This is a genomic window from Vibrio sp. VB16 (assembly GCF_015594925.2).
GTDB lineage: Bacteria > Pseudomonadota > Gammaproteobacteria > Enterobacterales > Vibrionaceae > Vibrio.
Genome location: NZ_CP087590.1, coordinates 861,179 through 918,849, shown reverse-complemented (window position 1 = coordinate 918,849; position 57,671 = coordinate 861,179). Strand labels below are relative to the sequence as shown.

At 41.7% G+C, this 57,671-nt stretch carries 54 protein-coding genes and 1 tRNA gene (1 of these 55 cut by a window edge); 20 read left to right on the top strand and 35 right to left on the bottom strand.

The genetic code is table 11. The annotated features are described in order from the left end of the window. Window positions 1-200: 200 nt before the first annotated feature. Window positions 201-800 carry a sugar O-acetyltransferase gene (locus tag IUZ65_RS04465; RefSeq protein WP_195702597.1) on the top strand — a complete coding sequence of 200 codons (600 nt, stop codon included), beginning with the start codon at window positions 201-203 and terminating at the stop codon, window positions 798-800. Between the two features lie 18 nt (window positions 801-818). Here IUZ65_RS04465 and IUZ65_RS04460 read toward each other — a convergent pair whose 3' ends face one another. Beyond that, a complete protein-coding gene (locus tag IUZ65_RS04460) occupies window positions 819-2,048 on the bottom strand; it encodes a sensor domain-containing diguanylate cyclase (protein WP_195702596.1) in 1,230 nt (409 codons plus the stop codon). Window positions 2,049-2,269: 221 nt separating this feature from the next. Then, window positions 2,270-2,346: transfer RNA gene (locus IUZ65_RS04455), tRNA-Arg, on the bottom strand. A gap of 187 nt (window positions 2,347-2,533) precedes the next feature. Between IUZ65_RS04455 and folD the strand changes: the two genes are divergently transcribed. Continuing rightward, window positions 2,534-3,391, top strand: coding sequence for a bifunctional methylenetetrahydrofolate dehydrogenase/methenyltetrahydrofolate cyclohydrolase FolD (folD, locus tag IUZ65_RS04450; protein WP_195702595.1), 858 nt, complete (start codon window positions 2,534-2,536; stop codon window positions 3,389-3,391). Window positions 3,392-3,483: 92 nt separating this feature from the next. On the opposite strand, the gene IUZ65_RS04445 is transcribed toward folD, so the two are convergent. From IUZ65_RS04445 to IUZ65_RS04400, 10 genes are all read right to left on the bottom strand, one after another. Next, complete coding sequence (locus tag IUZ65_RS04445) at window positions 3,484-4,455, bottom strand: lytic murein transglycosylase (protein ID WP_195702594.1); 972 nt, start codon at window positions 4,453-4,455, stop codon at window positions 3,484-3,486. Between the two features lie 45 nt (window positions 4,456-4,500). Then, window positions 4,501-4,776 (bottom strand): YcgL domain-containing protein, encoded by a 276-nt coding sequence (locus tag IUZ65_RS04440; RefSeq protein WP_195702593.1) that lies wholly within the window; start codon window positions 4,774-4,776, stop codon window positions 4,501-4,503. Window positions 4,777-4,784: 8 nt separating this feature from the next. Continuing rightward, window positions 4,785-5,906 (bottom strand): ribonuclease D, encoded by a 1,122-nt coding sequence (gene rnd / locus IUZ65_RS04435; RefSeq protein WP_195702592.1) that lies wholly within the window; start codon window positions 5,904-5,906, stop codon window positions 4,785-4,787. A 123-nt stretch (window positions 5,907-6,029) separates the two neighbouring features. Then, complete coding sequence (gene fadD, locus IUZ65_RS04430) at window positions 6,030-7,745, bottom strand: long-chain-fatty-acid--CoA ligase FadD (RefSeq protein ID WP_195702591.1); 1,716 nt, start codon at window positions 7,743-7,745, stop codon at window positions 6,030-6,032. A 176-nt stretch (window positions 7,746-7,921) separates the two neighbouring features. Then, on the bottom strand, window positions 7,922-8,800 hold the full coding sequence (locus tag IUZ65_RS04425; protein WP_195702590.1) for an alpha/beta fold hydrolase: 879 nt from the start codon (window positions 8,798-8,800) through the stop codon (window positions 7,922-7,924). After that, a complete protein-coding gene (locus IUZ65_RS04420) occupies window positions 8,801-9,349 on the bottom strand; it encodes a Slp family lipoprotein (RefSeq protein ID WP_195702589.1) in 549 nt (182 codons plus the stop codon). 33 nt (window positions 9,350-9,382) lie between these two features. After that, a complete protein-coding gene (locus IUZ65_RS04415) occupies window positions 9,383-9,679 on the bottom strand; it encodes a chromosome partitioning protein ParA (protein ID WP_195702588.1) in 297 nt (98 codons plus the stop codon). Window positions 9,680-9,704: 25 nt separating this feature from the next. Beyond that, window positions 9,705-10,406 (bottom strand): tRNA (adenosine(37)-N6)-threonylcarbamoyltransferase complex dimerization subunit type 1 TsaB, encoded by a 702-nt coding sequence (tsaB, locus tag IUZ65_RS04410; protein ID WP_195702587.1) that lies wholly within the window; start codon window positions 10,404-10,406, stop codon window positions 9,705-9,707. Between the two features lie 15 nt (window positions 10,407-10,421). Continuing rightward, window positions 10,422-12,347 (bottom strand): ATP-dependent DNA helicase, encoded by a 1,926-nt coding sequence (locus IUZ65_RS04405; protein WP_195702586.1) that lies wholly within the window; start codon window positions 12,345-12,347, stop codon window positions 10,422-10,424. Between the two features lie 108 nt (window positions 12,348-12,455). Further along, a complete protein-coding gene (locus IUZ65_RS04400; RefSeq protein ID WP_195702585.1) occupies window positions 12,456-12,656 on the bottom strand; it encodes a hypothetical protein in 201 nt (66 codons plus the stop codon). A 219-nt stretch (window positions 12,657-12,875) separates the two neighbouring features. On the opposite strand from IUZ65_RS04400, the gene purU reads away from it, so the two are divergent. Then, window positions 12,876-13,709, top strand: coding sequence for a formyltetrahydrofolate deformylase (gene purU, locus IUZ65_RS04395; protein ID WP_195702584.1), 834 nt, complete (start codon window positions 12,876-12,878; stop codon window positions 13,707-13,709). Window positions 13,710-13,768: 59 nt separating this feature from the next. Here purU and motY read toward each other — a convergent pair whose 3' ends face one another. Continuing rightward, entirely contained in the window at window positions 13,769-14,650 is an 882-nt protein-coding gene (motY, locus tag IUZ65_RS04390; protein WP_195702583.1) for a flagellar protein MotY, read from the bottom strand. A 219-nt stretch (window positions 14,651-14,869) separates the two neighbouring features. On the opposite strand from motY, the gene rnt reads away from it, so the two are divergent. Both rnt and IUZ65_RS04380 read left to right on the top strand, forming a co-directional pair. Next, a complete protein-coding gene (rnt, locus tag IUZ65_RS04385; protein WP_195702582.1) occupies window positions 14,870-15,526 on the top strand; it encodes a ribonuclease T in 657 nt (218 codons plus the stop codon). A gap of 27 nt (window positions 15,527-15,553) precedes the next feature. Continuing rightward, window positions 15,554-16,876 carry a Na+/H+ antiporter family protein gene (locus IUZ65_RS04380; RefSeq protein ID WP_195702581.1) on the top strand — a complete coding sequence of 441 codons (1,323 nt, stop codon included), beginning with the start codon at window positions 15,554-15,556 and terminating at the stop codon, window positions 16,874-16,876. A gap of 105 nt (window positions 16,877-16,981) precedes the next feature. On the opposite strand, the gene grxD is transcribed toward IUZ65_RS04380, so the two are convergent. Then, a complete protein-coding gene (gene grxD, locus IUZ65_RS04375; protein WP_195702580.1) occupies window positions 16,982-17,305 on the bottom strand; it encodes a Grx4 family monothiol glutaredoxin in 324 nt (107 codons plus the stop codon). A 278-nt stretch (window positions 17,306-17,583) separates the two neighbouring features. Here grxD and sodB point away from each other — a divergent pair, with 278 nt between their 5' ends. Both sodB and IUZ65_RS04365 read left to right on the top strand, forming a co-directional pair. Further along, window positions 17,584-18,168 carry a superoxide dismutase [Fe] gene (gene sodB / locus IUZ65_RS04370; RefSeq protein WP_195702579.1) on the top strand — a complete coding sequence of 195 codons (585 nt, stop codon included), beginning with the start codon at window positions 17,584-17,586 and terminating at the stop codon, window positions 18,166-18,168. A gap of 280 nt (window positions 18,169-18,448) precedes the next feature. Next, window positions 18,449-19,624 carry a multidrug effflux MFS transporter gene (locus IUZ65_RS04365; RefSeq protein WP_195702578.1) on the top strand — a complete coding sequence of 392 codons (1,176 nt, stop codon included), beginning with the start codon at window positions 18,449-18,451 and terminating at the stop codon, window positions 19,622-19,624. Between the two features lie 167 nt (window positions 19,625-19,791). Here IUZ65_RS04365 and IUZ65_RS04360 read toward each other — a convergent pair whose 3' ends face one another. The 10 genes from IUZ65_RS04360 to sdhC all read right to left on the bottom strand — a co-directional run bounded on the left by IUZ65_RS04360 (window position 19,792) and on the right by sdhC (window position 31,460). Continuing rightward, entirely contained in the window at window positions 19,792-20,877 is a 1,086-nt protein-coding gene (locus IUZ65_RS04360) for a TRAP transporter substrate-binding protein (protein ID WP_195702577.1), read from the bottom strand. A 142-nt stretch (window positions 20,878-21,019) separates the two neighbouring features. After that, window positions 21,020-21,586: an NnrU family protein gene (locus IUZ65_RS04355; protein ID WP_195702576.1), complete on the bottom strand. Its 567-nt coding sequence runs from the start codon at window positions 21,584-21,586 to the stop codon at window positions 21,020-21,022. A gap of 182 nt (window positions 21,587-21,768) precedes the next feature. Continuing rightward, window positions 21,769-22,641 (bottom strand): succinate--CoA ligase subunit alpha, encoded by an 873-nt coding sequence (sucD, locus tag IUZ65_RS04350; RefSeq protein ID WP_195702575.1) that lies wholly within the window; start codon window positions 22,639-22,641, stop codon window positions 21,769-21,771. Then, the gene (gene sucC / locus IUZ65_RS04345; protein ID WP_195702574.1) at window positions 22,641-23,807 is read right to left on the bottom strand and encodes an ADP-forming succinate--CoA ligase subunit beta; all 1,167 of its coding nucleotides are present in this window, start codon (window positions 23,805-23,807) and stop codon (window positions 22,641-22,643) included. Before sucC ends, sucD begins: the two co-directional genes overlap by 1 nt. Before the next feature lie 248 nt (window positions 23,808-24,055). Then, entirely contained in the window at window positions 24,056-25,264 is a 1,209-nt protein-coding gene (gene odhB, locus IUZ65_RS04340) for a 2-oxoglutarate dehydrogenase complex dihydrolipoyllysine-residue succinyltransferase (protein WP_195702573.1), read from the bottom strand. A 28-nt stretch (window positions 25,265-25,292) separates the two neighbouring features. Next, window positions 25,293-28,112 carry a 2-oxoglutarate dehydrogenase E1 component gene (sucA, locus tag IUZ65_RS04335; RefSeq protein ID WP_195702572.1) on the bottom strand — a complete coding sequence of 940 codons (2,820 nt, stop codon included), beginning with the start codon at window positions 28,110-28,112 and terminating at the stop codon, window positions 25,293-25,295. A gap of 118 nt (window positions 28,113-28,230) precedes the next feature. Continuing rightward, entirely contained in the window at window positions 28,231-28,944 is a 714-nt protein-coding gene (locus IUZ65_RS04330) for a succinate dehydrogenase iron-sulfur subunit (protein ID WP_195702571.1), read from the bottom strand. Window positions 28,945-28,959: 15 nt separating this feature from the next. Then, the gene (gene sdhA, locus IUZ65_RS04325; protein WP_195702570.1) at window positions 28,960-30,726 is read right to left on the bottom strand and encodes a succinate dehydrogenase flavoprotein subunit; all 1,767 of its coding nucleotides are present in this window, start codon (window positions 30,724-30,726) and stop codon (window positions 28,960-28,962) included. Continuing rightward, complete coding sequence (gene sdhD, locus IUZ65_RS04320) at window positions 30,727-31,074, bottom strand: succinate dehydrogenase, hydrophobic membrane anchor protein (RefSeq protein ID WP_195702569.1); 348 nt, start codon at window positions 31,072-31,074, stop codon at window positions 30,727-30,729. Then, the gene (gene sdhC / locus IUZ65_RS04315; RefSeq protein ID WP_195702568.1) at window positions 31,068-31,460 is read right to left on the bottom strand and encodes a succinate dehydrogenase cytochrome b556 subunit; all 393 of its coding nucleotides are present in this window, start codon (window positions 31,458-31,460) and stop codon (window positions 31,068-31,070) included. The genes sdhD and sdhC overlap by 7 nt, the downstream gene beginning before the upstream one ends. A 411-nt stretch (window positions 31,461-31,871) precedes the next feature. Here sdhC and IUZ65_RS04310 point away from each other — a divergent pair, with 411 nt between their 5' ends. Then, the gene (locus IUZ65_RS04310; RefSeq protein WP_195702567.1) at window positions 31,872-33,161 is read left to right on the top strand and encodes a citrate synthase; all 1,290 of its coding nucleotides are present in this window, start codon (window positions 31,872-31,874) and stop codon (window positions 33,159-33,161) included. 152 nt (window positions 33,162-33,313) lie between these two features. On the opposite strand, the gene IUZ65_RS04305 is transcribed toward IUZ65_RS04310, so the two are convergent. Next, entirely contained in the window at window positions 33,314-34,069 is a 756-nt protein-coding gene (locus IUZ65_RS04305; protein ID WP_195702566.1) for a Nif3-like dinuclear metal center hexameric protein, read from the bottom strand. Window positions 34,070-34,129: 60 nt separating this feature from the next. Between IUZ65_RS04305 and IUZ65_RS04300 the strand changes: the two genes are divergently transcribed. Further along, a complete protein-coding gene (locus IUZ65_RS04300; RefSeq protein ID WP_195702565.1) occupies window positions 34,130-34,888 on the top strand; it encodes a DUF1853 family protein in 759 nt (252 codons plus the stop codon). A gap of 217 nt (window positions 34,889-35,105) precedes the next feature. Here IUZ65_RS04300 and pgm read toward each other — a convergent pair whose 3' ends face one another. Together pgm and seqA are read right to left on the bottom strand one after the other, a co-directional pair. Next, window positions 35,106-36,746: a phosphoglucomutase (alpha-D-glucose-1,6-bisphosphate-dependent) gene (pgm, locus tag IUZ65_RS04295; protein WP_195702564.1), complete on the bottom strand. Its 1,641-nt coding sequence runs from the start codon at window positions 36,744-36,746 to the stop codon at window positions 35,106-35,108. Between the two features lie 117 nt (window positions 36,747-36,863). Beyond that, complete coding sequence (seqA, locus tag IUZ65_RS04290; protein WP_195702563.1) at window positions 36,864-37,442, bottom strand: replication initiation negative regulator SeqA; 579 nt, start codon at window positions 37,440-37,442, stop codon at window positions 36,864-36,866. Between the two features lie 164 nt (window positions 37,443-37,606). On the opposite strand from seqA, the gene IUZ65_RS04285 reads away from it, so the two are divergent. The 3 genes from IUZ65_RS04285 to fldA all read left to right on the top strand — a co-directional run bounded on the left by IUZ65_RS04285 (window position 37,607) and on the right by fldA (window position 39,298). After that, the gene (locus IUZ65_RS04285) at window positions 37,607-38,371 is read left to right on the top strand and encodes an alpha/beta fold hydrolase (RefSeq protein ID WP_195702562.1); all 765 of its coding nucleotides are present in this window, start codon (window positions 37,607-37,609) and stop codon (window positions 38,369-38,371) included. A gap of 89 nt (window positions 38,372-38,460) precedes the next feature. Then, complete coding sequence (locus tag IUZ65_RS04280) at window positions 38,461-38,682, top strand: DUF2788 domain-containing protein (RefSeq protein WP_195702561.1); 222 nt, start codon at window positions 38,461-38,463, stop codon at window positions 38,680-38,682. Between the two features lie 88 nt (window positions 38,683-38,770). Continuing rightward, window positions 38,771-39,298: a flavodoxin FldA gene (fldA, locus tag IUZ65_RS04275; RefSeq protein WP_195702560.1), complete on the top strand. Its 528-nt coding sequence runs from the start codon at window positions 38,771-38,773 to the stop codon at window positions 39,296-39,298. Between the two features lie 183 nt (window positions 39,299-39,481). On the opposite strand, the gene IUZ65_RS04270 is transcribed toward fldA, so the two are convergent. Next, a complete protein-coding gene (locus tag IUZ65_RS04270) occupies window positions 39,482-39,979 on the bottom strand; it encodes a DUF4442 domain-containing protein (RefSeq protein ID WP_195702559.1) in 498 nt (165 codons plus the stop codon). A 178-nt stretch (window positions 39,980-40,157) separates the two neighbouring features. On the opposite strand from IUZ65_RS04270, the gene fcrX reads away from it, so the two are divergent. After that, a complete protein-coding gene (gene fcrX / locus IUZ65_RS04265) occupies window positions 40,158-40,607 on the top strand; it encodes a ferric iron uptake transcriptional regulator FcrX (RefSeq protein ID WP_195702558.1) in 450 nt (149 codons plus the stop codon). 110 nt (window positions 40,608-40,717) lie between these two features. Here fcrX and glnS read toward each other — a convergent pair whose 3' ends face one another. Next, window positions 40,718-42,385 (bottom strand): glutamine--tRNA ligase, encoded by a 1,668-nt coding sequence (glnS, locus tag IUZ65_RS04260; protein WP_195702557.1) that lies wholly within the window; start codon window positions 42,383-42,385, stop codon window positions 40,718-40,720. Between the two features lie 164 nt (window positions 42,386-42,549). Next, complete coding sequence (gene nagE / locus IUZ65_RS04255) at window positions 42,550-44,025, bottom strand: N-acetylglucosamine-specific PTS transporter subunit IIBC (RefSeq protein ID WP_195702556.1); 1,476 nt, start codon at window positions 44,023-44,025, stop codon at window positions 42,550-42,552. 252 nt (window positions 44,026-44,277) lie between these two features. Here nagE and nagB point away from each other — a divergent pair, with 252 nt between their 5' ends. From nagB to asnB, 5 genes are all read left to right on the top strand, one after another. Further along, on the top strand, window positions 44,278-45,081 hold the full coding sequence (gene nagB, locus IUZ65_RS04250; RefSeq protein WP_195702555.1) for a glucosamine-6-phosphate deaminase: 804 nt from the start codon (window positions 44,278-44,280) through the stop codon (window positions 45,079-45,081). 13 nt (window positions 45,082-45,094) lie between these two features. Continuing rightward, entirely contained in the window at window positions 45,095-46,231 is a 1,137-nt protein-coding gene (gene nagA, locus IUZ65_RS04245; protein ID WP_195702554.1) for an N-acetylglucosamine-6-phosphate deacetylase, read from the top strand. A 3-nt stretch (window positions 46,232-46,234) separates the two neighbouring features. After that, the gene (gene nagC, locus IUZ65_RS04240) at window positions 46,235-47,449 is read left to right on the top strand and encodes a DNA-binding transcriptional regulator NagC (protein ID WP_195702553.1); all 1,215 of its coding nucleotides are present in this window, start codon (window positions 46,235-46,237) and stop codon (window positions 47,447-47,449) included. Between the two features lie 94 nt (window positions 47,450-47,543). Then, window positions 47,544-49,124 (top strand): cation:proton antiporter family protein, encoded by a 1,581-nt coding sequence (locus IUZ65_RS04235; RefSeq protein ID WP_195702552.1) that lies wholly within the window; start codon window positions 47,544-47,546, stop codon window positions 49,122-49,124. 254 nt (window positions 49,125-49,378) lie between these two features. Further along, window positions 49,379-51,043: an asparagine synthase B gene (gene asnB, locus IUZ65_RS04230; protein ID WP_195702551.1), complete on the top strand. Its 1,665-nt coding sequence runs from the start codon at window positions 49,379-49,381 to the stop codon at window positions 51,041-51,043. Window positions 51,044-51,174: 131 nt separating this feature from the next. Here asnB and rfaH read toward each other — a convergent pair whose 3' ends face one another. The 4 genes from rfaH to htpG all read right to left on the bottom strand — a co-directional run bounded on the left by rfaH (window position 51,175) and on the right by htpG (window position 55,712). Continuing rightward, window positions 51,175-51,672, bottom strand: a complete 498-nt coding sequence (rfaH, locus tag IUZ65_RS04225; RefSeq protein ID WP_195702550.1) for a transcription/translation regulatory transformer protein RfaH — start codon at window positions 51,670-51,672, stop codon at window positions 51,175-51,177. 142 nt (window positions 51,673-51,814) lie between these two features. Further along, window positions 51,815-52,780 carry a ferrochelatase gene (gene hemH / locus IUZ65_RS04220; protein ID WP_195702549.1) on the bottom strand — a complete coding sequence of 322 codons (966 nt, stop codon included), beginning with the start codon at window positions 52,778-52,780 and terminating at the stop codon, window positions 51,815-51,817. A gap of 208 nt (window positions 52,781-52,988) precedes the next feature. Further along, window positions 52,989-53,633 carry an adenylate kinase gene (gene adk / locus IUZ65_RS04215; protein ID WP_195702548.1) on the bottom strand — a complete coding sequence of 215 codons (645 nt, stop codon included), beginning with the start codon at window positions 53,631-53,633 and terminating at the stop codon, window positions 52,989-52,991. A gap of 174 nt (window positions 53,634-53,807) precedes the next feature. Next, a complete protein-coding gene (htpG, locus tag IUZ65_RS04210) occupies window positions 53,808-55,712 on the bottom strand; it encodes a molecular chaperone HtpG (RefSeq protein ID WP_195702547.1) in 1,905 nt (634 codons plus the stop codon). 292 nt (window positions 55,713-56,004) lie between these two features. Here htpG and IUZ65_RS04205 point away from each other — a divergent pair, with 292 nt between their 5' ends. Together IUZ65_RS04205 and IUZ65_RS04200 are read left to right on the top strand one after the other, a co-directional pair. Further along, window positions 56,005-56,862 (top strand): winged helix-turn-helix domain-containing protein, encoded by an 858-nt coding sequence (locus tag IUZ65_RS04205; protein ID WP_195702546.1) that lies wholly within the window; start codon window positions 56,005-56,007, stop codon window positions 56,860-56,862. Window positions 56,863-56,871: 9 nt separating this feature from the next. Next, window positions 56,872-57,399, top strand: coding sequence for a regulatory protein ToxS (locus IUZ65_RS04200; protein WP_195702545.1), 528 nt, complete (start codon window positions 56,872-56,874; stop codon window positions 57,397-57,399). Window positions 57,400-57,483: 84 nt separating this feature from the next. On the opposite strand, the gene yfcE is transcribed toward IUZ65_RS04200, so the two are convergent. Further along, window positions 57,484-57,671: the 3' portion of a phosphodiesterase gene (yfcE, locus tag IUZ65_RS04195; protein ID WP_195702544.1), read on the bottom strand. The gene runs 358 nt beyond the window's last position; only the last 188 of its 546 coding nucleotides appear in the window; its start codon lies off the right edge, out of view — the gene reads right to left on this strand; it ends in the stop codon at window positions 57,484-57,486.

Sequence of the window (57,671 nt, the reverse complement as noted above, 5' to 3'; positions counted from 1 at the left end):
TGAAAACCGTAATAGTTTAGGGATGTTTGTCATCATTAATAGCAGGTGCATAACCGTCCTTGCTTAGTGGCCAGAATAGCCCGTCGACAAAAAAGGGGACGTAGGTCTACGCTTGATGAAATACCGTTTAGTTTTAGAGAGGAATTCGTTAATAATATTGGTATCGACCGCATTGAAGATAATTAACTCAAAGGCAGATGATGGACATTAAAGACAAAATGCACGCCCAAACCGTCTATTTCTTCGAAGATTCAATATTGCAAGAGCAGACAAAATGCTTAGAAACTTTGTATGACTTCAATCATACCCGTCCATCCGAATCAGATAAACGGCAAGCGTTACTTTTTGAACTCTTTGCTGAGGTTGGGGACAACTGTTATATAGAACCACCTCTTCGCGCAAATTGGGCCAAGCATACTCATCTAGGTAACCATGTTTATGCCAATTTCAACCTCACCTTGGTGGATGATACCCATATATATATTGGCGATTATGTAATGATCGCTCCTAACGTGACGTTATCAACCGCGGGTCATCCGATTGAACCGGAAATGAGGAAAAAAGTAGCGCAGTTTAATATACCCATCCACATAGAGGAGAACGTATGGATTGGTGCAAATTCAGTTGTACTTCCGGGGGTAACGATAGGTAAAAATAGTGTTATTGGTGCGGGTAGCATTGTAACAAAAGACATTCCAGCTAATGTAGTTGCAGTGGGAAATCCATGCAAAGTAATGCGTGAAATATCGGAAAGAGACAAAGAGTTTTATTACAAAAAAATGCGATTCGATAACCTGTAGTCAAAAATAGTCCCGAGATTAAGAGACCCGATTTTTACCTGATTGTTTAGAAATATACATTCTTTCATCGGCGATACGAATAAGGTCTTTTGGCATAGTGTTAGAAAAATCATCGGTAAAGCTAACACCGATGCTGAGTGTGTTTTTTATGTCACCATACTGGCTGTTGAGTATCGAGCTTTCACACGATGAACGTATTTTTTCAGCGAGCTCATAGCTAGTTTCCTGCGATGATTCAGCTAAAAATATAATAAACTCTTCTCCTCCCCATCGTCCTACAACACCGTCATCGCCTACCTGTTTTTTTATAATAGAGGACAGATGTCTAAGCACAGAATCACCAACTTCGTGCCCATAACTGTCGTTAACATTCTTAAAATTATCAATGTCAAAAAGGATGCAGCCCATCGACTTTACATCAAGACAATGTTCCTTAATCCATTTATATAGCGCATCACGATTGAGTAAATCAGTAAGAGAATCATGATCGGCGCGATAAGCCAGTTCCTGTTGGGCGACAACCTTGTCGGTCACATCAACCGCGACAACTTCAAGGGCTGGCTCTCCTTCCCAGTTAATCGCGTGATCATAAATATTGAAGAATCGCTTTGTTCCATCTAAACGAATGTTTTCAATAATGTGGCTTTCCCCTACAGCTTCACCACGCAATACCTTCTCACACCGATCCAATGCGCCTGCATGATGTATTTTTGGTATCACATCAAGAACGCTGCCATTTTCCAAAAAGTCATCTTTCGAATCCACACCCATCAAATCAGCCCATGCTTGATTTATAAGCAAGGGTTTAAAGAAACGGTGAATCACAACACCTTGAACGGAGTTTTTGATTAGGCTTTCATATTTCGGCCTATTAATAAGTTGATGAGGGCTGACTTTCGATGAAATGTCGAATAATAATATTTCTAGCGCCGATTTTTTATTCCACGTTGTTTTTTGCATAAGTGAAAAAACAGCAATCGTTTTACCAAATCTATTGGCAGTAAAAAAAATCTCCCCATTAGGATCCATCGAATCTGAGGCAAATGAAGCCGACATGCTTTTTGACAGCACTTTTTGATGAAAATCATGAGAAATCAAATGTAGAGGGGTTGATATGAAACTTTTTAGATCAACCAGCGAGGTAAAACCGAACAATGACGCAAATGCTTCGTCAACATGAACAATTTTATTCTGCAAAACAATAGCAGAGCCAAAGGTTAAACCATGACTGATATCAGGAACATCCATAAAATAAGTACTTTATCTGATTTATTCATCTCACATACGTGAAACATGCACCTCATTAAACCACTAGGAACTTATCGTTTCTAGCCATTTATTATTCACATTTGCCTTCAGTCACATTATTATTCCAAAAATTCCAATAATACCGCACATAATCTGCTTATCTTATTACTAGAAACAAAAAGCCCTTATTACTCAATGAGCAATAAGGGCTTTTTTATATTTGGTACTCCGTGCAGGATTTGAACCTGCGACCACCCGCTTAGAAGGCGGGTGCTCTATCCAGCTGAGCTAACGGAGCGTTGAGGCTGTGAATTATACGAAAGAACTTGCTCAGGTCAATGCCTTTCTCCAACAATATGTTTTAAGTGACCAAAAAAGAGTCAGAACAATGAAATAACGTAATAGCAAACGTTTGCTCAATAGACCTCGATGGAAATTTTTGCGACAATGCGCACGCTATATTATTAATCAGATCAAGGGACCATATGACCGCTCAAAATATCGATGGAAAGTTAATTTCTCAAACCGTTCGCTCAGAAGTCGCAGCTCGAGTTAAAGCTCGTACTGAAATTGGACTACGTGCTCCAGGTTTAGCAGTGGTTCTAGTAGGTGAAGATCCTGCTTCTCAAATTTACGTTGGAAGTAAGCGTAAGGCTTGTGATGAGGTTGGTTTTGTCTCTAAGTCGTTCGACTTACCGGCGACAGCAAAAGAGCAAGAGTTGTTAGATCTAATTGAACAACTCAATAATGATGATGAAATAGATGGCATATTAGTTCAATTACCTCTTCCTGCTGGTATCGACACGACGAAAATCCTTGAACAAATTCTTCCTGAAAAAGATGTGGATGGCTTTCACCCATATAACGTTGGCCGATTAGCACAACGTATTCCTAAGCTTCGTTCTTGTACGCCAAAAGGTATCATTACTCTTTTGGAACGCTACAACATCGAATTACGCGGCAAGCACGCTGTAGTTGTTGGGGCTTCTAATATTGTTGGTCGTCCTATGACCTTAGAACTGTTACTCGCAGGATGCACAACGACTACCTGCCATCGATTTACTAAGGATTTAGAATCCTATGTGCGCCAAGCCGATATTATTGTTGTCGCGGTAGGCAAGCCCAGTTTTATTCCAGGTGATTGGATTAAAGAAGGTTCTATCGTTGTCGATGTAGGTATCAATCGATTAGCGAATGGTAAGTTAGCTGGCGATGTGGAATATGATGCGGCTAAGAAGCGTGCTAGCTTCATTACCCCCGTACCGGGTGGTGTAGGGCCAATGACTGTTGCAAGCCTAATTGAAAATACAATGATAGCCTGTGAGCAATATAAAAAGAGCTAGGCTAACGAATTTCTGATTTGAGGACCCATCTAATCGAAACAGAAACCTCTATCGTGTAATCCCCACTTGTGTGGGGTTACACGATGACTGATTTACCTAATTTGATCGGCTAAGTGACTTACGGCCAAACCAAAGTAATAAGATCGATTCCATTTCATCAATACTTGGTAATTCTCGTATATCAGATACGCCCGACCACCTTCATCATCTGGCATGATCAACCATGCATCAATATCTTCACTGGTTTTTGGTAACATCGAACCGTTGCGTTTTCGAACACCAAGATCATTCCAACTCTGTAACGTTTTCGCTTTCTCTTTTTGACGACCCTCTAATTGAGAAGGCAGATCTTTGGGCACGGTAACCTGTCGTCCCCAAGTATAGGTGTCATTCCATCCGTGACTTTTCAGATAATTTGCAGCCGATGCAAAAACATCCGCCTTAGTATTCCAAATATCTATTTTTCCATCACCATTGCCATCGACAGCATAATGAACAAATGAACTCGGCATAAACTGACTTTGCCCCATTGCACCAGCCCAAGAACCTTTCATCTTATCAATAGAAATGTGCTTTTCTTCTAGGATAGTTAACGCCGCCATCATCTCTTTCTTGAAAAAGGCTTCACGTCGACCATCGTAAGCTAGTGTCGCGAGAGCATCGATTACATTATATCCGCCTGTTAACTTACCAAAATTGCTCTCTACCCCCCAAAGCGCTACGATAAAGCGTGGTTGCACACCATATTCTTTGCCAATTCGAGATAGATCCGCATAGTGTTTTTTATACAAAGACTTGGCCTGTTTGATTTTCCATTCTGGCACCGCTCTTGGGATATATTCATCTAAAGTGAGTTTTTTCTCTGGTTGGTTTTTGTCTGCCTTTATTGCTCTGGGTTTATAGTCGACATTGGCAAATGCGCTTTCCAGTGTTTGTTCTGAAATACCCAGCGCTCGGGCTTCCTGTTTTAGTTCCTTAATGTACTCACTGAACTCGATTTTATCTTCAGCAAATACGCCGAATGTTAGGCCTGCGCCTAACACTAACGTGACGAGTATTTTCAAATCTAACTATCTCCTATAGCAAGCTGACTTTTTGCATAATAGAGCTTATTTTTGTTTTAATTTTTGCTCTTTATATTGCTCCAACAAATTTACTTGTGGTGGGGGAAGCTGAAGAAAGAAACCATCTTCTCGTATTGATTCCACCACTTTATTGACATCTACTTGAGCCAATTTACGCCGCTCTAATTTAATTACCATCACAAAGTGTGGCACACCAAACATTTCCATCAACTCTTTTGGTACTTGCGAGAAGTCATCCTTCTTTGCGATGTATAGATAGGCACCCTCTTTCTTCTTACTTTTGTATATTGAACACAACATAACCATCATTAACCCTTTAATAAACTATACAACTTTTCACCTAAAAGTGTCTTTCTCCATCCCGTCATTAAATCGGGTAGATATTCAGGGTCCTGTTGAGCGTTCCAAGACCAGCTAATCAGTTGATTAAGCTGTTTTTTCGAAGCAAGAAATTCGCTGGCTAAACCAGACGAAAGAGAAACCTGTTTAACCTCATCTTTAATCGTTTTAAAGATCTGTTTATAGCCGGGTTTGTCCATTAAGCGCTCAATTTTTGCTGGCCATTCATCTTCGTTTATCATCTCAGCCTGCTTTACAATCGTTATCACCTTTTCACCGTGACGACGAATCTCTCTCTGATCAAACCCTTCTTCGTCCATCCTTTTGAAGGACGTGATTCCAAATCGAGCGACTGCCCAAAGATCTTGTTCTTTAAATACAAAGTTAAGGGCTATATCTCTTGTTATTGCTTCTTTTAATCGCCAAGTTGCGAGAGGCTTAAGAATAGCCAACTGTTTAGGGGTCAATTGCCATGAACCTTTAATGTCTTTAAACACTTGCTCAGGGTCTGACTCACTGCTCCTTTTTTCAATAAGAAGTTCGGATTCTTGAAGCGCCGCTTCTCGCCAACCCGCTTGATCCACTTTTTGATACAGTAATTCAAATAACGGCATTAAATAATAGACATCTGCGGCAGCATATTCTAACTGTCTTAGACTCAATGGACGAGCAAGCCAATCGGTTCGAGATTCACTTTTATCCAGTTCAACCTCTAGATATTCATTCACCAGTGTCGAGAACCCAGTGGATAGTCCATGGCCTAAAAACGCCGCCATTATCTGAGTATCTAACATGGGGAATGGTGTACAGCCAAAACTCTGTTTAAATACCTCAAGATCTTCACCACATGCATGAAGTACTTTTAGGACGGAGCCATCCTTTAAAAGCTTTTTAAATGAAGACATATCATCAATGCAAGAAGGATCAATAAGTGAAAGGTTTTCACCATCATAAAGCTGAATTAGACCAAGCTGTGGGAAATAGGTTCTAGTACGTACAAACTCAGTATCCAACATAACGCAATCCACTTGACTGGCTAAGGTACACACCTCTTCAAGTGCTGGAGTAGTATCAATTATTTTGTAATTCACAAAAAAGTCTCTATTAAAAATGCCGACTGTTATAGTCGGCATAGTAACATTGGATGGTATCCAAGTAACCTCAAAATAAGGTGGTAACCATAAGGATACTGTTTCCGTTAGGTATTCAACACGCTACGCAACAGCATCATCGGTATTAAGCGCTTCTGCTGCTTTACGTTTTGCTATATCAGCGTCGCGTAATTCACGGCGTAATATCTTACCTACTGCGGTTTTTGGTAACTCATCTCTAAATTCAATGATTTTCGGTACTTTGTAGCCTGTTAGGTATTTGCGGCAGTGTTCAATGATTTCGGGCACCGTGACACTAGGGTCACGCTTCACGACAAATATCTTAACAATTTCACCCGTGACATCATGGGGTTCACCAATTGCAGCAACCTCCAAGACTTTACCGTGCAATGCCACCACGTCTTCAATTTCATTTGGATAAACATTAAAACCGGAAACCAAAATCATATCTTTCTTACGATCGACAATCGTGATGTAGCCTCTTTCATCAATTTTCACGATATCACCAGTAGACAGCCAACCATCTTCATCAATAGTGCTACGTGTGGCTTCTGCTCGTTGCCAATACCCTTGCATAACTTGCGGGCCTTTGACCTGCAACTCACCAATTTGATCCATCGGTAGTGGTTTACTCTCATCATCAACGATTCGAACGTCTGTTGAACATACTGGCATACCTATTGACCCATTATATTCAGAGAGATTATATGGGTTAACAGAAACCAACGGAGAGCATTCCGTTAATCCATAACCTTCCGCAAGCGCGACACCGGTTACCCTTTGCCATTTATCTGCTACCGCTCTTTGCACCGCCATACCACCGCCAATGGTCAATTTCAGATTACTAAAATTGAGCTCGTGGAAATCTTCATTATTAACAAGCGCATTAAACAGGGTGTTCACACCCGTTAAGGTGGTAAATTTGGTGTTTTGCAGTTCTTTAATGAAGCCCGGTATATCTCTCGGGTTTGTAATAAGTAGATTTTTTCCACCGAACTCAATAAATAACAGACAGTTCACTGTTAATGCAAAGACGTGGTATAGAGGAAGAGCAGTAACCACTGTCTCTCTACCATCTTTAAGGACCGCACCATACACACCCTTTGATTGCATAACATTAGCGACCATATTACGGTGTGTTAGAATTGCCCCTTTAGCGACGCCCGTAGTACCACCGGTATACTGCAAGAATGCAATATCTTCACCTGACATAAACGGCTTAACGTATTGCAAGCGACGCCCTTTATACAACGCTTTTCTAAATGAAATTGCTCCAGGAAGATGGTATTTAGGCACCATGCCTTTCACATACTTCACCACAAAATCAACGATGGTTCCTTTTGCTCTTGGTAACATTTGACCAAGGCTAGTAAGTACCACATTTTTAATCTGCGTATTATCAACTATCTGCTCAAGCGTATTGGCAAAATTAGAGACAATAACAATCGTTGTTGCCCCTGAGTCATTCAACTGGTGCTCAAGCTCACGCGGTGTGTATAGCGGGTTAACGTTAACGGCAATTAGCCCCGCTCTTAAAATACCAAATAGAGCAACTGGGTATTGCAATAAATTGGGCATCATTATCGCTACGCGTTCACCTTTACTTAACTTAAGGTCATTTTGTAGATAAGCAGCAAAGGCACGACTTCGCTCCTCTAGCTTTCGATAGGTCATGATCGACCCCATGTTTTCGAAAGCTGGTTGATCGGCGTAATTGCGTACCGCATTTTCGAACATCTCGATCAATGACGGATATTCATCTGGGTTTATCTCTTTAGGTACGTCAATTGGGTAATGTGAAAGCCAAGGTTTCTCCACGATTACACTCCTCGTTATTGGCAAATTTTCATCTGGCGAATGGCAACTTTAAGAATACTTAATCACTGCAGCTATAAATATTACGATTAGTATTAGTGCACTCTTTATTCATTCTATTAACATTTCCATTACAACACAGCTTTGCATGCATGGACACAAAACTATCAAACACTTGTTTAAATTTTGTTAACTAAACCAAAAATTAGCTCTGAAGTTAACTGAGTCTGTTGAATATGGCAGTGGTGACCACCGGGAATATATTCAACACTAAACTGCTCATTTTGTGCGGCCAATGGATGTTCAAATTCTAGCTTCGCTTGTGATAATAGATAATCAAATCCAGACTGCCCAAGTATGACTAAATGCGGGCACCGGACTTCTTTCATTATGGCTTCTGCATTTTTACGTGACATCCGAATAAGAGAATCCGCGTTTAGTTTTGCGTCATGCCGCCATTTCCATACTTGACCATCAAAAACAGAGCCTCGCTTGACAATGGGCATCACTTCAAGTCTTCTTAGATGATTTACTTTGGCACGAATATCAACCATCTCATCAATACTAAAAAAATACCGTTCTCGCTTTTCTCTTATCTGTTGTCGGCTCAATACCCCTTCACGCAATCTTTTTACGGTATTATTGGGTGATTCAGCCAAGGGACCAAAGCCCTCAATTTGAACCAACCCTGCCACATTTTCAGAAAACGCGGCACTATAACAAGTTGCAAGGAATGCACCAAGTGAATGTCCCACTAACAACAGTTTTTTCGGCGATAATGCCGTCAAAAATTGATGAATATCATCTATATAGTCGTGAAAAAGATAATAATTATCATCGCTGCGGTGGGCAGACAACCCATGTCCTGGGAGATCAACGGCAACAAGGTGTACGTCAGGCATCAATTGGTGGCATTCTTTCATTAGCTTGATAAAGCTTCCTGAGTTATCAAGCCAACCATGGATAAAAACGATCGTCAGTTCGGCCGTTTCAGGATCACCGAGTTCCATTGTCGCAAGTTCATTGTGTACTAGTTTGAATTTATTTTCGGTAAACATTTATTTGACTTCCTGTATGACCTTCCCCTTACTAGGTAGACCTCTAGACCCACGGCAATAGAGCCCATAACAAGGTGAAAAATGACTTTCTATGTCATTCACAATAACCGTCTCTTCTATACGCCATAGGTGAAAGCCTTTGATATTCATTACTTTAAATGTCATATCGAAATCATCTACTTTGCCTTGTTCCTCTCCGTCGCTCACACCTAACAACGTGACAAGGCGACCTTTTGCAAACGACATGGATTCTAAATAGCCATTGTAGTAACCAACATAACGACCCGTTGGTTCAGAATGTAAGCTGGGTTTGCCAACGCTGTTAATCGGCATATTGACAACCTCAATTCGAGTCTGGTTTTCTAGGTTAGTCACATTCGCAATAATACCACCAAGCCGGACTTCATTTTCTTGGTCTACCGGGGCATCTACCCACTGTTGATAATCGGTTAATACATTCTCGTTTGTCGTTGATAACGAATCAGGCAGCGATGAGCAAGCCGATATTAAAGCCGAACAGATGAGTATGCTTATCGTTCTAAACATCATCTCTAACTCCTTTATAGACAAAAAGGAACAACGCTAAATATAGATATCGACTCCGATTAATCTAGCAAGTTCCTCTTTCTTAGAGCGATTAAAAATATCCATATACTCTTCCATCGCTTTACGGGATTGCCCTTCAGGAAGATCATATTGAACCTGAACTCTTTCAAGCTCAGATTCACTTAACTGTCTTATGGACTGGGATACGGCAGCAGCAACTTTGGTTGTTTGCACAACACCGTCACTCGCTTGCTCTTTCTTCAAAGCGCCTTTCTTAGCCGCTTTTTGATTTCTATTAATTACCGTTGGTGTTAAGCCATTAATTGTCACCATCTAAAGACCTTTATACATTCTACCGTTACTCTCTACCTGGGAGCTTTTTCCACGCAACTTTGTCACGAAGGTAAACTGGGCTCGCTTCCTCGGCGTTTGTAGTATTGCCTTTTTCGAGTTCAAATTGGGCCAAAAATGCAATATCTACTGCTTCAGGATAGAGAACCTCACTTTGATCCCCAATTAATTCTAGCGCAATAAGCTCTTGTTGATACGCCGTCCATCCAGTTCCGGCCAATGACCAAACCAAATCATCAGCCTTCACATCTTTAATTAGGTTTTCTGGTGATATTACACACTCTTGATCAACGTTTAACCATTCGCCATTTTCTTGGCGGCAGAAACGTCCCCAATAGACTTCACTCATGCGCGCATCTATAGCGCAGGCCGCGTATTCCGTTCCGTTTACCCTATATGTTGCCTGTGCCATTGCCGCTAGGGTAGACACACCAATCATTGGCAAATTAGCACCAAACGCGAGTCCTTGTGCAATACCAATGCCTATTCTGACACCCGTAAAGCTACCAGGACCTCGTCCATAAGCTAACGCATCAACGTCGTGCAAACGGATGCCTGCTTCGTTAAGTACCTCATCAATCATAGGTAATATTTTAGTCGTGTGCCCTCGCGGGGACACTTCACTACGGAAATAAGTTTGCCCATCCACAACCAATGCTACTGAACAGTTTTCGGTGGATGTATCTAAGGCAAGAATTTTTGCGCTCATTTACGCCTCAAGTTTTTAATTGTCTGATAGAGATAGTTGTTCAAGAAAAGTGGTCACCTGTTTTAAATCTCTTGTTCTAGGAAACGGCGGTAGACTTTGTAAAAAAACGCCACCGTAATCTCGAGTGACTAAGCGATTATCACAGATAATCAATACACCTTTATCTTTTCTATCTCGGATTAATCGTCCGACCCCTTGCTTTAACGTGATCACCGCATCTGGTAGCTGAACTTGCGAAAAAGGTTCTCCTCCGCTTAATTTACAGTCTTCGATACGTGCTTTTAACAGCGGATCATCCGGGGCAGTAAATGGTAATTTGTCGATAATAACACAGCTTAACGTATCGCCTCTAACATCTATCCCTTCCCAAAATGCGCCAGTGGCAACCAACAATGCATTACCCAACTGCATAAATTCGGCGAGAAGCTTCTGCTTGCTGGTTTCGCCCTGCATCAATACAGGAATATTTAACTGTGTTCTAAACCCTTCAGTGAGTTCTTTCATCATGCTATGCGACGTACACAGAAAGAAACAGCGACCGTTATTTTTCTCTATAACTGGCGCTAACATCTCAACCAACTTATGAGATAAACCGGGGCTGTTTGGTTCTGGAAGATATCTTGGCACACAGAGCTTAGCCTGAGTTTGGTAATCAAAAGGGCTAGGTAGAGAAAACTGCTCTGTCGGCTGTAATCCTAGGCGATGGGTAAAGTGACTAAAGTCATCCGATACCGCTAACGTGGCAGAAGTAAAGATCCAACTCCCCTCTTTCAACTCTACCTGCTCTCTAAATTTCTCAGCAACGGAAAGTGGGGTTATATGCAAAGTAAAATGACGCGGTGACAAGTCATACCAATAAGAGTATCCAGTAATAGATACATCGCATACTCTGTTTAACCTTGCCTTTATTGCATTCGCTCGTTCAAATGCAGTATCTAATAATTGACTGCGACCAAGCGCCAATTTCAACACGTCTATCGCCAGATCTAACCCATCGATAAGTCTATTGAGTTCTCTCGCGATAGGTTCCGATTTCAATGCTTCTCGCCAGTTACCTCTAAAACCTGTATCGCCCAAAGCAATGCGCATGTCCATGGCTGATTGACTCAACCTTACCGACACTTTTTGTAACTGCCTCATGTCGCGCGCTTCGGTTCGATACCCAATTTCAATATCTTTAGAAAGCTCTTGTATTTGTCTACTCGATATTGACTGCCCGAAGTACTGGCTGGCGATATCTGGTAACTGGTGGGCTTCATCAAATATGAAAACATCAGCATCTGGGATTAACTCACCAAAACCGGTCTCCTTGATGGCTAAATCGGCCAAAAAAAGATGATGATTGACAACGATCACGTCAGAATCCATAGCTCGTTTTCTCGCCTTTAGAACAAAGCAATCTTGAAAACTAGGGCATTCCTTACCTAAGCAATTGTCATTGCTCGATGTAATGGTTGGAATTACAGGGCTATCCTCTGCTATCTCTTCACATTCACCTAAGTCTCCACTTTTAGTTGCAGAAGACCAACTGCGTACTTTTACAAGCTGCGTCAACAAGGTGGGATCCGCTTCGTTAGTATGGCTCTCAAGTACCTGGCGGCTAAGTCGATCTAAACACAGATAATTTGAGCGCCCTTTTAGCAACGCCACTTGACCATAATAACCAAGTGCGTCAACCATCAATGGCAGATCACGATGAAATAGCTGCTCTTGAAGGTTTTTGGACCCAGTACTAATGACAACTTTTTTACCGCTGAGCAGCGCTGGCACTAAATAAGCAAATGTTTTGCCTGTTCCTGTACCGGCTTCAACCACAAGTTGAGACTTGTTTTTTATTGCTTGATCAACAGCCTCAGCCATATCTAACTGGGCTTTTCGAGCAGAAAAACCAGGTATAGCTTTGCCAAGCGCGCCATCAGCGGAAAACGTTTTGCGTATCATTTCATTACAAAGGAAGAGAAACTATAAGAAGATTATGTCAGGTTTGAAGAGTTGGTGCGAATAGAGAATCTATCCACACCAAGAAACTGAATTGAGTAAAAAGGAGATTTATTTACGATGTAGGAATCTGGACAACCAAGCCGGGCCTTCAAACTCATCATGTTCAGACATGATGTTTCTCGCCGCCTCAGCGGGTGTTGTTCTGCTTTCCCAAAGCTCTGACATAGTTTCTTCATCAATTTCTTGAGAGCCAACCATGCTATTAATTCTTTTTCCATAGAGTTTACGAGCAAGTAGTTCTTTATCCATTACATAGTACCTCATAATAAATTGGGTCAAACAACGCTTAAAAAACTAACCAATAAGATGCATACTGCGTTAAATACTATTTTTATTTAGTTGAAACAATAACAAGAATAGATTAACTATAGAGTTATTATTGTGGCACCAGTCACTATTTATAAAAGCCATGAGCTTTTAAAACTATTTTTATATTTTACATAAATTGTACTTTCGGAAGTAAAAAGAATGGAAAAGAAGACCTTACTAACCCATTGCAGCGACGCACCGGGTTTGATAGCAAAAATCACCAACATCTGTTACAAGCACCAGCTAAACATTATCCATAATAATGAATATGTCGATAATGCCAGTGGTCATTTTTTTATGCGTACCGAACTTGAAGGCCACTTTAACGATGTGACTTTCCTTGCGGATCTTGATCAAGCCCTTCCTGAAGGTACAAAACGCAAATTAATGAGCTCAACGAGAAAGAAAGTCGTTATTCTGGTCACAAAAGAATCCCACTGTTTGGGTGATATTCTTATGAAATCATATGATGGAAGCTTAGGTGTTGATATTGCTGCGGTTGTCGGTAACTATGACTCGCTGCAAGGTCTAACTGAAAAATTCGATATTCCCTATCATCATGTTTCACATGTGGACTTAACCCGTGAAGAACATGAAGCGAAAATGCTTAATGTTATCGATAGCTATCAAGCGGACTATTTAGTCCTAGCCAAATACATGCGTGTACTTACACCAAGTTTTGTCGAAAACTATCACCACAAAATCATTAATATTCATCATAGCTTTCTGCCAGCATTCATTGGTGCGAAGCCTTATCAACAAGCCTATGATCGTGGTGTAAAAATCATTGGTGCGACCGCACACTTTGTCACCAATGACTTAGATGAAGGTCCTATCATCAAACAAGACGTTATACCCGTCGACCATAATTTTAGTGCTAACGATATGGCACAGGCTGGACGAGACGTTGAAAAAAGTGTTTTAAGCAAAGCATTAACAAAAGTCGTTAACGACCATGTTTTTGTCTATGGGAATAAAACCGTTATTTTATAATGACAGCACAGAATAAAAAAGGCAGCCTCGAGGCTGCCTTTTTTATCGCTTTCAAATCACTAAACCTGACTTCTACCCAGAGAAATAACGACTCGCCTGTTCTGATCTTTACCTATTGGCGACGCGTTATCAGCAATTGGTCTGCGTTCACCATAACCTTGAATCTGAATCCGTTTATCTTTCATTCCTATTGACTTAAAATAATCTTTAAGCACCACCGCTCGTCTTTCAGAGAGTGATTGGTTTACATCTTTTTCACCACTAGAATCGGTATAAGCCGAGACCAAGACAAGGTCAATATCCTGATTGTACCTGACGTATTCTGCTATCTGAAATAGCCGTTTTTGAGACGCCTTATTCAACTGATCGCTGTTTCTATCGTAATGCAAAATGGTAAACGAAATATCTTCAAAACTGTACGGCAATAACTGACTCAAACAAAAAGTGAAAGCGTCATATTTTTGTCTAAAAGTAACGGCAGACAGCGAAACCTCAACCCTTTGGTTTCGACTCAGCCAATCTGCATAACTAAAAGTGGGATACCGACCTTTTTCTAACTCCGATAATATTCCCCACGCGGCTTGTCCACCCACATAGCCATCAAATTGTTTGAAGAATTTCATGGTATTCATTCTGTCGGCACTCTCACCTGGTCGCCAGGCAGGAGGTAATGAAACTAAACTGACACTGCGAGTTTCTCCCATTGGACGACGCATTTTTAGTTCAAAGTCGAGATTGATTTTTTTACTGGCACGTGACGAGAATTCCGCCTGACCGTAATGAGGGATGGGGTGTACCAGACGGCACTCTAAAGGGCTATTCGCTACCATTTCCCATTTTGATTGCTCTGGCGATGCCGCATAGCGGACAGCCGTTGCCTCTGAGATTGGAGATATCAGAGCAGAGGTAACAAAGGCACATAACGCAATCCGTTTTTTCATAACCATTAAAACTCTTTATTCAGAAACGGCAAGTTGCTGCCGTTTTACTAGGAAAACCAGTCCATTTATTTGCTAACTTCTTCTATATTGTAATCTCTATTGCAAAAACTTAGCCAAGTTATAGAAAGAGAATTGATTTTAGCCATTTTGCTTACGCTTAGAATCTGTAATAATGCTTTCCCTATCGCACTTATCTGTTTATCAATATAAAAAGTACCCATGACTGTAGAAAATGAAGAGTTCACCCTTAAAAAACGCTTTCGCGGCTATTTTCCAGTCGTTATTGATGTAGAGACTGCTGGTTTTAATGCAAGAACCGATGCACTTCTGGAGATCTGCGCAATAACGTTAAGAATGGACGAAAATGGAGACCTTCATCCTGCTTCAACGATTCATTTTCATGTCGAACCTTTTGAAGGGGCGAATATTGAGAAAGAAGCATTAGATTTTAACGGTATTCGCGACCCATTCAGTCCACTGCGTGGCGCGGTACCTGAGTCTGAAGCGTTGAAAGAGATATACAAGTTAATCAGAAAAGAACAAAAACAAGCCGATTGCAGCCGTGCAATCATGGTCGCTCACAATGCGACGTTTGATCATAGTTTTGTCATGCAAGCTAGCGAACGCGGTAAGTTAAAAAGAGTCCCATTTCACCCCTTTGCTACTTTTGACACGGCAGCATTAAGTGGATTAGCTTACGGCCAAACCGTTTTGGCCAAAGCTTGCAAGACCGCAGGGATGGAATTTGATAGTAAAGAAGCCCACTCAGCCCTATACGACACAGAACGAACAGCTGAGTTATTTTGCAGAATCGTCAATAAGTGGAAAGCCTTAGGAGGCTGGCCCCTTGCCCACGACGAGACTGAACAACAATAATACAAACACAATTCAAACGAGAATAATATGAATCCTGTAGTTATTTCAGTATGTATCATGCTGTTGCTAGCACTAATGAGAGTTAACGTCGTCGTTGCTCTTACCTTTAGTGCTATCGTTGGAGGCCTTGTTTCCGGCATGAGCTTGAACGATGCTGTCACCGCCTTTGAAAGTGGTCTAGGTGGCGGTGCAACCATTGCCTTGAGTTATGCCATGTTAGGAACCTTCGCGGTTGCTATTTCAAAGTCTGGCTTAACCGATTTATTGGCACAAAGCGTGATTAAGCGAATTCACGGTAAAGAAAATGGGGCTGCAACTACTGGGCTTAAATACGCCGTTATCTGCGCGTTAATTCTTGTGACTATGTCTTCACAAAACGTTATCCCTGTCCATATCGCCTTTATTCCAATTTTGATTCCACCACTTTTGGGCGTATTTGCAAAACTTAAGCTTGATCGCCGTCTCATTGCCTGTGTGCTCACTTTTGGCCTTGTAACCCCATATATGGTATTGCCAATCGGGTTTGGTGGTATTTTCTTAAACAATATTCTCCTTAAGAGTTTACGTGACAACGGGTTACCCGATGTAGTCGCGAGCCAAGTACCTACGGCAATGATGCTACCTGGTTTAGGTATGATTTTTGGTCTGCTTGTCGCTATCTTTGTTACCTACCGCAAACCTCGTGAATACAACGAAACTGAGCTCACTACAGTTCATAATGATGTTCAGATAGATAAAAAGAATATCGCTATCGCGGCCTTGGCTATTATCGCAGCACTTGGAGCACAACTCTCCACTGGTTCAATGATTATTGGTGGTTTAGCCGGCTTCATGGTATTTACTTTCGGTGGGGTTATTGCTTGGAAAGAGACGCACGATGTGTTTACACGTGGCGTCCATATGATGGCGATGATTGGTTTTATTATGATTGCGGCTGCGGGTTTCGCCGCGGTGATGAAACAGAGTGGAGGAGTCGAAACATTAGTTGAGTCTCTTTCGACAAGTATTGGTGACAATAAGGCGTTAGCTGCACTACTTATGCTTATTGTTGGCTTATTGGTTACAATGGGTATCGGGTCTTCTTTTTCTACTATCCCGATCATTGCCACCATTTATGTACCGCTTGCGATTGCGTTTGGCTTTTCACCTATGGCGACCATTGCTCTTGTGGGTACAGCCGCAGCACTAGGTGACGCAGGTTCACCGGCTTCTGACTCGACCCTTGGTCCAACATCAGGCCTAAATGCCGACGGACAACATGAACACGTGTGGGAAACCGTTGTACCAACCTTTGTTCACTATAATATTCCATTGATTATATTTGGTTGGGTTGCGGCCATGGTACTTTAGCCGACGCTTCAAGTTTCAATACGAAAACAACCTCAAAAAAAACCAGTCATTGTAAAATGACTGGTTTTTTTCATTGATGCTAAATTCACAGTAAAGAGAAAACGCTTATTCCGCTTTTTCAACCGCTTCTTTAATAAGAGGTTGAAGCTCTCCTTTTTGGAACATCTCTAAAATAATATCGCAACCACCGATAAGTTCACCGCCAATCCACAATTGTGGGAAAGTAGGCCATTGCGCATAAACAGGTAATTCTGCGCGGATATCAGGGTTTTGTAGTATATCTACATAAGCAAACTGCTCACCACACGCCATTAGCGCCTGTGAGGCTTGAGATGAAAAACCACAACTAGGTAGTTTAGGTGAACCTTTCATATAAAGTAGAATCGAATTCTCTTCGAGCTGCTGTTTAATTTTATCGATAGTTTCCATTGTCTTCTCACCGTACGTTTTAAGGCTTAACATTATTGATACATTCTACTTGTTTGCACAAGAATAAAAAGCACAATATAAATAGGGTTTTTGAGCTATGCTTACTTTTTAGAATCTAGTTTTATAAGTGACATTTTTGAGTTTTTTTTGTTAATAAGCTTTTAATAAAGTAAAAACTTGATAAACTAGTTAGCGAGTCAGTCATTTTGACGAAATAAAAATAATTATTGGAAGCAATCGAAAGAATTTGTTCTTTCAAATCAATGGAGAATCCGGCAATGGCTTTTGAATTACCAGCACTTCCTTTTGCAAAAGATGCATTAGAACCACACATCTCTGCAGAAACATTAGATTTCCACCACGGCAAGCATCACAACACTTATGTTGTTAAGCTTAATGGCCTAATCCCTGGTACTGAATTTGAAAACAAAACATTAGAAGAGATCATCAAGACTTCTTCTGCTGGTATTTTTAACAATGCCGCTCAAATTTGGAACCACACGTTCTATTGGCATTGCCTAGCACCTAACGCTGGTGGCGAACCAACTGGCGCTGTAGCGGATGCTATAACAGCATCATTTGGCTCATTTGAAGCATTCAAAGCAAAGTTCACTGATTCTGCAATCAACAACTTTGGTTCTTCTTGGACTTGGCTTGTTAAAAAAGCTGACGGTTCTCTAGATATTGTAAATACTTCTAATGCTGCGACACCACTTACAGATGAAAGCCTAACGCCTCTACTGACTGTAGATTTATGGGAACACGCTTACTACATCGATTACCGTAACGTGCGTCCAGACTACATGAATGGTTTCTGGTCTCTCGTTAACTGGGCATTCGTAGCGGAAAACCTAGCTAAGTAATTTGGCGTCTATTAAGTAAAAAAGCTGGCCTATGCCGGCTTTTTTTCGTTTTAAACAAACCAAAAATGAAAAATAAGATTACCTCTTTGAGGTAATTAAAATATCCATCGACAACGTTTGATTCTCAGACAATAATTACGCCAACAAGATACATCAAAAATCTAGATTATCTCTATTACACAAACCTCTATTTGATGGCGTTACCCCCTCTTTCGTCGCCATAACTTATGTCTACTCGCCTAGGTCACAATCAACATTGTGATAGTTATTGGACACATTAATGCCTACTTCTTTTCTATGGAAACCGGTCTTACTTGCCAGTTTGATCGTTAGTATTGGCCAATTTAGTATGGGATTAGTCTTCCCATCCTTACCTTGGATAGCCCAAGATTTTGCTATTTCGTCCGACGAGGCTCAGCTACTAATTTCTGTGTATTTACTTGGATTTGGTCCTTCACAACTAATCTATGGGCCAATATCCGATGCATTAGGACGAAAACCCATACTTATTGCAGGGCTAACTTTAGCTCTCATAGGCTTGTCACTCACCGTGACAGCCAGTCACTCTTTTAACATGTTAGTTATTGGTCGATTTATACAAGGACTAGGTGCAGGATGTTGCGCTGTATTAGCCAGAGCATCACTACGGGACTCTTACGATGGTTCCAACTTACCTAGAGCATTGTCATGGGTGACTATCGTTGCATCATTCACACCGATTATAGCGCCAGTACTCGGTGGTTTTATCAATCACAGTTTTGGTTGGTTAGCGGTATTTATCGCCCTTCTTTCTTATATCGCGATCGTGCTGCTATTATTGATTTTTCTATTCTCCGAAACCTTACCTAAGAAAAAACCGTTGCCAAATGTTCGGGCTATGTTGAGTACCTACAAAAGCCTCATTAAGTCGCGTTATTTCTGTAGCTTTGCGAGTATTGGTTGGTTCAACTTTAGCCTGATTGTTGTTTCTATCTCGGTGATGCCTTTTATCATGCAGATACAGATTGGCATGACATCGGATCAATATGCATTGTGGGCGTTAATTCCAGCATGTGGGCTCTTAGTTGGAGGGACAATATGTAATCGAATCCGTCCGATTATTGGTACAAAGAAAATGCTCTTCTGCGTACCAGTTATTCATCTAAGCGCTGGGCTATGGTTGATATGCGCTCCCTTGACACCTATGGCAATGATGTTTGGTCAGTTTCTTCTTACTCTAGGGAATGGTATTGCCTTTCCTTGTGCTCAAACACAGCTACTTGTCCCATACAAAGAAAAGGCGGGGTCAGTTGCCGCTCTTTCAGGCGCGGGTCAGATGACATTCTCAGCGCTATTTAGTATGTTTCTGATGAGCCTTGGTATTCAAGAGGCCTGGCATTTGGGGTTGGTTATCGGTTTTCTGGCGTCACTTAGTGCTGTCAGCATGTGGTTTGGTTTCAAATCTCAACCAGTGTAATCACATGGCTAGGGTTTGTTGAACTCTCGTGGTTTCCTAATAAAGCCTTAAATGTGTCATGCCCATTCCGCTAAATAGTTGGCCAGACGAAATATGAGCGATGGATAAAACATAAAAAAGCTCGGTAAACACCGAGCTTTCTGCACTACTTATTTCTGGCCATACCACTATTTAATCGCGCTGCTATCCAAATACGCTTTAGTAGAGATATCCGTCCATGCACGAACTCTTTTCAAATAACTCGCTTGTGAGTCGATGATTTTTTTCGCCAATGGGTCCTTAGCGGCAAACTCTTCGAGAAGGGTATCTTTTTCTTTACGCATTCTTTCGAGGACCGCTGGTGGGAAATCGCGTACTTTAATATCCGGATTATCAATCAACATTTTTTCCCAGCTCGTAGCATTCGCATCTATTGCTTGGGTGTACATGTCAAAAGCCGCAACGCGGAACGACGTCTCAAGAATGATCTGCAGATCCTTCGGCAATTTATCCCACGATTTCTTATTGACCAAAAACTGAGTCTCAGAGCCTGGCTCATGCCACGCCGTATAATAATAAGGTGCGATATTTTGGAAACCCATTCTTAGATCAAATGCCGGACCTACCCACTCGAGAGCATCGATAGTGCCGCGCTCTAGTGAGGTGTAGAGCTCACCCGGTGCAATATTCGTTGGCTTAGCACCGACACGCGCAAAGACCTCACCAGCGAACCCTGGAATACGCATCTTCAAGCCTTGTAGATCGTCGATAGAGTTGATCTCTTTTTTAAACCACCCACCCATTTGAATATCTGAGTTACCACCAGGAAAAGAAAGCAAGTTATGAGGGGCATACACTTCTTGCATTAGCTCTATACCGCCGCCATGGTAGAACCAAGCGTATTGTTCTGTGGTCATCATGCCAAACGGCATTGATGAGAAATAAAGTGTGTTAGGCACTTTACCTTTCCAATAATAAGAGCTCGAATGGCCCAGATCATATTGACCTGATTTCACCATATCAAACACACCGAGAGGTGCTTTATGCTTATTTGCTGAATCTATTCGAATTTGAAGACGGCCATTTGACATTTCGTTGGCTAGCTTTGCCATGTTTTTACTGGCATCGCCTAAAATAGGTGTATTAGGGCCCCACGTTTCGGCAAGCTTTAGTCGATACACTTTTTCTGCTGCCTGAGCCGAAAGTGAAAAAACGGCTATCGCTGTAACCGCGGCTGTTTTTAATAACAACTTAATTTTGTTTTGGGATTCCATCCGTTCCTCTATATTTTTTGTCCTTAATATGTATAGATAAATTTACGGTATCCACTACCAAGGTCAAGTAATATTTACGCAATGAATAAAAAAAACGATGCTTTCACATCGTTTTTTCGATCTAACCCCTAAAATAGGCAGTTTACATTAACGGCATACCGATCAATTTACCATGTAAGAACATGATAAATGCACCGGATAACACAACACCAAGAACGACAGCAATGATGTCATTCAGACCTGATGGTTTCAGTCCTGGAAGTGCGCGTTGTTCACGTTTCTTCATTGATATTCGATCTAACACCGCCCATGCTAAGAAAGCACCGAATAAAATGACATCGGCTAGCATGCCATTAACCATTAAGTGGCTTAATGCCCAGAGTTTTACCGCAAGCAACTGTGGGTGTTTAGTCACCTGTTTTATCTTACCGGGAAAATAAGGGGCCACAAAGAGGATCATGGCTGCCAGCATTAACAGGTAAGTCACATGACGGAACCAAAAAGGCGTTGTATAGAGAAGTACAGGTTCCATTCTTAGCGCATTGTAACCAACCGCAATGAAGTATATTCCTGCAATTGAGGCTAAAGAGTAAATCGCTTTCCAACCCAATTCACTTTTCTCCACCATTTTTTCTCTAACCGATGGAAAAAAGATAGACGCACAATGCATCCCTAAAAATAGAAATAGTCCTAACAGTAAACTAAACATGACAATGCTTCCTTGTGATGAGCAAAAAATCTTCACTACGGTGGTGAGATTTCCGTTATTTTTCAATGACCAATATACAGTCTAATGACATGAAAATGGCATTATTTATACTAATTCCAAAACAAAAAAAAAGCCCGAACAATCGTTCAAGCTTCTTATCATTTATGAAAAGTAGGTAAAGATTACCAACCAGTCACTTCGCGAAGAGCGGTTCCGATATCAGCCAAACTTTTCACCGTTTTAACTCCAGCTAACTCTAGTGCAGCAAATTTGTCTTCCGCTGTGCCCATACCACCAGAAATTATCGCACCAGCATGACCCATGCGCTTACCTGGAGGCGCGGTAACACCTGCAATATAAGAGACGACTGGTTTAGTCACGTTCTCTTTAATATATGCTGCTGCTTCTTCTTCTGCTGTACCACCGATCTCGCCGATCATTACGATAGCTTCCGTTTCCGGATCTTCTTGGAACAGCTTAAGAATATCGATAAAGTTTGAGCCTGGGATAGGGTCTCCGCCAATACCAACACATGTTGATTGACCGAAACCTTCATCCGTCGTCTGCTTAACCGCTTCATATGTCAGTGTCCCTGAACGAGACACGATACCCACTTTACCTTTCTTGTGGATATGGCCTGGCATGATACCGATCTTACACTCATCTGGAGTAATAACGCCCGGACAGTTAGGACCAATCATTCGTACACCAGATTCATCTAAACGTACTTTAACGTCTAAAAGATCAAGCGTTGGGATACCCTCTGTAATCGTTACGATTAGCTTAATTCCAGCATCGATAGCTTCAAGAATGGCATCTTTACAAAAAGGAGCAGGTACATAGATAACCGACGCAGTCGCGCCTGTTTTTTCAACTGCATCACGCACTGTATTGAATACCGGAAGGCCCAAATGGATTTGGCCTCCTTTACCTGGAGAAACACCACCAACCATTTGTGTGCCGTAATCGATCGCTTGCTCTGAATGAAAAGTACCTTGCCCACCAGTAAAACCTTGGCAGATAACCTTCGTGTTTTTATCAATTAATATAGACATTATTTGCCCTCCGCTGCTGCAACTACTTTTTCCGCTGCTTCTTTTAGCGAGTTCGCGGCAATGATGTTTAATCCACTTTCAGCCAGTTTCTTCGAGCCTAGTGGAGCGTTATTACCTTCAAGTCGAACAACAACAGGAACCTTCACACCGACTTCTTCCACTGCGCCGATAATACCATCTGCGATTAAATCACAGCGTACAATCCCACCGAAGATATTAACGAGTACGGCTTTGACGTTATCGTCAGACAAGATAATCTTAAATGCTTCTGTAACACGCTCTTTCGTTGCGCCACCACCAACATCCAAGAAGTTAGCAGGTTGGCCACCGTGAAGGTTCACGATATCCATTGTACCCATTGCTAAGCCAGCGCCGTTAACCATGCAACCAATGCTGCCATCGAGTGCAACGTAGTTAAGTTCCCACTGTGCAGCATGGGCTTCACGCACATCCTCTTGAGATGGGTCGTGCATTTCTCGTAGCTTAGGCTGACGATACATTGCATTTGAATCGATGTTGATTTTGCCATCTAAGCAAAGAAGGTTACCGTCGCCAGTAATTACCAACGGATTTATTTCTAGAAGCGCAAGATCGTACTGAGCAAACATATTTCCGAGACCCATAAAGATCTTCGTAAATTGTTTGATTTGATCGCCAGCTAAGCCAAGCTTGAATGCTAGCTCACGGCCTTGATAAGCTTGAGGGCCTACAAGTGGGTCAATAGCCGCTTTATGAATAAGCTCTGGTGTCTCTTCTGCAACTTTCTCTATTTCCACACCACCTTCCGTCGACGCCATAAATACGATTCGACGTGACGAACGGTCAACAACGGCACCAAGGTATAATTCATTAGCAATGCTTGAGGCTTCTTCAACCAAAATTTTCGTTACTGGTTGACCTTTTGCATCCGTTTGATAAGTAACTAGGTTTTTACCTAACCATTTTTGAGCAAACGCTTTTACACCATCTTTAGTGTCATGTAGCTCAACACCACCAGCTTTACCACGTCCACCTGCGTGAACCTGACATTTAACAACTTTTTTCTCGGTATTAATGCGGCCTGCCGCTTCAAAAGCTTCTTGGGGAGTATCACAAGCGTAGCCTTCTGGTACTGGCAATCCGAATTCAGCAAATAGCTGTTTCGCTTGATATTCATGCAAATTCATTGTGCTATTCCATTTTTCTATCCCTTAAGGGATTATTATTTCCATAAGGTACCCAATATTATTCATTGATAAAACGATATTGAGGCTGCCTTCACGTAGGTAAGGTACTTCTCAACTAGTGACTACTGGGCTCTTTCCGATTGAAATAAAAGCCGACTCAGACAAAGAGTGGTTTTAATCTCAAGGTAATTCTAGTTGATAAAAAGAGCCAGACGTTGAGCGTGCCTGACTCCATTTTCTTTTAACGCTTATACATCAAGTAATAAGCGAGCTGGGTCTTCAAGTAGTTCTTTTATTGTCACTAAGAATCCAACCGATTCTTTGCCATCAATTAGGCGGTGATCATAAGATAACGCAAGGTACATCATAGGAAGTATTTCTACTTTCCCATTAACTGCCATCGGACGATCTTGAATTTTATGCATACCCAAAATCGCCGCTTGCGGCGGGTTGATAATAGGGGTAGACATCAGTGATCCAAATACACCACCATTCGTGATGGTGAAATTGCCGCCGATAAGTTCTTCAACTTTCAGTTTTCCATCACGACCTTTAATCGCAAGCTCTTTGATGCCTTTTTCAATATCGGCCATGCCTAGCATGTCGCAATCTTTAAGTACCGGTGTGACTAAGCCTCGAGGAGTAGATACCGCCATACTGATATCGAAATAGTTGTGATAAACAATCTCTTCACCATCGATAGATGCATTGACTTCCGGATAACGTTTTAACGCTTCAGTTACGGCTTTAACATAGAAGGACATGAAACCTAATCGTGTACCATGGCGCTTCTCAAACTGTTCTTGATACTGTTTGCGAAGTTCCATAATTGGCTTCATGTTGACTTCATTAAACGTCGTCAACATTGCTGTGCTGTTCTTCGCTTCTAACAAACGTTTGGCAACAGTTTTGCGAAGGCGTGTCATTGGAACGCGTTTCTGACTGCGAGCTGCAGCAGGCACTTCAACAACTGGCTCAGCAACGGCTTTAGGTGCCACCTTAGCGTTCGCTAGATAGCTATCTACATCTTCACGCGTGATTCGACCGCCAACACCAGTACCAGTAACCTTGCTCGCTTCTATGCTGTGTTCAGCCAATAGACGGCGAATCGCAGGACTCAACGCATCGTTAGACTCTTCGGTAAGAGACGCTTTATGGCGTTGATCTGGCGATGCTTCAGTTAACGTTGTTGAATCAACCGTTGGTTCACCAGCAACTGCACCCGGTTTGATTCTGGCAATAAGCTGTTTAGACAGTACTGTTGCACCTTCTTCTTCAATGATAGCTTCTAACACACCAGCTTCTGGAGCGGGTACTTCCAAAACTACTTTGTCCGTTTCAATATCAACAATTACTTCATCACGAGCTACTGCGTCACCAGGTTTTTTGTGCCATGTAGCAACCGTTGCGTCTGCAACGGATTCAGGCAAATCTGGAACCAGAATTTCAATTGTCATAGTTTATTCTTCCTTTAACTTCTAGTTCTTAACCAAAATCTAGATTCAAAGCGTCATCTACCAACGCTTTCTGTTGTTTCATATGTACCGACATGTAGCCAACCGCTGGTGATGCAGAAGCAGGTCGTCCTGAATATTTCACATCACTACCACGGACCGCATTGCGGAAGTTATGTTGACTACAATACCAAGCGCCTTGGTTCTGTGGCTCTTCTTGGCACCAAACGAAATCTTGCGCATTCTCATACTGCTCAATTAGATCTCGCACCTCAAATAGAGGGAACGGATATAGCTGCTCAATACGGATAATGGCGACATCTTCTTGTTCGTTCTTACGTCGTTGATCAAGCAAGTCGTAATAAACCTTACCAGAGCAGAATACAACGCGTTTCACTTTCATAGGGTCGAATTCATCTACTTCGCCTATTGCTGGCTGGAAAGTACCTTCAGCCAACTCTTCAAGTGAAGAGGTACACATTGGATGACGAAGAAGCGACTTCGGCGACATGACCACAAGAGGACGTCGCATAGGGCGAATCACTTGACGACGAATCATGTGATACACCTGTGCTGGTGTCGACGGAACAACAACTTGAATATTTTGCTCAGCACACAACTGAAGATAGCGTTCTAAACGAGCAGATGAGTGCTCAGGTCCTTGACCTTCATATCCATGAGGTAGCAACATGGTTAGACCGCATAGTCGACCCCATTTTTGCTCACCAGACGAAATAAATTGGTCAATAACCACTTGGGCACCATTCGCAAAATCACCAAACTGCGCTTCCCATAACGTTAATCCACTTGGTTCTGCTGTGGCATAACCGTATTCAAATGCAAGCACGGCTTCTTCTGAAAGAACCGAGTCAAACACTTGGAAAGGGCCTTGTTTAGTATGAACATTCTGCAATGGAATATAAGTGCTCGCATCTTCTTGGTTATGAAGTACTGAGTGACGGTGGAAAAAAGTACCACGCCCGGAGTCTTGACCAGAAATACGAATACGTTTGCCATCATCTACCAGCGTGCCGTACGCCAATATTTCTGCCATACCCCAATCGAGCGCCTTTTCGCCGCTGATCATGGCACGACGATCGTTGTAAATTTTATTTACACGACTTTGTAGCTTATGACTTTCTGGATAATCGCACAGCTTTTCACCAAGCGCTTTAAGGCGAGTCATTTCATAACGACTGTCCCATTCTATATTCCAGTCATGACCTAGATAAGGGTTCCAGTCTACGGAGTGCATTTCCATCGGACGCCACTCTTTAACAACCACTTCACCATGATCTAGTGCATCACGAAAATCATTTACCATTTCTGTCGCTTTACCAATATCAAGCTCACCACGCTCAATCAACACATCCGCATAAAGCTTACGTGGCGTTGGGTGTTTTTTGATTTTTTGATACATCAAAGGTTGAGTTGCACTCGGTTCATCGGCTTCGTTATGGCCGTGACGGCGATAACAAACCAGGTCGATAACAACATCACGCTTAAAGGTATTGCGATAATCCAATGCTATTCGAGTGATAAAGGCCACGGCCTCTGGATCATCGGCATTAACATGGAAGATTGGTGCCTGCACCATCTTTGCAATATCAGTACAGTACATCGTTGAACGGGTATCTTTCGGGTTTGACGTCGTAAAACCAACTTGGTTATTCACAACAATTCGTACCGTACCACCAACTTGGAACCCGCGAGCACGTGACATATTAAAAGTCTCTTGCACTACGCCTTGACCAGCAATAGCAGAATCACCATGAATGGTGATCGGTAATACCATGCTGCCATCTTTGTCCGCTAAACGATCTTGCCTCGCACGTACCGAACCAATAACCACTGGGTTTACGATCTCAAGATGAGATGGATTAAATGCCAGTGCTAAGTGAACATCGCCACCCGGCGTTGCAAAATCAGCAGAGAAACCTTGGTGATACTTAACATCACCCGTTCCCCAAGTACTGTCATCACTTTTTTTGCCAGCAAACTCATCAAATAAGTCTTGCGGTTTTTTACCCAACACGTTGACTAACATATTAAGGCGGCCACGGTGAGCCATGCCAATAACCACTTCACGCATTCCTGACTTACCGGCGTGACGAATTAACTCTTTCGTCATCGGTATTAGCGCGTCACCACCTTCTAGTGAGAAACGTTTCGCACCTGGGAATTTAGCGCCCAGATAACGCTCTAAACCTTCTGCGGCCGTGAGTTCATTTAGGAAGGTTTCTTTTTCTTCAGCGGTAAATGATGGCTGTCCTAATACAGACTCTAAACGTTGCTGAACCCAGCGTTTCTGTTCTGTATTAATCATGTGCATATATTCTGCACCGATTGAGCCACAATACGTTTTCTTAAGGGCAGAATATAGATCACCCAACTGCATTGAATCTTGTGCTACTGCAAAAGAACCAACGTTAAATGTCTCTTCAAAATCATCTTGAGTAAGGTTGTGGAATGCAGGTTCTAGGTCCGGACCGGGGTCTCGTTCCCATATGCCTAGTGGATCTAGGCTTGCTGCTTGATGCCCTCGAAATCGGAAGGCATTGATAAGTTGCAATACTTTTACTTGTTTAGCATCGACATCAGGATCACTAACTTGGACATTGTAATGCTTTGTTTCTTGAGCGAGTCTCCGGAAGTAATCACGGACCCGTGAATGAGGCTGTTCTACAACCTCAGAAGATTGCGCAGGCAAGTCTTCAAATACACGTTTCCACTCCTCACTTACCAGATCGGGGTCACTTAGATACAGTTCGTAGAGTTCTTCTACGTAAGTTGCATTGGCGCCAGCCAAGTGTGAAGACTCGAGCCATGCCTTCATCACGCCGTTGTGCATATTTTCCCTTAACCAGTAGTTTTCACTTTTCTTCCCGATCCATTCGGGCTTTCCATTTACCGCCAGTCACTGCTACCTATAAAAAGTCTATATTCACAGTGATGGCAATTTTTATACTTTACACCGAGCGGCTAACTAACATGGTCTTGATATGACCAATCGCTTTTGTCGGATTAAGTCCTTTAGGACAAACACTTACACAATTCATGATGCCATGGCAACGAAAAACGCTAAATGCGTCATCAAGTTCAGACAATCGTTCATCGGTTGCCGTATCTCGGCTATCAATTAACCAACGATAGGCAGCCAGTAGACCAGCCGGTCCGATAAACTTATCCGGATTCCACCAGAACGATGGGCATGCAGTCGTACAGCATGCACACATGATGCATTCATAGAGACCATCTAAATGCGCTCGTTCTTGCGGCATCTGTAGATTTTCTCTAGAAGGTGGCAAATTACCATCTGAAATCAGATAAGGCTTCACCTTGGCATAATTATCATAAAATTGCGTCATGTCTACGATTAAATCGCGAACGACAGGTAATCCTGGTAGTGGTCGAATGACGATAGGGCTCTGATCCATAAGTGCAGACAATGGAGTAATACACGCTAGGCCGTTTTTACTATTCATATTCAGACCATCAGAACCACACACACCTTCACGGCATGAACGGCGGAAAGAGATAGAGGCATCTTGTTCTTTTAACAGAATCAGCGCATCTAACACCATCATGTCTGTACCTTCATCCACTTCGAGTATGTAGTCCTGCATATGAGGCTTACTGTCTACATCTGGATTGTATCGGTAAAGAGAGAAATTCAGTTTCATCTTGTTATGCTCCCTTTAGTAAGTACGTACTTTAGGTGGAAAGGCTTCTCGATGCACAGGTTCCATGTTCACATCACGCTTTGACATCTCTTCCGTTTCTGGATTATAGATAGAGTGGCATAGCCACTGCTCATCATCACGGTCAGGGAAATCAAATCGAGCATGTGCTCCACGGCTTTCTGTACGGTAATTTGCCGCTACAGCAGTAGAAAATGCAGTTTCCATCAAGTTGTCTAACTCTAAACATTCAATACGTTGTGTATTGAATTCCGAAGATTTGTCCGTTAGATGTGCGTCATTGAGACGTTCACGGATAACTTTCAATTCCTCTAAGCCCGTCGCCATTGCATCGCCTTCTCGGAATACTGAGAAGTTATTTTGCATGCAAGCTTGAAGGTCTTTACGAATTTGAACAGGGTCTTCACCACGGTTACTATTTTCCCAACGCATTGTGCGCGCCAAAGAAGCCTCGATATCAGACTCAGTTGCTGGGCGAGCTTCGGATTGAGCAGCCAACGTTTCACCAAGATGTAGGCCAGTTGCTCGACCAAATACAACCAAATCAAGTAGAGAGTTACCACCTAGACGGTTTGCACCGTGTACAGACACAGAAGCTATTTCACCACAAGCAAACAAGCCTTGTACCTCAACATCGGCACCATTTGCGTCTTGTTTAATCGCTTGACCTGAAACCTGTGTCGGCACGCCACCCATCATATAGTGACAGGTTGGAATAATAGGGATTGGCTCTTTCACTGGGTCAACGTGGGCAAAGGTACGAGATAGCTCACAGATACCAGGTAAACGTGATTCCAGTACATCTTTACCTAAATGATCTAGTTTCAATTTAATATGTGGACCCCAAGGACCATCACAACCACGGCCTTCACGGATCTCAATCATAATTGAACGAGCGACCACGTCTCGGCCAGCCAGATCTTTCGCATTTGGTGCATAACGCTCCATAAAGCGCTCGCCATCTTTATTGAGAAGATAGCCACCTTCACCACGACAACCTTCCGTAACCAAGACACCGGCTCCAGCAATACCTGTTGGGTGGAATTGCCACATTTCGATATCTTGCATTGGAACGCCTGCGCGTAGCGCCATGCCGACACCGTCACCAGTGTTGATATGTGCGTTAGTTGTAGAGGCATAAATACGACCTGCACCACCTGTTGCTAAAATAGTCGCTTTAGATTTGAAATAATTTATCTCGCCGGTTTCCATACAGATTGCTGTGCAACCCATGATGGCCCCATCTTGATTCTTAACAAGATCTAATGCATACCACTCAGAGAAAATGGTGGTTTTATGTTTGATATTTTGTTGGTAAAGCGTATGAAGAAGCGCGTGACCAGTACGGTCTGCCGCGGCGGCGGTACGAGCCGCTTGCTCACCACCAAACTCTATAGACTGTCCACCAAATGGGCGCTGATAGATTGAACCATCTTCAAACCGAGAAAATGGTAAACCCATTTTTTCAAGTTCAATTACAGACTCAGGACCGTTTTTGCACATGTACTCAATAGCATTCTGATCACCGATATAATCAGAACCTTTTACCGTGTCGTACATATGCCACTGCCAATTATCTTTATGGGAATTACCTAACGCAACGGTAATACCACCTTGAGCAGATACGGTGTGAGAACGGGTTGGAAATACTTTGGAAAGCAAGGCGCAACTTAGGCCTTGCTCAGAAATTTGTAATGCTGCGCGCATACCCGCGCCACCAGCACCGATGACAACGGCATCAAATTCACGAACTGGAATAGTCACTTACGCACCCCACAGAATAAATAGGCCAGAGAAAAAATACACCAATAGAATCGCCACAATTACGAATTGTAATAGGCCACGAATTAGCGTTGGCTTGATATAATCAGTTAGAACTTGCCATAGGCCAATCCATGCATGAACGAGGATAGATGTCAGAGCAAGCATGGTAAACGCTTTAGTGAAAATACCACCAAAGAAAGCGGTCCATGAGTGATAAGTTATGTCGCCACTGAAAGCACAAAACCCTACAATGTATATGGTATACAGTGTAAGGATTATTGCCGTAGCACGAATTAGTAGGAAGTCATGGATACCATTACGACCTACTGAAGATACAGAATTTACCATACAAGGATTCCTCCAAGTAGTGACAATACTGCTGTTGCAGCAAAGGTTACCTTGGCGGTCATAACGCCAGATTCGAATTCTTCATAATGGCCTAGGTCCATTATTAGGTGACGAATTCCACCAACAATATGGTAGGCAAGTGCGGTTAATATTCCCCACAGAATAAACTTAACTAAAAAATTATCTATTAAGTCAGCGGCTTGCATGAAGCCTTGAGGGGAGGACAAAGATATTGATAACAGCCAAAGCAGGATACCAACTGCCACAAAAGTAATCACACCAGAAACACGGTGAAGAATGGATACTATTGCAGTAATTGGAAAGTGTATGGTCTGTAAATCGAGATTGACAGGTCTGGACTTTCGTTTATTCACGGGCTTGCTCACTCAGCTCCATTAAGCGTTTATTGTTATTAGGAATTTTGGTAGATCGAGAGATCTTTAAGTGTCAACCCCACAAAATTAACATCTATTTAACGATTTTCCGCCTAAAACAGGGCCAAGAATGTTAATAAAATGTTAACCAAGCACCTAGATTTTAAAGCGTTTATTTCTTTCTAGGCTTGAATTTATAAGGTCTCAACCACAAACTTCCTCGTCACTATACGTTTGGCAACAAATTAATACAATTATCGTAACAAAAAGTGCTACATGGGACATGTTTTTAATTTTTTAAATGTGGAAAATCTTAACAAGTGCACACAAAAACTTAGAAAAATTGACTTTACTTACGATCCTGAGTAAAAAATGTCTCAGAAGAAATCCCGGACGGATTAAATTATAACAAAGGAGAATGTAATGGCAGGTAAGAAAGCTACTCTTCACATAGAAGGTAAAGCTCCCATTGAACTGCCGATTATGGATGGCACTTTAGGTCCAGAAGTAATCGATGTTCGTAAATTAGGTTCAAATGGATATTTCACATTTGACCCTGGTTTTCTTGCGACATCATCTTGCGAATCCCAAATCACATTCATCGATGGTGGCAAAGGTGTATTACTACACCGAGGCTTTCCAATCGACCAATTGGCCAACAATGCGGATTATTTAGAGGTTTGTTATATCCTACTTTATGGAGAAGCACCAAACCGCAAACAGTACGATGAATTTAAGAAAATAGTTACTCGCCACACCATGGTTCACGAGCAAATTGCGAGCTTCTTCCATGGCTTCCGTCGTGATGCCCACCCAATGGCCATCATGGTAGGTGTTGTAGGTGCCCTAGCGGCGTTCTACCACGATTCGCTCGATATCAACAACGATAGTCACCGTGAAATTGCTGCATTCCGTCTGCTCTCTAAAATGCCGACTCTTGCTTCAATGTGTTACAAGTATTCTATCGGTCAACCGTTTATCTATCCTCGTAACGATTTAAGCTATGCAGAAAACTTTCTACACATGATGTTTGCCAACCCATGTGAAGACTATGAAGTTAATCCTGTTGTCGCTCGTGCGATGGATAAAATACTTACTCTTCATGCTGACCATGAACAAAATGCGTCGACATCTACCGTTCGTTTAGCCGGTTCTTCTGGTGCGAACCCATTTGCATGTATTGCCGCAGGTATTGCATCTCTTTGGGGCCCTGCACATGGTGGAGCTAACGAAGCCTGTTTACGTATGCTAGAAGAAATTGGAAGTGTTGATAACATTCCTGAGTATGTTGATCGTGCAAAAGACAAAGATGACCCGTTCCGCCTAATGGGCTTTGGTCACCGTGTTTATAAGAACTACGATCCACGTGCAACTGTAATGCGTGAAGCGTGCCACGAAGTGCTTAAAGAGCTAAGTATTGAAGATCCATTGTTAGATGTTGCTATGGAACTAGAGCGTATCGCGCTGTCTGACCCATACTTCGTCGAGAAGAAGCTTTACCCTAACGTTGATTTCTATTCAGGTATCATTCTTAAGGCTATTGGTATTCCTGTCTCAATGTTCACGGTTATCTTTGCGATGGCTCGTACTATCGGTTGGATTGCACACTGGAATGAGATGCATGGCGATCCAGACAATCGTATCGGTCGTCCACGTCAGCTTTATACAGGTAAGAAGATGCGTGACTTTGAACCTTTACATGAAAGAGAATAGTTAATTAATACAGTCTATTGGGACTCTATTCGTTAGAAGCGTTATGTTCTATAAGCATAGAGCGCTATCACGATCGTTAAACTAAACATCGTCATTCCCGTGCAAACGGGAATGACGAATGTCTTAGCGACTGAGGTGATTATAATTCAATTCTATACTGGATTATCGATGTCAATAAACTCGACATCCAGCCCATGCTTTGCCGCCAACCACTCACCTAGTGCTTTCACTCCATAACGCTCTGTTGCATGATGGCCTGCGCTAAAATAGTGAATGCCCTGCTCTCTTGCAGAGTACGTAGTACGCTCAGAAATCTCACCAGAGATAAATGCATCTAACCCTTTGGCCGCAGCCAACTCGATATAATCCTGACCTCCGCCCGTGCACCATCCAATTGTCTTAATTAATTTGTCAATTTCAGGCATGATATGAAGTGGCTTTCTGTTTAAAACAGCTTCAATTTTTTTAGCGAATTCTCGACCAGAGATAGGAGTGGCCAACGAACCATGCAGCGCGACTGATTGAGCTGACGGTTCCAGCCCCCCATCAACGTTGATCTCTAATAACTCAGCAAGCTTAACGTTATTGCCTATTTCAGGGTGTACATCTAACGGCAAATGATAGGCGTATAGGTTGATATCGTTTTTTATCAGCGCTTTAATTCTCGCCCCCTTCATACCCTTAATTACTTCAGATTCACCTTTCCAGAAATAACCATGATGAACCAATATAGCGTCCACTTTTAGCGCTATCGCTTTGTCAATTAATGCTTTTGAAGCCGTCACGCCAGTAAGCACTTTTTTTACCTCACTCTTCCCTTCAATCTGCAACCCGTTGGGGCAATAGTCTTTAATAAGTTCCGGTGAAAGCTTTTGATTTAGCAATGATTCTAATTGCAAGTGATCCATTTTATGTTATACCAATAAGTAGAGTTAGCATTCTTTTCAGAATACCACAGGATGTGAATAATGCAGGAGAGACTTGCAAAAATTACCCATTGGATAATCACTAATCCTCCAATATTTAAGACCGATAAACCGCCAGCGGCGGAAAACCCCTTTGTCCTCAATTATTTGCCAGAAAGTAGCGATTATCGTGGCAATACTCGCCTTGGTTTTGTCTATCAGGAATTATGCAAAAGACTTTTTTTATCTCATCCTGACTATGAAATTTTGACCGAAGAGGTTCAACTATTTAGAGGAAAAGAGACTATAGGTGCCATTGATTTTCTTCTTAAGTACCAAGAACATATCGAACATTGGGAAGTCGCTATCAAGTTTTATCTTCTCAAAGATGGGCTTTGGTACGGCCCAGATAGTCGAGATAGGCTCGATATAAAACTTCATCGCATGCTCAACCACCAACTTAAAATGTCAGACCGCGAGGAATTTCATCAACGATTCGGTACCTTTGACGTTGTCACACCAAAAATGTTGATTCAGGGCCGTCTTTACACCAATCCATTTGAGAACGAAACGATTCCTACACAATGTTTAGGTTATCAGCTAAACAACTCAACGATTGTTGGTTACTGGTGTTACCAGCATCAATTATCACGGATTAAAGAGCCTCTGTTTAAGCTACAGAAGCTAGACTGGATACCTGGCACCCCGATGCCATACGAAAGGCTAACATCGATGACAGAGTATTCCGTGCATTGTCAGGCCGAATCAGGCCAGTTATGGATTATCGTACCAGACACTTGGCCTAATAATAATTTGAAGTGAACATGATACAACGCTAAGTTTGCGCATGACCCGTTATTTTATAGCGTATACCGGATCCATTGATTAGCTCGTCAAACGAAGTGTGTTCGCGGAATCGAATTCACTTTTAACGCAGAAGTAATGTCATCGGTATCACTTGGTTTAACGTACTAAGAAGTAAAAAAAACCGATGCTTTCGCATCGGTTTTTTACGGTAGTTAGCCAATAACTTTCGGCTTTACAAACCAGCGTCTGCAAACACTTGATTTACAATCTCTTGAGCTTCTTTCTCTATCGCTTTCAAGTGTTCTTCACCTTTAAAACTCTCACAGTAGATTTTGTAGATATCTTCTGTGCCTGACGGACGCGCCGCAAACCAGCCATTTTCAGTCGTAACTTTTAGGCCTCCAATCGCGGCACCGTTACCAGGCGCGTGTGTTAATCGTGCTGTGATAATTTCACCCGCTAACATCTCTGCCGAAACCATCTCTGGAGAAAGTTTAGACAGTACCTTTTTTTGCTCGGTATTCGCGACGGCTGAAATACGATTATATTGAGAAGCACCATGTTTGGCAGCAAGTTCTTCATAGTACTCTTGTGGGTTTTTACCCGTGACAGCAGTAATCTCTGCACCCAGTAAACAAAGAAGGATACCGTCCTTGTCTGTAGACCAAGGTGACCCATCTTTACGTAAGAAAGACGCCCCTGCACTCTCTTCACCACCAAAGCCAAATGTTCCATTATATAGACCATCAACAAACCATTTGAAACCAACTGGTACTTCACACAGTTCACGACCAAGATCGGCAACAACGCGGTCAATCAGCGCACTTGATACTAATGTTTTACCTACCGCGACATCTTTACCCCAACCTTCGCGGTGACGGTATAAATAGTCAATACAGACAGCCAAATAGTGATTTGGATTCATCAGGCCTTTCGGCGTTACGATACCGTGGCGGTCATAATCTGGGTCATTACCGAATGCAAGATCATAATCATCTTTAAGTGCTAAGAGGTTAGCCATAGCATAAGGGGACGAGCAGTCCATACGAATCACACCATCTTTATCTAGAGACATAAATTGGAATGATGGGTCGATTGCTTCATTTACCAGTGTTAAATCTAGGTTGTAAGTTTTAGCGATCTGACGCCAGTATTCAATACCTGAGCCGCCTAGGGGATCAACACCTATTTTAATGCTCGCGTTTTGAATCGCTTTCATATCAACAACATTCACCAAGTCGTCGACATAAGGTTGCACTAAGTCTACTTCAGAAACAACCTGCTTCGCGGCCCCACTCGACATCGCTTTAACACCATTCATTTCATTTGCAATAAATGCATTCGCTCGGTCTTCAATCGCTTGCGTCAATTGGCCTTCAGCAGGGCCACCATGTGGGGGGTTATATTTTATACCACCATCTTGTGGTGGATTATGCGAAGGCGTAATGACAATACCGTCTGCTTTGTCGTCGTGCTTCAGGTTGTAAGTCAAAATAGCATGAGAAATACCAGGGGTCGGGGTGAATCCATTGTTTTCTTGGATAATGACTTTAACACCATTCGCGACAAGTACTTCGATCACACTACAAAATGCAGGCTCAGAAAGGGCGTGGGTATCTTTGCCTAAAAATAAAGGCCCTGTCGTACCCTGCTCTGCGCGAACTTCCGAAATTGCTTGAGCAATTGCTAAAATATGATTCTCATTGAAGGTTTCTTTTTCAGAACAACCGCGATGGCCAGACGTACCAAACGCAACACGTTTAGATGGATCTTCACTGTCTGGTTGTAGCAAGTAATAGCTTGATACGAGAGCGGGAATATTGGTTAGATCTTCTTGGCGGGCTTTCTGCCCAGCTCGGGGATGCATTGCCATGTTGTAATCCTTTAAAAATAAAGCCTAAAAAAATAAAAAAAGCCTCATAACGACATCTGAGGAACAGGTTCATTATGAAGCTTATATTCTGTTAAACACTATACTGTTAACCAAAAACTATATCGAACTGCACACTTTTTCTATCAAATCTGACTGGAAATTCATTCGAGTCATGAGCTGGTCGACCATTTGACGTTTTCTGCTGGTGTTATTGTTCGTGATAACCCAAAACGGAGTGTTCGGGATCGAGCGGGGTTTGGTTGTCTTCCCACTTGCCAATAATACATCTTCATTATCGGCAAAATAGACGCGAGTTCGACCTTTTACTTGGGTCGCTTCTGCAAAGCTCGTATTATTTACCTGATAGAGTGAAGAAAGCACCTGCATGAAACGATCAATCGCTTTATTGCTTGTGGCAAATTCATCTGAAATAAGTAATGTACGCATCGCTTTAACGCCATCGACTTTCTCTACATTACCGGCATCTTTACTTACTACAATACCTATGGGCTCGTCAGCAACAGGAGCAGGAGCAGCCTCTTGAGACACTTCAGGCTCTGCGATCTGAGGTGAAACTTGCTTGTCACCACTAACCATTAGGAGACGCCTTAATATATTTGACGCACTTTCCCCAATATGTTCGGTCTGACTCGCAATGTAACGGTATAGATCCTCATCAACTTCAATTGTTTTCATTCGCTTTTCACAATCTCACTGTATTAATATCTAGTCGATTATACTCATTAGACAACAAGAAGCGAGTTTCCGAGATCGTATTTCTTAATTTTTGAGTTGCACACCAACATTCCTATTACTACCATAGGGATCGATATCCATCTTCAAAATGAATAAAGATCAAAATGTCAGAGCTACTTAATTACAAATTACGAGGCGAAGGAGCAACCGTTGTTCTTATACACGGTCTATTTGGTAACCTAGATAATTTAGGCCTGCTAGGTCGAGACCTCGAAAAAGATCATCAAGTATTGAGCATGGACTTACGAAACCATGGGCTCTCGTTTCACTCTGACGAACACACATATCAGGCTATGGCGAACGATATCCATCAACTGATCACTTCTTTAGGTTTAACGAAGGTCACCTTAGTCGGTCATTCTATGGGGGGAAAGGTAGCCATGATACTTGCCAGTGAACATCCAGAATATGTCGATAAACTCGTTGTACTAGACATGGCCCCCGTCGCCTATACAGAAAGAAAGCATGACAACGTTTTTGCTGGGTTACATGCTGTCTTATCAAACCCTCCCGCGAACAGGATTGAAGCGACAAAATCACTCGCAGAACATATAGAAATGGATGGGGTTATTCAATTTTTAGGGAAATCGCTTTATCGCTCTGAAGTTGGTTTGACCTGGCGCTTTAACGTTGAGTCTATTAGCAACAATTATTGGAATATTCTTGGATGGGAGCCTATCTCAACAATCAATACCCCTACCTTGTTCTTAAAAGGAGCCAATTCCGATTATTTGACCCAAGAGCATCAGATACAGGTTCAAGCGCAGTTTTCAAATGCGAAAGCACATGTTATTGCAAATACAGGGCATTGGCTTCATGCCGAGAAGCCACAAGAAGTACTCAGAGCTGTCAAACGTTTTATCGACTAAAAATAGACAACTAAACTGTGTCGCTCCACATTAACTTTAGATGTTAACAGTGGTATAGTTCACGCACAAATTTGGCATAAAGGACAACTATGCTTTACTACTATTACGATTTATTGGAATCCATTGGTTTAGATCTGCTCTTCGCTTCTATTTTTTTTCTTATAGGAATGGCGATAAAGGATGTACTCAAACAAGGTAACGTTCCGGTATTTGGTCAACGTATAGTATGGATGGTTCTATTTTTAGGCTGCGCAGGCTTTATTGCTAAAGGCATTATACAAATTAGCTGGGAAGGCACTGGTTTAGGTTAACCTAAACCAAATAAAGTTAAGCGGTAAACAATTGCCGTTATATAGCGCGTTTGGCCAACATCAACAAATTATTAGTAGGTATTCAAATATGGCAAGTGTAGGTCTCTTCTTTGGTAGCGATACTGGGAACACAGAAGCTGTTGCTAAGATGATTCAAAAACAATTGAGTAAGAAACTCGTTCACGTTCAAGATATCGCAAAAAGTAGTAAAGAGGACTTGGACAACTTTGATCTTTTGATCTTGGGTATTCCTACTTGGTATTACGGTGAAGCACAATGTGATTGGGATGATTTTTTTCCTGAGTTAGAAGACATTGATTTTTCTACTAAACTTGTGTCTATTTTTGGTTGTGGCGACCAAGAGGATTACGCTGAATATTTCTGTGATGCTATGGGTAATATTCGCGACATTGTTGAAGCAAAAGGCGGCACTGTTTTAGGTCATTGGCCAACTGAGGGCTATGAATTTGAAGCTTCTAAAGCACTTATTGACGATGCAACATTTGTCGGTTTATGCATCGATGAAGACCGCCAACCAGAATTGACTGACAAACGTGTGTCAACATGGGTCAATCAAATCTACGATGAGATGTGTCTTGCTGAATTAGAAGATTAATTAACCTGAGGTCGACTCAGGACAGAACCCATCAGATATTCTATAAAAACGTTACTCACTTAAGATAAAAATCTATTCATTGGCCGTCATTCCCGTGCAAACGGGAATCTTGGTGATATTAGATTCCCATTCTCATGGGGATGACGTTCTTTGATAGCTTTAAGCGAGTGATGCTCATCTTATTTAAGAAGTACTTACTTCATTTTCTCTATACTTAGGTTTTTTCCGCACATAAAGCTTTCTCTGAACTTCACAGACGACGGTTCCATGACTATCTTTTACATAGATCATGAATTCTGGAAAGCATTTCTCTCCATCCGCTGTTTTCGCGAGGATATCGTCCAACGTATCTTGGGAGATTAAAAAATCAGCATGCAGGTCTGAGTTACCTGGTTTGATGAAGTTTATACTCGCCTCCTTATCCCACACAAAATAACGCTCCCCTAAAATCCCCATTAACATAAGCGCGTAAACTGGATCGGTTAAAGAGAATATACTCCCGCCATATTGGGTTCGGTTTGCATTTTTATTCCACCAACGTAATTTAAGCCTCATTTTAACATTACGGAAGTCTTTACTTATATGTATGATTTTTATACCAGCCCCCCAAAAAGGAGGCCAAATGTTGAGAGCAAATTTAACAATGTTTGGTTTATACACCTTTGCTACAGTTTTATTCATAATTATCTCTGTTAACAAAATGTTATTAGTAGCGTACAATATCTGAAATTAGTGCCACATTACAAACTTTTCTTGTTAAGCCTCAGACGTTTGAGGTTTAATGTTAATGAATGCTACCTTATAATGTGTAATATTGATGCTGTCGCATTTACGATTTAGTTCGTCTACAGGAAGAAATATGTCAGATAATAATAAAGCGCTTAAAGATGCGGGACTGAAAGTTACATTACCTCGTTTAAAAATACTTGAAGTGCTTCAACAACCGCAATGCCAGCATATTAGTGCAGAGGAGCTGTACAAACTGCTGATAGATCAAGGTGAAGAAATAGGATTAGCAACAGTCTATCGCGTGCTAAATCAATTCGATGACGCAGGTATTGTTACTCGTCACCACTTTGAAGGTGGTAAATCGGTATTTGAACTATCAACACAGTATCACCATGATCATCTAGTGTGTTTAGATTGTGGTGAAGTTATTGAATTCTCTGATGATATGATAGAAAAACGCCAGCAAGAGATAGCAACCTCATACAATATTGAGTTGACTAACCACAGCCTTTATCTTTACGGAAAATGTAATGCTGGTAACTGCAAAGAAAACCCAGACCTACATAAATTAAAAAAATAGATTAAAAAAACCAGCGACTAAATCGCTGGTTTTTTTGTACTTTATTAATCTGCTGGCTCAGCTCCAATTGAAATGTACTTAATAGTACCAACATCAATGGGCGTTAAGCGTTAATCACCCGTTTTTGCCCAGGTATCTCGCAGACCAACGGTACGATTAAAAACCAGTGCATCTGGTTTAGAATCTTTACTATCTACACAAAAATAACCCGTGCGCTCAAACTGTAGGCCTTTTTCTGCTTGTGCATTACACAAACTTGGCTCAACAAAACCATTCTTAACGAGCAACGATTCCGCATTAATTACTGCTTTGAAATCATCCTCTGCTGCCGGGTTTGGTACCGTAAATAAGCGGTCGTACAGGCGAATCTCAGCAGGTAAACCCTTATCAGCAGAAACCCAATGAATCACACCTTTCACCTTACGGCCATCCGCTGGGTTTTTACCCAATGTATCTACATCATAACTACAGAAAATAGTCGTTATGTTACCTTCCGCGTCTTTTTCAATACGCTCTGCTTTGATAACATATGCACCACGCAGACGAACTTCTTTTCCTAACACAAGACGCTTATATTTTTTGTTCGCCTCTTCTCGGAAGTCATCTCGTTCAATCCATATTTCACGAGTAAACGGTACTTCTCGGCTACCCATCTCCGGCTTATTGGGATGATTAGCGACATTTAGCGTTTCTACCTTGCCAACTTCAATATCTTCAAGAACGATTTTCACAGGATCAAGCACAGCCATTGAGCGAGGTGCATTCTCATTTAAGTCGTCGCGTATACAGGACTCCAGAGAACCAAACTCAATCATGTTCTCTTGCTTCGTCACGCCAATACGCTGGCAGAAATCTCGAATAGCAGCCGAGGTGAAGCCACGGCGACGTAAACCAGAGATAGTCGGCATACGAGGGTCATCCCAACCGTTTACAAGGTTTTCAGTCACCAATTGATTCAGTTTACGCTTAGACATCACCGTATATTCAAGGTTTAAGCGGCTAAACTCATATTGACGAGGTTGGCATTCAATTGAAATATTCTCCAACACCCAATCATAAAGACGACGGTTGTCTTGAAATTCCAATGTACAAATTGAGTGAGTGATCCCTTCCAATGCATCAGAAATACAATGGGTAAAATCGTACATTGGATAAATGCACCATTTATCAGCTGTCTGATGATGCTCTGCAAAACGTATACGATAAATAACTGGGTCTCTCATCACCATAAATGGCGATGCCATATCAATCTTGGCTCGTAGGCAGGCTGTTGCTTCTTTAAATCCACCATCACGCATTTTTTCAAATAACGCGAGGTTTTCCTCAGCACTGCGATCACGATATGGGCTATGTTTGCCCGGCTCTTTCAATGTTCCACGATACTCGCGGATCTGATCAGGGCTTAGTTCATCTACATAAGCCAAACCCTTATTAATAAGTTCAACGGCATATCCATAGAGAGTATCGAAATAATTTGACGAATACTGAATATCTCCAGACCATTCGAAACCTAACCAATTCACATCATTTTTAATCGACTCAACGTATTCGATATCTTCTTTCTCAGGATTGGTATCATCAAATCTAAGATTACATTGACCCTGATAATCCTGAGCAATACCAAAATTCAAACAAATGGATTTAGCGTGACCGATATGCAAATAGCCATTTGGCTCTGGTGGGAATCGGGTATGCACGCTAGTGTGTTTGCCGTCCGCTAAATCTTTATCAATGATTTGGCGAATGAAATTTGATGGACGAGCCTCAGCTTCAGTCATCTATGTACCTCAAGTGGATTGTCAAAAATAATTCTGCTAATGATCCACGATTCACTATATTTACACAACCAAAACAGTGCAATTCTTGTTAATTTACTTGGTGGCAGAACAAAAAAAACCTCCCTTAAGGGAGGTTTTACAAATAAATGTAACGTAATGACTTATTAACTATCAGTCGCAGGGATATTTTTCATTTCCCCAGCAATAATTTCAGCAAGTGGACCTAGGATAACTTGTAGGTTATTTCCACCAAGTTTTACCACACCCATCGCTCCGAGTGCTTTTAACTCATTCTCGTTAATCACGTCCATATCATTGACCGTCAAACGTAAGCGTGTAATACAAGCATCAATGTTTTGAATGTTAGAGTGACCACCAAGTACGGCTAGATACTTTTTCGCAAGCTCCGCTGAGTCTTTGCTAACAGCTGAAGAACTTATTTCTGCGATGTCTTCATCGTCTTCACGACCAGGTGTTTTAAGACCGAACTTAATGATAGCCCAACGGAATACGAAGTAGTAAATACCGAAGAATGCAAAACCTTGAACAATCAGCATATACCATTTATTTGCCAATGGATTTTGAGCTGAAAGTATCATATCCACTAGACCAGCTGAGAATCCGAAACCAGCTGTCCAATTCATTATATCTGCAATGTAAAGAGATAGACCTGTCAACGCAGCATGCAATACATACAGCATAGGGGCGAGGAACATGAATGAGAATTCTAGTGGTTCAGTTACACCGGTGAAGAATGATGCAAAACCAGCCGCAATCATAATTGAAGCAACACGAGCTTTATGCTCAGGCTTAGACGTATGGTAGATAGCAAGCGCTGCACCAGGTAGACCAAACATCATGATAGGGAAGAAGCCAGCCATATAACGACCTGTTTCACCCACTACACCGACACCTGCTTCTACTGCATTTGGTGTCCACCAGTTACCAAGATCATTGATACCAGCCATATCAAACCAGAACACTGAGTTCAATGCATGGTGTAAACCAACAGGGATAAGTAGACGGTTAAAGAATCCATATAGACCAGAACCTACCTCACCAAGACCTACGATGCTTTCACCAAATGAAATCAATCCGCCGAAAATGATAGGCCAAGCAAACATGAGAACAAAAGAGATGCCAATAGCAGCGAAAGAAGTCAAGATAGGAACTAAGCGCTTACCACTAAAGAACGCGAGTGCTTTGTGCAGTTCAACTTGGTAGTAACGGTTGTAAAGCTCTGCGGCAACAATACCAGACAGGATACCTACAAACTGATTGCCTATTTTATTAAAGGCAAGCGTAGAACCTGCGTCCAAAGTCACTAGGCCGATAGCTTCAACTGATGCTGCGCTACATAGTGTTGTAATAACCATATACCCAACAAAACCAGCTAATGCAGCAGCACCGTCTTTGTCTTTAGACATACCGTATGCAACACCGATGGCAAACAATACTGACATATTGTCTATAATTGCCGCGCCGGCTTTAATCAAAAAAGCAGCAAACGCATTATTACCACCCCAACCTGTTGGATCGATCCAGTATCCGATCCCCATTAGTATTGCTGCTGCAGGTAATGTAGCAACTGGTACCATCAGTGCTTTACCTACTTTTTGAAAATATCCAAGAATATTCATCGTGAGTTCCCCCTATAGGATGTCCATTTAGTGTGAAGGACTTATTTCACCCCTTCAATTTAGTCACATTTAGTTTATGACTTTAATTTCACTCCGCAAATTAAAAGCACGCTTTTTGTGATGTAAATCACCTATTCTTGGGCAAAATGATATATTTTGCTAGCTAGATCATAAAACTTATTTTATGATTCGAATTAATGTCATTACAGTAATAATATTTACCTGTTTTCTAAACTTAAATGAGGTGCCACGATGAGACTTATACCACTACAAACATCTGATGAAGTCGGCTTATGGTCAGCTAGACACATTATTAACACTATCAACAAATTCAAGCCATCAGAGGACCGCCCATTCATATTAGGTTTGCCAACTGGTAGCTCACCACTAAAAACGTATAAGCACCTTATCGAACTTTATAATGCAGGCGAAGTAAGCTTTAAAAACGTCGTCACATTTAACATGGATGAATATATTGGGCTTCCTTCTGATCATCCTGAATCCTACCGCACCTTTATGTATGATAATTTCTTCAACCATGTTGATATACAAGAAAAAAATATCAATTTGCTAGATGGAAGCACTGATGATCATGAAGCTGAATGCAAACAATACGAAGAGAGAATTAAGTCTTACGGCCAAATTCATCTATTCATGGGTGGTGTCGGTAATGATGGACACATTGCATTTAATGAACCCGCCTCTTCACTGTCTTCACGTACTCGAATCAAAACATTGACAGAAGATACTCGAATCGCTAATTCTAGGTTCTTCGATGGTGATATAAATCAAGTACCAAAATATGCACTAACAATAGGTGTCGGCACGCTACTCGATTCAAAAGAAGTCATGTTATTGGTATCAGGCCACAACAAGGCATTGGCACTTCGGGCTGCGGTTGAAGGCAGTGTTAATCATCTTTGGACAATTTCAGCACTACAGTTACACGCTAAATCGGTTATCGTGTGTGATGATGCGGCAACACAAGAGCTAAAAGTTAAGACCGTCAAGTACTTCAAAGAGTTAGAAGCCGAAAACATCAAAAACCTCAAGTAATAGGACTCTGCTTATGTATGCGCTAACCAACTGCAAAATATTTACCGGTAGCGATATTCTCGAGAATTTCTCGATAATAATTGAAGATGGTAAAATTTATTCTGTCTGCTCAGAGTCAGAATTGCCCGATGGCATAGAATTAATGGATCTAGATGGGGCGAATGTCAGCCCTGGGTTTATTGACCTACAACTGAATGGTTGTGGTGGGGTAATGTTTAACGACGACATCTCAACTAAAACACTCGACACCATGCACAAGGTCAATCTTAAATCTGGCTGTACCAGCTTTCTGCCGACCTTGATCACCTCTTCAGACGCGAATATGCGACAAGCGGTTGAGGCACAACGCCAATATAATGCGCTGCATAAACATCAATCCCTGGGCTTACATTTAGAAGGGCCTTATCTAAACGTAATGAAAAAAGGCATACATTGCCCAGACTTCATTCGTGTATCCGATGACGCCATGATCGACTATATCTGTCTAAACAATGACGTCGTTTCCAAGGTCACTTTGGCTCCCGAACAAAATGACCCTGAACACATCCGTCGTTTAAGTGACGCTGGCATTGTGGTTTCTATAGGTCACTCCAACGCAACCTATGCGCAAGCAAGGCAGGGCTTTCTCGCGGGAATAAGCTTTGCCACTCATCTGCATAATGCCATGACACCGATAACTGGACGAGAACCTGGCGTCGTAGGGGCAATATTTGACACACCAGACGTCTATGCTGGCATTATTGTCGACGGATTTCATGTTGATTATCCAAATGTCCGAATTGCTCATAAATTGAAAGGTGAAAAGCTTGTATTAGTGACAGACGCCACAGCTCCAGCTGGTGCGGAGATGGATCACTTTATTTTTGTTGGGAAAAAAGTATATTACCGAGATGGTAAGTGTATCGATGAAAATGGCACACTTGGTGGCTCAGCGCTGACGATGATTGAAGCAGTGCAAAATACGGTTGAGCACGTAGGTATCGCATTGGATGAAGCACTACGCATGGCAACACTGTACCCAGCGAAAGCTATTGGAGCAGACAAAATGCTAGGTCAACTCAAGGCTGGCATGATTGCAAACCTTGCTATTTTTGACCGTGACTTCAACGTCCTTGCGACAATTGTAAACGGACAATACGAGCAAACTTAAAGTATGACTGGCGGACAAATAGGTAACGTAGTTCTTGTTAAACAACTAAACGGCGCAGCGGTATATCGCTTAATAGACCAACAAGGTCCCATTTCGCGGATTCAGGTTGCCGATGTAAGTCAATTGGCACCCGCAAGTGTTACCAAAATTACTCGCCAGTTAATGAAACGAGGCCTGATTAAAGAGGTCGCTCAACAAGCATCCACAGGTGGTCGTAGAGCGATATCTTTGACAACAGAAGGGGAACCATTCCATTCTGTTGCTATCAGGCTCGGGCGCGACTACGTTCAACTTAGCCTTTTCAATCTTGACGCCGTTGAACTTGCCAGTAGTCACAGTCTTTTTAACTATTTAAATCAGTCAGATCTTGAATCTGGCTTAATTCAGCATATCCAATCATTTCTTGACGAGCACAAAGATAAAATCAATCAGCTCATAGCCATTGGCATTGTTCTTCCTGGTTTAGTCGATCCTGTAGAGGGGGTTGTAGACTATATCCCCAATACTGATATTGATAACTTTGCACTAAGTGGCATCGTTAAGGTGGCATTTAATGTTGAGTGTTTTATTGGCAATGATATCCGAGGAAAAGCATTAGCAGAACACTATTTTGGAGCAAGCCAAGACTGCAAAGATTCCATCTTAGTCAGTGTTCATCGCGGCACCGGAGCCGGAATTATTGTTAATGGGCAGGTATTTTTGGGGTCAAATAGGAATGTAGGTGAAATTGGTCATATCCAGATAGACCCACTCGGTAGCCAATGCCAATGTGGTAACTTTGGTTGTTTAGAAACGGTAGCCTCTAATCCCGCAATTCTGGCAAGCATCACGGCACTCATTAACAAGGGTCACCCTTCCTCACTCTCTTCGCTCGATAAAATAACGATGGTTGATGTCTGTCGACATGCGTTGGAAGGCGATGAACTCGCAAAACAAAGTTTGATTCGCGTTGGTAATGAATTGGGTAAGGTTATTGCGATTACCGTAAACCTCTTCAACCCACAAAAAATCATCATTGCAGGCGATATAACTCAAGCTGCTGAGCTTGTCTTTCCTGCGATTCGTCGCAATGTTGAAGCTCAATCGCTCACCACTTTCCATACTGAGCTCCCCATTGTCGCATCGGAATTAGAGGCAAAACCGACCATGGGCGCATTCTCCATGATTAAAAGAGCGATGTTAAATGGCGTTTTGTTACAAAAACTTCTAGAAGAGTAGTCTTTTCTGCTCGCCAGACTCCAAGGGTTATGCTTGAATAAGTATGACCCTTTTTTTATGGCGACTTCAAACATAAACCGCATTATAGGTGCATATGGAAATCATCTTAATATCATCTGCATTCGCAGCAGGCTTTCTTGCATTAAAATGCAACCTTCCACCACTCGTTGGCTTTCTAATTGCTGGATTCGGCCTAAATTTTTTAGGTTTTCAGTCAAATGAAACCATCGAACTCTTAGCTGATTTAGGCGTAACGCTACTGCTATTTACTATCGGCTTAAAGCTCGATGTTAAGACCTTACTCTCCAAAGAAATTTGGGCGGGTGCAACCGCACATAACTTGTTATCTACGCTCTTTTTTACCCTCTCGATTGCCGCCTTCAAACTACTTGGCGTTACAACGTTCAGTTTAATGTCATTAGAGCAGATGATATTACTCGGCTTTGCCCTTTCTTTTTCTAGTACGGTATTCGCGGTAAAAAGCTTACAAGAAAAGGGAGAGATGAACGCAACTTATGGGACAATTGCAATTGGTGTCTTGGTTATGCAAGATATTTTTGCGGTGCTGTTTTTAAGCATTTCAACAGGAAAAGTCCCTGAATGGTACGCGTTGTTTCTCTTCTTACTGCCATTCTTAAGACCTCTTTTTTATCGGCTACTCAGTATCGTTGGCCACGGAGAAATGCTTGTTGTTTATGGTATTTTCATGGCATTAGTACTTGGTGCGGGTTTATTCGATTTTGTCGGACTAAAACCTGATCTCGGCGCACTCCTTTTAGGCATGCTTCTCGCAGGCCATAAAAAGTCATCCGAACTATCCAAATCACTGTTTAATCTTAAAGAACTATTTCTAGTCTGTTTTTTCTTAAACATCGGCCTCGCAGAACAACCAACTCTATCAGGAGCAGTAACTGCGCTACTCTTTTTATTACTCCTTCCGGTTAAAGGTATCCTCTACTACTTGATATTCAATAGCTTCAAGTTTCGAGTACGTACTTCGTTGTTAGCCACTCTATCGCTGTTTAACTACAGTGAATTTGGTCTAATTGTGGGTGGCTTAGCATTCAAGATGGGGTGGTTATCTGGCGATATGTTGGCCTCTATTGCGATCGCAGTTTCACTCTCATTTATTATTGCAGCACCGCTTAATCGATTTGGCCATTCGTTATATCAACGGTCATCAAAATGGCTAAAAGAACGCAGTGCAGAGAAACTAAATATGATGGATCAGCGTATCAACCCGGGTAGTGCTCAGATACTCATTTTAGGTATGGGCCGCATAGGTACGGGCGCATACGATGAACTCACCCATCAACATGGAGACATTAGCTTGGGTGTAGAGTTGCATCCTGAAGCGGCAAAACAGCACCAAGCTGAGCATAGAAATGTTATCTGTGGTGATGCGACTGACCCAGATTTTTGGGAGCGAATCTTAGATACTGGTAACGTGAAACTAGTCTTGTTATCCATGCCACATCATCAAGGTAATCAGCTTGCGCTAGAACAGCTAAAATTGAAGCACTATTCAGGCCAAACTGCAGCGATAGCAGCCTATTCAGATCAAGTAGAAGCCATGCAAGAACTCGGTGCCGATGCTGCATTCAATATCTACAACGAAGCAGGAAGTGGGTTTGCTAAACATGTTACTGAACAACTTAATCCTAAATTTGATTAGGGTCTGTTGAATAGCCAATTTTGCGCATTCAATATCGTTCAGGCACGTGGAAATTCAGGATTGGTGCAATATTCATAATTCTGGTGCAAAAAGCAGCACGAATTAGATTTCATTCACTTTTTTGCGATATTATTAAATATTTTCTAACCATAGCCCTGATTAGTGATTTTATTCACAATTAACGGTTGCTTTTTTTAACGATACTGGCAAATTGTGCATATTGCTGTAACGGAATTTAATAGGGATTTTTATTTATGTGTTCAATATTTGGCATTTTAGACATTAAAAGCGATGCCGCGGCTCTACGTCCAATAGCGTTAGAAATGTCGAAAAAACTTCGTCACCGAGGCCCAGATTGGTCTGGTATTTACGCTTCAGACAAAGCGATTCTCGCGCACGAACGTTTATCTATCGTTGGCCTCAATAGCGGCGCTCAGCCTCTGTACAGCCCAAACAAAAAACACATATTGGCCGTTAATGGTGAGATCTATAACCACAAAGAAATTCGCGCAAAATACGCAGATAAATATGATTTCCAAACAGATTCAGATTGTGAAGTCATTCTTGCTTTGTATCAAGAGCTTGGTGAAGAATTACTCGAAGAGCTGAACGGTATTTTCGCGTTTATTCTTTATGACGAAGAAAAAGACACCTATTTAATCGGTCGTGACCACATTGGTATTATTCCTATGTATCAGGGCTTTGACGAACATGGTAACTACTTTATCGCGTCCGAAATGAAAGCATTGGTACCTGTATGTAAAACGATCAGCGAATTCCCTCCAGGTAGTTACTACGGTTCTGATAACGCTGAACCTCAACGTTATTATGAACGTGATTGGATGGATTATGATGCAGTCAAAGACAATGTTTCAAGCAAAGAAGAGCTAACTCAAGCGTTAGAAGATGCGGTGAAGCGCCAACTAATGACTGACGTTCCTTATGGTGTTCTTCTTTCTGGTGGTTTAGATTCTTCGATTACTTCAGCAGTAGCAAAACGATTCGCAGCTATGCGTATTGAAGATGACGAGAAGTCAGCGGCTTGGTGGCCTCAATTGCACTCATTTGCAATTGGGTTAGAAGGCGCTCCCGATCTTATCGCTGCACGCGAGGTAGCTGATAAGCTCGGCACAGTACACCACGAAATGACTTATACGGTTCAAGAAGGTATCGATGCCATTCGTGATGTTATTTATCACATTGAAACCTACGATGTCACGACTATCAGAGCATCAACTCCGATGTTCCTATTAGGTCGTAAAATCAAAGCTATGGGTATCAAAATGGTACTTTCTGGTGAAGGTGCTGATGAAATATTTGGTGGTTACTTATACTTCCATAAAGCACCTAACGACAAAGAAATGCATGAAGAGCTTGTGCGTAAACTACTCGCCCTAAACATGTTCGATTGTGCTCGTGCAAACAAGTCACTAGCGGCTTGGGGTGTTGAAGGACGAGTTCCTTTCTTAGACAAAGAATTTATTGATGTTGCAATGCGTATCAATCCAAAAGATAAGATGTGTGGCAACGGTAAAATGGAGAAACACATTCTTCGCGAGTGTTTCGAAGAATACCTACCAGAATCCATCGCTTGGCGCCAGAAAGAACAATTTTCTGATGGTGTCGGATATGGCTGGATTGACTCGCTAAAAGAACTTGCTGAAGAGAAAGTTACCGATCAGCAATTGGAGAATGCCGCATTTAGATTCCCATACAATACGCCAGCGACAAAAGAAGGCTATATGTACCGTGAGATCTTTGAAGAGCAGTTCCCTCTGCCATCAGCGGCAGAGTGTGTACCTGGTGGCCCTTCTATTGCCTGCTCTTCAGCGAAAGCAATTGAGTGGGATGAGACATTCAAAAATATGGCCGACCCTTCTGGGCGCGCTATACAGGCGGTTCACAACGATTCTTACTAACATTAAGCAGCGTAAATTTGTTATCACGTTGGCAATCGTTCCTCTGACCATTTAATATATTATCAATCGTGATGATAGCGACACAAAAAAGCCTGTTATAATTAACAGGCTTTTTAACATCATGTTAAACGCTATTTTAGCTCAATATCTTTGTTATCCACCGACACGGGGATAGTTTGATTCATCAAGGAAATGAGCAAAATTGAACGTTTGTCGCCATCAGGCTCTTTATAAATCGCTTCAACACCAACAAAATGCCCTTCTGTAATGACGACTTCTTGTCCCGTTTCAGGCAACGTAACACTGCGGTACAACACTGAGTTCTGTTCGAAGTCTTTAAGCTCACTAATCAAGTTACTATGTACTTCAACAGGATAACTGCCTCGACGAATAAAATCCACAACACCTCTCGTAGAGCGTACCGTTGTAAAACTCGGCCCATCTTCATAATCAAAGTCCACAAACATATACGATGCGAAAAGCGGTTCTGTCACCATTTTCCGTTTGCCACGAACTACTTTCTCAATTTCAACCACGGGGTAGTAACATTCTACACCTTGATTTTCCAAATGGCTTTTCGCTCTTGCTTGATCGCCTCTCTTACAGTAGAGAAGATACCAACGCCTCATAAACCTAGCTCTCTTTGAATAATTTTTTTTATGCTAACACTATCTATCGATAGGAAAAACCATCAGCACGCAGAATCACTTTTGGGTACTCAAATCTTAATCAAGATGTTCTTTATTTAACCTAAATTCGAACTATTTGGTGTTAACTAAGGTACGGAGTCACCAGTTCAGCCATCATTTGGATATGATCATCATCGTCATTTAAACAATCAATATAACGAAATTCTTCACCACCAGCCTCAACAAATATCTCTTTGCACTCTTGGGCGATTTCTTCCAAGGTTTCTAAACAATCACATGAGAATGCTGGCGTTACTATATCGAGAGTCTTAACCGAATGATCAGCTAATGACTTCAACGTCGCATCGGTATAGGGCTTCAACCACGCTTCTTTACCAAAACGAGACTGATAGCTCATCCCTATTTGTTGTTCAGTTAATCCAAGCGCCTTAGCAAGCAATTCGGTCGTTTTTTCACAATGTACCGGATATATATCGCCGCTATCAGCATATCGTTGAGGAATACCATGATAAGAACAGAGTAGGTAATCTCCCTGGCCATTATCTTGCCAGTGAGCGCGTATTTTATTTGCTAATGCAGATATATAGAGAGGATGATCGTGATAATCGTTAATCAATGTATTTTGAGGGTTATTTTCTAACGTTGAGAACGTTTTATTTTTTGCGTCTTCTACCGCAGCTGTTGTCGTTCGAGAATATTGAGGATAGAGCGGTAAGATAATTATCTGTTCTGCACCTCGTTGTTGAAGTGCTTCAATCCCCGATAACATGCTTGGGTTCCCGTAAGTCATACCCAGCTCGACTGGAATGCCCAGCTTTTGCTCCAGCTTACTTACCTGATTTTTGGAGTGCACCATGAGCGGTGAGCCATCATCGGTCCATATGCTCTTATAAAGCTTGGCAACCTTTGGCGTTCGTACTGGCAGTATTACCCAATGCAATAGCGGACACCATAGCCAGCGGTTCATATCAACAACACGATGATCGTGTAAAAACTGGCTTAGAAATTTCTTAACCGCTGCCGGAGTTGGCGCGTCAGGCGTTCCTAAGTTAACAATTAACACACCTTTATTTGAATTCAATTCCATCCGAAAATACTTATTTTTATAATCAATGAGCGTTGACATAGCTTAGCCTGTCACATTAACTTAAACAAAGATTTCTTGCTCGCACTGTTAGAATGAACATAAAAACGTAGAACGCGTTTTAAAACGAAATTTAAAAATAGACACATACAAAAAAAACCGACTCAAATGTCGGTTTTTTTTATTTCTTTTTTACTTAACAACACTGCAATTAAGAAAGGGCGGCTTCTAGCTCTGCACTTACTGCAGCCACTTTTTTGGTCCCATCAAACTTAAGGTAAGTCGTGTTACCAGCCTCAGCTTCTTTTCCATAGTATTGGATAAGAGGAGACGTTTGGTCATGGTATACACCAAGGCGAGCACGTACTGTATCTTCATGATCATCATCACGGATAACAAGATCTTCGCCCGTTACGTCATCTTGGCCTTCAACCTTCGGCGGATTGAATACAACGTGGTATGTACGGCCAGAAGGTAAATGAGCACGACGACCTGCCATACGTTCTACAATGACACTATCAGCTACATCAATTTCGATTACATAGTCGACGGCAACGCCCAACTCTTTAAGACCATCCGCTTGTGGGATAGTGCGAGGGAAACCATCGAGTAGAAAACCTTTTTCACAATCAGCTTGAGCGATACGTTCTTTGATTATGCCTAAGATTATTTCATCCGAAACAAGCTGTCCTGCATCGATAACCGCTTTAGCAGCTTTACCCATCTCAGTACCTGCTTTGATAGCTGCACGTAGCATATCACCTGTAGAGATCTGCGGAATCCCGTATTTCTCCATGATGAATTGAGCTTGTGTTCCCTTACCAGCACCTGGGGCACCGAGTAGAATAATGCGCATGACATGTCCTCTTTATTTTAATTTATACCGAAGCTCACAGTGCTTCTTTTTAGCCAGCGAGTAACGATGAGTTTGGGTATAATATTTATGATTTTCATTAATTATGAAGCCCGCGATTCTAGCACAGAATGCGGGCTCGTTGTGTAGTTTACGGGTTAACCGAGATCTATTCTCTTACACCTTAGTCAAAAGTGTGTTGATAGCCCCTAAGAATTGAGTTGGGTCTTCCATTGCTCCACGTTCAGATAACATCGCCTGCCCAAGTAACACCTCGACCCAACGGCCAAATGCTTCTTCATCAGCCTCATCAGCCATGCGCTTAACCAGTTCATGCTCAGGGTTAATTTCGAAGATATATTTCACTTCCGGTACATCTTGACCCGCCGCTTCTAATAGCTTCGCCATCTGAGTACCCATTTCGAAATCGTCTGTCACAACAACCGCGGGAGTATTGGCAAGTTTGAACGTTGTACGCACTTCTTTAACACGACCACCTAAGTAGTTTTTAGTACGATCAACAACTGATTTAAATTCTTCCTCAGCCTCTTTTTGCTTCTCTTTTTCTGCTTCATCTTCAAATTTACTAAGATCAAGCCCTGCTTTAGTAATAGACTGGAATGTTTTACCATCAAACTCAGTAAGGTAGTTCATTAGCCATTCATCCATGCGATCACACATAAGAATAACTTCGATTCCCTTCGTTTTAAACTGCTCTAGATGCGGGCTGTTTTTGGCCGCTGCATAGCTATCAGCAGTGAGGTAAAAGATTTTGTCTTGCTCTTCTTTCATACGCTCAACATAAGAAGCCAGTGACACCGTTTGATCCGCAGAATCGACTTCTGTTGAAGTGAAGCGCATCAACCCACCAATCTTCTCTTTATTAGAAAAGTCTTCTGCTGGACCTTCTTTCAGCACTTGACCAAACTCTTTCCAGAACGAAAGATATTTTTCTTCATCATTCTTAGCAATGCGCTCAAGCATCGTCAATACACGCTTAGTACAAGCATTACGTAATGTTTGCGTCACTTTGTTATCTTGAAGTATCTCACGGGATACATTCAGAGGTAGATCATTTGAATCAACAAGACCACGAACAAAACGCAGATACGTCGGCATAAACTGCTCTGCATCATCCATAATAAATACGCGTTGTACGTAGAGTTTTAGACCACTTTTATGATCTCGATTCATCATATCCCAAGGTGCTTTAGCCGGGATATAAAGCAAGCTGGTATAGTCGTTTTTACCTTCCACTTTATTGTGCGTCCACACGAGTGGATCAACAAAATCATGAGAAACATGCTTGTAGAACTCTTTGTATTCCTCTTCATCGATATCAGATTTATTCCGAGTCCAAAGTGCTTGAGCTTTATTTATTTGCTCCCACTTACCTTCTTCTTTCTCGTTACCTTCTTCATCTTTTTCTTTCGTCCAGATAGAAACGGGAATACCAATGTGATCAGAATACTTACCAATAACATCACGTAAACGCCATTCTGATAGAAACTCCTCACCATCTTCACGCATGTGAAGAATTATATCGGTACCTCGAGACTCTTTTTTGATAGTTTCGATGGTATATTCACCTTCGCCAGAAGAGTGCCATTGAACGGCCTCTTCCGTGCTAGAACCGGCTACACGAGTACGTACAGTAACGGAATCAGCGACAATAAATGCAGAATAGAAACCGACACCAAATTGACCAATGAGTTGTGAATCTTTACTTTGGTCTTCAGAAAGATGTGAGAAAAACTCTGCCGTACCCGACTTTGCTATCGTCCCTAGGTGTTCGATAACGTCTTCACGACTCATACCAATACCATTATCGGAAACCGTTAATGTTTTCGCTTCAGCATCAAACGCTAACTTTACTCCAAGATCGGCATCACCTTGATACAAATCTCCATTCGATAAGGCTTGAAAGCGAAGTTTATCGGACGCATCCGACGCATTTGAGATTAACTCACGTAAGAAAATTTCTTTATTTGAATAAAGTGAGTGAATCATTAGGTGAAGTAATTGTTTTACTTCCGACTGAAAACCACGAGTTTCTTTGTCTTGTATTGCTGTTTCGCTCATTTTAACTCCATTCGTTTTAGGTTCACTTAGCAAACTGGCTTAAGCGCCATTCGCTGTTGAGTTTATTAATTAGACTTAAATAGTGCCTATTGATGGCTAATAGATAGGGTTCGCAATTGTAAATTCAAGGTCAAGTTTCATAAAAACAGTGTTTTTTACAAACATTTTTGTTTATTCTGCGCTAAGTTTTTATCAAAATTTGTAAAACTCTTATATCATTAGTCTAGTGAATATATGCATATTCTAGACATTCCACTTTTTATTCAATCACTTAAGGTGTAAAAGATAATCAATGAGTAGCGTAGGTACCAAATTTCTTCTGGCACAACGATTTGTATTTGATCCGAACAACAACTCCATTATCGATAAAATAGATGGTAATGAACTAAGTCGTTTAGGTAGTAATGAAAGTCGAATACTGTTGCTTTTTTGTGAACGCCCAAATCAGATCATAACTCGCGATGAACTCCATGAGTTTGTCTGGAGAGATCAAGGATTTCAAGTTGATGACTCTAGCCTGACTCAAGCTATTTCTACACTAAGAAAAGTGCTACTAGATTCAACCAAAGCGCCAAAGTTTGTCAAAACCGTGCCTAAACGGGGCTATCAGTTTATTGCAAATGTAGAGAAAACTATTCCGTTATCATCGAGCATCGAAGAAATTAGTCAAGAGAACACTGAAGACATCGTTTTTTCATCGGATAAAGTGTTCAAAGATGCCATTGAAACCGAGGCTGATCAAACGCACATCAAACCCATCGTGGACGAGCAACCTATATCGACCTCGAATAAGCAGGAACGATTGATAACGAAGGTAATTCTTATCATTGCAGCGCTACTACCCATTTTTGTTTATATGGCAATTGAGCCTGCAAAATCTAATTTTAAATTAATTGATACGGTCGAAAACATACCATTGCGTACAACAGAGAATCACCCACCATTAGATGATTGGCAACCACTGATTAACAAATGTGTCTCTGCATATGTTGCCGGGCATAAGCACAAGCCGATAGAGATTATCGTTACTGCTGGGCCTAACAATAACTTAATCATGAATTATGTTCATTCTGAGTCAAATACATCGGAAAACATTACCATTCAGCTTATCGCAAAGCAGCAAGATATATCCGCTTTGTGTAAGAATTAGGAGTAGAACATGATCAATCAAAAATACGCCTATGTTGTACTCACTCTTTCAGTGATTTTTAGCTCTTGGCTATACTTCGGTTCAGACCTCAAATTAGAAAAAGAACTGACATCCCGAGAGTGGCAATCGACCATGAACAGCTATGTCTCACCCGAATTACAAAATAACGATACCAATAGACTTGGTATTTTGACCAAGGTTTATGTCAGCAGCAATGTTAAGTATTTACCCAACGGAACGTATCTACGAGTATCTCGTCTCACAATGTTCGAGAAAAAGGACCAAGTCACTTCGGTTATGAATATCTCTGAAACGGGGCAATGGGAACTGAGTGATAATTACTTGCTGATCAACCCAAAGGAATTTAAGGAAACATCGACGAATACGAGTGTCGATTTTACCGAAGAGCAATTAGGAATAGTAAAAACACTGTTTATCATGGACGCAGAACAGAGTCGTAGAGTGGATGTTATCAATACGAAAGCCATATTGCTTACTAGCCTAAATCATGGCTCACGTATTCTCTCTTCAAACTAATAATTTATGCTTTAACTGATATTCAAAGTGCCACTTCTACGGTTTAGAGAAGTGGCGCTCTTTTTAATACCATTCCCTTTAAAATCAAACACTAACTTGCTTTAAGACCACATCAGCAAATGACAGTACTTTAAAGGTCTTTTCTTCATAAAGGCCATAGCTTGCAACATATCCACCTTTAGGGAAGGTAATAGAGCCGGGATTGAAGATAATCTGATCGGCCACTTTTTCCGCAATAGGTAGATGAGTGTGTCCATGTGCGATCACATCTC

Excerpts from the sequence above, each read along its gene's own strand:
- fcrX (WP_195702558.1), top strand. The coding sequence starts at position 40,158 with ATGTCAGATAATAATAAAGCGCTTAAAGATGCGGGACTGAAAGTTACA.
- IUZ65_RS04425 (WP_195702590.1), bottom strand. The coding sequence starts at position 8,800 with ATGTTTACCGAAAATAAATTCAAACTAGTACACAATGAACTTGCGACA.
- sucD (WP_195702575.1), bottom strand. The coding sequence starts at position 22,641 with ATGTCTATATTAATTGATAAAAACACGAAGGTTATCTGCCAAGGTTTT.
- glnS (WP_195702557.1), bottom strand. The coding sequence starts at position 42,385 with ATGACTGAAGCTGAGGCTCGTCCATCAAATTTCATTCGCCAAATCATT.
- IUZ65_RS04305 (WP_195702566.1), bottom strand. The coding sequence starts at position 34,069 with ATGGATCACTTGCAATTAGAATCATTGCTAAATCAAAAGCTTTCACCG.
- seqA (WP_195702563.1), bottom strand. The coding sequence starts at position 37,442 with ATGAAAACAATTGAAGTTGATGAGGATCTATACCGTTACATTGCGAGT.
- IUZ65_RS04460 (WP_195702596.1), bottom strand. The coding sequence starts at position 2,048 with ATGGATGTTCCTGATATCAGTCATGGTTTAACCTTTGGCTCTGCTATT.
- sodB (WP_195702579.1), top strand. The coding sequence starts at position 17,584 with ATGGCTTTTGAATTACCAGCACTTCCTTTTGCAAAAGATGCATTAGAA.
- IUZ65_RS04200 (WP_195702545.1), top strand. The coding sequence starts at position 56,872 with ATGATCAATCAAAAATACGCCTATGTTGTACTCACTCTTTCAGTGATT.
- IUZ65_RS04280 (WP_195702561.1), top strand. The coding sequence starts at position 38,461 with ATGCTTTACTACTATTACGATTTATTGGAATCCATTGGTTTAGATCTG.
- sdhD (WP_195702569.1), bottom strand. The coding sequence starts at position 31,074 with ATGGTAAATTCTGTATCTTCAGTAGGTCGTAATGGTATCCATGACTTC.
- IUZ65_RS04360 (WP_195702577.1), bottom strand. The coding sequence starts at position 20,877 with ATGGAATCCCAAAACAAAATTAAGTTGTTATTAAAAACAGCCGCGGTT.
- sucA (WP_195702572.1), bottom strand. The coding sequence starts at position 28,112 with ATGCACAACGGCGTGATGAAGGCATGGCTCGAGTCTTCACACTTGGCT.
- IUZ65_RS04415 (WP_195702588.1), bottom strand. The coding sequence starts at position 9,679 with ATGGTGACAATTAATGGCTTAACACCAACGGTAATTAATAGAAATCAA.
- htpG (WP_195702547.1), bottom strand. The coding sequence starts at position 55,712 with ATGAGCGAAACAGCAATACAAGACAAAGAAACTCGTGGTTTTCAGTCG.
- odhB (WP_195702573.1), bottom strand. The coding sequence starts at position 25,264 with ATGACAATTGAAATTCTGGTTCCAGATTTGCCTGAATCCGTTGCAGAC.
- IUZ65_RS04405 (WP_195702586.1), bottom strand. The coding sequence starts at position 12,347 with ATGATACGCAAAACGTTTTCCGCTGATGGCGCGCTTGGCAAAGCTATA.
- IUZ65_RS04365 (WP_195702578.1), top strand. The coding sequence starts at position 18,449 with ATGCCTACTTCTTTTCTATGGAAACCGGTCTTACTTGCCAGTTTGATC.
- IUZ65_RS04440 (WP_195702593.1), bottom strand. The coding sequence starts at position 4,776 with ATGTTGTGTTCAATATACAAAAGTAAGAAGAAAGAGGGTGCCTATCTA.
- IUZ65_RS04270 (WP_195702559.1), bottom strand. The coding sequence starts at position 39,979 with ATGAATAAAACTGTAGCAAAGGTGTATAAACCAAACATTGTTAAATTT.
- grxD (WP_195702580.1), bottom strand. The coding sequence starts at position 17,305 with ATGGAAACTATCGATAAAATTAAACAGCAGCTCGAAGAGAATTCGATT.
- rnt (WP_195702582.1), top strand. The coding sequence starts at position 14,870 with ATGACTGTAGAAAATGAAGAGTTCACCCTTAAAAAACGCTTTCGCGGC.
- purU (WP_195702584.1), top strand. The coding sequence starts at position 12,876 with ATGGAAAAGAAGACCTTACTAACCCATTGCAGCGACGCACCGGGTTTG.
- nagA (WP_195702554.1), top strand. The coding sequence starts at position 45,095 with ATGTATGCGCTAACCAACTGCAAAATATTTACCGGTAGCGATATTCTC.
- rfaH (WP_195702550.1), bottom strand. The coding sequence starts at position 51,672 with ATGAGGCGTTGGTATCTTCTCTACTGTAAGAGAGGCGATCAAGCAAGA.
- IUZ65_RS04310 (WP_195702567.1), top strand. The coding sequence starts at position 31,872 with ATGGCAGGTAAGAAAGCTACTCTTCACATAGAAGGTAAAGCTCCCATT.
- motY (WP_195702583.1), bottom strand. The coding sequence starts at position 14,650 with ATGAAAAAACGGATTGCGTTATGTGCCTTTGTTACCTCTGCTCTGATA.
- IUZ65_RS04420 (WP_195702589.1), bottom strand. The coding sequence starts at position 9,349 with ATGATGTTTAGAACGATAAGCATACTCATCTGTTCGGCTTTAATATCG.
- asnB (WP_195702551.1), top strand. The coding sequence starts at position 49,379 with ATGTGTTCAATATTTGGCATTTTAGACATTAAAAGCGATGCCGCGGCT.
- IUZ65_RS04205 (WP_195702546.1), top strand. The coding sequence starts at position 56,005 with ATGAGTAGCGTAGGTACCAAATTTCTTCTGGCACAACGATTTGTATTT.
- IUZ65_RS04285 (WP_195702562.1), top strand. The coding sequence starts at position 37,607 with ATGTCAGAGCTACTTAATTACAAATTACGAGGCGAAGGAGCAACCGTT.
- IUZ65_RS04465 (WP_195702597.1), top strand. The coding sequence starts at position 201 with ATGGACATTAAAGACAAAATGCACGCCCAAACCGTCTATTTCTTCGAA.
- fldA (WP_195702560.1), top strand. The coding sequence starts at position 38,771 with ATGGCAAGTGTAGGTCTCTTCTTTGGTAGCGATACTGGGAACACAGAA.
- IUZ65_RS04355 (WP_195702576.1), bottom strand. The coding sequence starts at position 21,586 with ATGTTTAGTTTACTGTTAGGACTATTTCTATTTTTAGGGATGCATTGT.
- sucC (WP_195702574.1), bottom strand. The coding sequence starts at position 23,807 with ATGAATTTGCATGAATATCAAGCGAAACAGCTATTTGCTGAATTCGGA.
- IUZ65_RS04380 (WP_195702581.1), top strand. The coding sequence starts at position 15,554 with ATGAATCCTGTAGTTATTTCAGTATGTATCATGCTGTTGCTAGCACTA.
- adk (WP_195702548.1), bottom strand. The coding sequence starts at position 53,633 with ATGCGCATTATTCTACTCGGTGCCCCAGGTGCTGGTAAGGGAACACAA.
- IUZ65_RS04235 (WP_195702552.1), top strand. The coding sequence starts at position 47,544 with ATGGAAATCATCTTAATATCATCTGCATTCGCAGCAGGCTTTCTTGCA.
- nagE (WP_195702556.1), bottom strand. The coding sequence starts at position 44,025 with ATGAATATTCTTGGATATTTTCAAAAAGTAGGTAAAGCACTGATGGTA.
- folD (WP_195702595.1), top strand. The coding sequence starts at position 2,534 with ATGACCGCTCAAAATATCGATGGAAAGTTAATTTCTCAAACCGTTCGC.
- nagC (WP_195702553.1), top strand. The coding sequence starts at position 46,235 with ATGACTGGCGGACAAATAGGTAACGTAGTTCTTGTTAAACAACTAAAC.
- IUZ65_RS04400 (WP_195702585.1), bottom strand. The coding sequence starts at position 12,656 with ATGGATAAAGAACTACTTGCTCGTAAACTCTATGGAAAAAGAATTAAT.
- IUZ65_RS04300 (WP_195702565.1), top strand. The coding sequence starts at position 34,130 with ATGCAGGAGAGACTTGCAAAAATTACCCATTGGATAATCACTAATCCT.
- tsaB (WP_195702587.1), bottom strand. The coding sequence starts at position 10,406 with ATGAGCGCAAAAATTCTTGCCTTAGATACATCCACCGAAAACTGTTCA.
- pgm (WP_195702564.1), bottom strand. The coding sequence starts at position 36,746 with ATGGCAATGCATCCCCGAGCTGGGCAGAAAGCCCGCCAAGAAGATCTA.
- nagB (WP_195702555.1), top strand. The coding sequence starts at position 44,278 with ATGAGACTTATACCACTACAAACATCTGATGAAGTCGGCTTATGGTCA.
- hemH (WP_195702549.1), bottom strand. The coding sequence starts at position 52,780 with ATGGAATTGAATTCAAATAAAGGTGTGTTAATTGTTAACTTAGGAACG.
- IUZ65_RS04330 (WP_195702571.1), bottom strand. The coding sequence starts at position 28,944 with ATGAAACTGAATTTCTCTCTTTACCGATACAATCCAGATGTAGACAGT.